The 57,671-nt window shown below is 36.1% G+C and carries 49 protein-coding genes and 1 tRNA gene (2 of these 50 cut by a window edge); 35 read left to right on the forward strand and 15 right to left on the reverse strand.

The features are described 5' to 3' along the window. Positions 1-164, forward strand: the 3' end of a protein-coding gene (locus M2372_RS16280; protein WP_123320923.1) for a DUF1648 domain-containing protein. 304 nt of this gene lie to the left of the window's left edge; only the last 164 of its 468 coding nucleotides appear in the window; its start codon lies beyond the left edge, outside the window; it ends in the stop codon at positions 162-164. Between the two features lie 11 nt (positions 165-175). Further along, on the forward strand, positions 176-1,414 hold the full coding sequence (locus M2372_RS16285) for a 3-deoxy-D-manno-octulosonic acid transferase (protein WP_123320922.1): 1,239 nt from the start codon (positions 176-178) through the stop codon (positions 1,412-1,414). Here M2372_RS16285 and M2372_RS16290 read toward each other — a convergent pair. The 3 genes from M2372_RS16290 to M2372_RS16300 are packed head-to-tail and all read right to left on the reverse strand — an operon-like array spanning position 1,406 to position 3,791. Continuing rightward, a complete protein-coding gene (locus M2372_RS16290; protein WP_123320921.1) occupies positions 1,406-2,032 on the reverse strand; it encodes a deoxyuridine 5'-triphosphate nucleotidohydrolase in 627 nt (208 codons plus the stop codon). The two genes, M2372_RS16285 and M2372_RS16290, sit on opposite strands and share 9 nt — an antisense overlap. A 1-nt stretch (position 2,033) precedes the next feature. After that, positions 2,034-2,789 (reverse strand): glycosyltransferase family 2 protein, encoded by a 756-nt coding sequence (locus M2372_RS16295; RefSeq protein WP_123320920.1) that lies wholly within the window; start codon positions 2,787-2,789, stop codon positions 2,034-2,036. A gap of 24 nt (positions 2,790-2,813) precedes the next feature. Continuing rightward, complete coding sequence (locus M2372_RS16300; RefSeq protein WP_123320919.1) at positions 2,814-3,791, reverse strand: acyltransferase; 978 nt, start codon at positions 3,789-3,791, stop codon at positions 2,814-2,816. Between the two features lie 198 nt (positions 3,792-3,989). On the opposite strand from M2372_RS16300, the gene M2372_RS16305 reads away from it, so the two are divergent. The 13 genes from M2372_RS16305 to M2372_RS16365 all read left to right on the forward strand — a co-directional run bounded on the left by M2372_RS16305 (position 3,990) and on the right by M2372_RS16365 (position 20,323). Further along, on the forward strand, positions 3,990-4,469 hold the full coding sequence (locus M2372_RS16305; protein ID WP_115970501.1) for a lipocalin family protein: 480 nt from the start codon (positions 3,990-3,992) through the stop codon (positions 4,467-4,469). 179 nt (positions 4,470-4,648) lie between these two features. Further along, the gene (leuS, locus tag M2372_RS16310) at positions 4,649-7,462 is read left to right on the forward strand and encodes a leucine--tRNA ligase (protein WP_123320918.1); all 2,814 of its coding nucleotides are present in this window, start codon (positions 4,649-4,651) and stop codon (positions 7,460-7,462) included. Positions 7,463-7,702: 240 nt separating this feature from the next. Continuing rightward, a complete protein-coding gene (locus tag M2372_RS16315; protein WP_115970499.1) occupies positions 7,703-8,566 on the forward strand; it encodes a MotA/TolQ/ExbB proton channel family protein in 864 nt (287 codons plus the stop codon). Positions 8,567-8,621: 55 nt separating this feature from the next. Further along, positions 8,622-9,230: a biopolymer transporter ExbD gene (locus M2372_RS16320; protein WP_123320917.1), complete on the forward strand. Its 609-nt coding sequence runs from the start codon at positions 8,622-8,624 to the stop codon at positions 9,228-9,230. Positions 9,231-9,240: 10 nt separating this feature from the next. Further along, the gene (locus M2372_RS16325; protein ID WP_115970497.1) at positions 9,241-9,807 is read left to right on the forward strand and encodes a biopolymer transporter ExbD; all 567 of its coding nucleotides are present in this window, start codon (positions 9,241-9,243) and stop codon (positions 9,805-9,807) included. Positions 9,808-9,834: 27 nt separating this feature from the next. Next, positions 9,835-10,677, forward strand: coding sequence for an energy transducer TonB (locus M2372_RS16330; RefSeq protein ID WP_115970496.1), 843 nt, complete (start codon positions 9,835-9,837; stop codon positions 10,675-10,677). 77 nt (positions 10,678-10,754) lie between these two features. Next, positions 10,755-10,952, forward strand: a complete 198-nt coding sequence (locus M2372_RS16335) for a C4-dicarboxylate ABC transporter (protein ID WP_185018900.1) — start codon at positions 10,755-10,757, stop codon at positions 10,950-10,952. Then, complete coding sequence (locus M2372_RS16340) at positions 10,942-11,820, forward strand: PstS family phosphate ABC transporter substrate-binding protein (RefSeq protein WP_123320916.1); 879 nt, start codon at positions 10,942-10,944, stop codon at positions 11,818-11,820. Before M2372_RS16335 ends, M2372_RS16340 begins: the two co-directional genes overlap by 11 nt. A gap of 92 nt (positions 11,821-11,912) precedes the next feature. Continuing rightward, positions 11,913-13,565 carry a tetratricopeptide repeat protein gene (locus M2372_RS16345; RefSeq protein ID WP_123320915.1) on the forward strand — a complete coding sequence of 551 codons (1,653 nt, stop codon included), beginning with the start codon at positions 11,913-11,915 and terminating at the stop codon, positions 13,563-13,565. An 82-nt stretch (positions 13,566-13,647) separates the two neighbouring features. Further along, entirely contained in the window at positions 13,648-14,367 is a 720-nt protein-coding gene (bshB1, locus tag M2372_RS16350; protein WP_115970492.1) for a bacillithiol biosynthesis deacetylase BshB1, read from the forward strand. A gap of 35 nt (positions 14,368-14,402) precedes the next feature. Beyond that, positions 14,403-14,478 (forward strand) — tRNA-His (locus M2372_RS16355). A gap of 341 nt (positions 14,479-14,819) precedes the next feature. Then, positions 14,820-15,254, forward strand: a complete 435-nt coding sequence (locus tag M2372_RS16360) for a hypothetical protein (protein ID WP_123320914.1) — start codon at positions 14,820-14,822, stop codon at positions 15,252-15,254. Positions 15,255-15,280: 26 nt separating this feature from the next. After that, on the forward strand, positions 15,281-20,323 hold the full coding sequence (locus M2372_RS16365; RefSeq protein ID WP_123320913.1) for a DUF4132 domain-containing protein: 5,043 nt from the start codon (positions 15,281-15,283) through the stop codon (positions 20,321-20,323). 115 nt (positions 20,324-20,438) lie between these two features. Here the strand turns inward: M2372_RS16365 and M2372_RS16370 are convergent, their stop codons facing one another. Together M2372_RS16370 and M2372_RS16375 are read right to left on the reverse strand one after the other, a co-directional pair. After that, complete coding sequence (locus tag M2372_RS16370; RefSeq protein WP_034701927.1) at positions 20,439-20,774, reverse strand: DUF3276 family protein; 336 nt, start codon at positions 20,772-20,774, stop codon at positions 20,439-20,441. A gap of 99 nt (positions 20,775-20,873) precedes the next feature. Next, positions 20,874-22,535, reverse strand: coding sequence for an ABC transporter ATP-binding protein (locus M2372_RS16375; protein ID WP_123320912.1), 1,662 nt, complete (start codon positions 22,533-22,535; stop codon positions 20,874-20,876). A gap of 91 nt (positions 22,536-22,626) precedes the next feature. Between M2372_RS16375 and M2372_RS16380 the strand changes: the two genes are divergently transcribed. The 5 genes from M2372_RS16380 to M2372_RS16400 all read left to right on the forward strand — a co-directional run bounded on the left by M2372_RS16380 (position 22,627) and on the right by M2372_RS16400 (position 26,671). Beyond that, positions 22,627-23,532: a transcription antitermination protein NusB gene (locus M2372_RS16380; protein ID WP_115970488.1), complete on the forward strand. Its 906-nt coding sequence runs from the start codon at positions 22,627-22,629 to the stop codon at positions 23,530-23,532. 1 nt (position 23,533) lies between these two features. Beyond that, positions 23,534-24,043, forward strand: coding sequence for a DUF1573 domain-containing protein (locus tag M2372_RS16385; protein WP_123320911.1), 510 nt, complete (start codon positions 23,534-23,536; stop codon positions 24,041-24,043). A gap of 10 nt (positions 24,044-24,053) precedes the next feature. Then, complete coding sequence (gene yajC, locus M2372_RS16390; protein WP_123320910.1) at positions 24,054-24,419, forward strand: preprotein translocase subunit YajC; 366 nt, start codon at positions 24,054-24,056, stop codon at positions 24,417-24,419. Between the two features lie 329 nt (positions 24,420-24,748). Further along, positions 24,749-25,483 (forward strand): SDR family NAD(P)-dependent oxidoreductase, encoded by a 735-nt coding sequence (locus M2372_RS16395; protein ID WP_123320908.1) that lies wholly within the window; start codon positions 24,749-24,751, stop codon positions 25,481-25,483. Positions 25,484-25,825: 342 nt separating this feature from the next. Further along, positions 25,826-26,671, forward strand: a complete 846-nt coding sequence (locus M2372_RS16400) for a mechanosensitive ion channel family protein (protein ID WP_123320907.1) — start codon at positions 25,826-25,828, stop codon at positions 26,669-26,671. A gap of 65 nt (positions 26,672-26,736) precedes the next feature. Here M2372_RS16400 and M2372_RS16405 read toward each other — a convergent pair whose 3' ends face one another. The 4 genes from M2372_RS16405 to M2372_RS16420 form a co-directional block, all read right to left on the reverse strand. Further along, positions 26,737-27,288, reverse strand: a complete 552-nt coding sequence (locus tag M2372_RS16405) for a hypothetical protein (protein ID WP_123320906.1) — start codon at positions 27,286-27,288, stop codon at positions 26,737-26,739. 30 nt (positions 27,289-27,318) lie between these two features. Beyond that, on the reverse strand, positions 27,319-29,202 hold the full coding sequence (gene ligD, locus M2372_RS16410; RefSeq protein WP_123320905.1) for a DNA ligase D: 1,884 nt from the start codon (positions 29,200-29,202) through the stop codon (positions 27,319-27,321). A 71-nt stretch (positions 29,203-29,273) separates the two neighbouring features. Further along, on the reverse strand, positions 29,274-29,879 hold the full coding sequence (locus M2372_RS16415) for a DNA polymerase ligase N-terminal domain-containing protein (protein WP_123320904.1): 606 nt from the start codon (positions 29,877-29,879) through the stop codon (positions 29,274-29,276). Beyond that, entirely contained in the window at positions 29,879-30,664 is a 786-nt protein-coding gene (locus tag M2372_RS16420) for a Ku protein (protein WP_115970480.1), read from the reverse strand. Before M2372_RS16420 ends, M2372_RS16415 begins: the two co-directional genes overlap by 1 nt. Before the next feature lie 144 nt (positions 30,665-30,808). Between M2372_RS16420 and M2372_RS16425 the strand changes: the two genes are divergently transcribed. Together M2372_RS16425 and M2372_RS16430 are read left to right on the forward strand one after the other, a co-directional pair. Then, on the forward strand, positions 30,809-31,381 hold the full coding sequence (locus M2372_RS16425) for a Crp/Fnr family transcriptional regulator (protein ID WP_123320903.1): 573 nt from the start codon (positions 30,809-30,811) through the stop codon (positions 31,379-31,381). A gap of 304 nt (positions 31,382-31,685) precedes the next feature. Further along, positions 31,686-32,954 (forward strand): adenylosuccinate synthase, encoded by a 1,269-nt coding sequence (locus tag M2372_RS16430; protein ID WP_123320901.1) that lies wholly within the window; start codon positions 31,686-31,688, stop codon positions 32,952-32,954. A gap of 23 nt (positions 32,955-32,977) precedes the next feature. On the opposite strand, the gene M2372_RS16435 is transcribed toward M2372_RS16430, so the two are convergent. Genes M2372_RS16435 through aspS form a run of 3 tightly spaced genes read right to left on the reverse strand, consistent with a single transcriptional unit; the run spans position 32,978 to position 36,521 of the window. Next, positions 32,978-33,574 carry a hypothetical protein gene (locus M2372_RS16435; RefSeq protein WP_123320900.1) on the reverse strand — a complete coding sequence of 199 codons (597 nt, stop codon included), beginning with the start codon at positions 33,572-33,574 and terminating at the stop codon, positions 32,978-32,980. 24 nt (positions 33,575-33,598) lie between these two features. Beyond that, a complete protein-coding gene (locus M2372_RS16440) occupies positions 33,599-34,732 on the reverse strand; it encodes a DUF6438 domain-containing protein (protein WP_123320899.1) in 1,134 nt (377 codons plus the stop codon). A 34-nt stretch (positions 34,733-34,766) separates the two neighbouring features. Next, positions 34,767-36,521 carry an aspartate--tRNA ligase gene (gene aspS, locus M2372_RS16445; RefSeq protein ID WP_123320898.1) on the reverse strand — a complete coding sequence of 585 codons (1,755 nt, stop codon included), beginning with the start codon at positions 36,519-36,521 and terminating at the stop codon, positions 34,767-34,769. Positions 36,522-36,703: 182 nt separating this feature from the next. Here aspS and M2372_RS16450 point away from each other — a divergent pair, with 182 nt between their 5' ends. Next, positions 36,704-38,098 (forward strand): MATE family efflux transporter, encoded by a 1,395-nt coding sequence (locus M2372_RS16450; protein WP_123320897.1) that lies wholly within the window; start codon positions 36,704-36,706, stop codon positions 38,096-38,098. 224 nt (positions 38,099-38,322) lie between these two features. Then, the gene (locus tag M2372_RS16455) at positions 38,323-38,442 is read left to right on the forward strand and encodes a 30S ribosomal protein THX (protein WP_115970471.1); all 120 of its coding nucleotides are present in this window, start codon (positions 38,323-38,325) and stop codon (positions 38,440-38,442) included. A gap of 59 nt (positions 38,443-38,501) precedes the next feature. Here the strand turns inward: M2372_RS16455 and M2372_RS16460 are convergent, their stop codons facing one another. The 3 genes from M2372_RS16460 to M2372_RS16470 all read right to left on the reverse strand — a co-directional run bounded on the left by M2372_RS16460 (position 38,502) and on the right by M2372_RS16470 (position 41,009). Next, positions 38,502-39,155: a DUF937 domain-containing protein gene (locus tag M2372_RS16460; protein ID WP_123320896.1), complete on the reverse strand. Its 654-nt coding sequence runs from the start codon at positions 39,153-39,155 to the stop codon at positions 38,502-38,504. An 82-nt stretch (positions 39,156-39,237) separates the two neighbouring features. Further along, positions 39,238-40,497, reverse strand: coding sequence for a protein O-mannosyl-transferase family (locus M2372_RS16465; RefSeq protein WP_123320895.1), 1,260 nt, complete (start codon positions 40,495-40,497; stop codon positions 39,238-39,240). A 2-nt stretch (positions 40,498-40,499) separates the two neighbouring features. After that, positions 40,500-41,009 carry a DUF2480 family protein gene (locus tag M2372_RS16470; protein WP_115970468.1) on the reverse strand — a complete coding sequence of 170 codons (510 nt, stop codon included), beginning with the start codon at positions 41,007-41,009 and terminating at the stop codon, positions 40,500-40,502. A 146-nt stretch (positions 41,010-41,155) separates the two neighbouring features. Between M2372_RS16470 and lpxB the strand changes: the two genes are divergently transcribed. The 11 genes from lpxB to M2372_RS16525 all read left to right on the forward strand — a co-directional run. Further along, positions 41,156-42,259 (forward strand): lipid-A-disaccharide synthase, encoded by a 1,104-nt coding sequence (gene lpxB, locus M2372_RS16475; RefSeq protein WP_123320894.1) that lies wholly within the window; start codon positions 41,156-41,158, stop codon positions 42,257-42,259. Between the two features lie 218 nt (positions 42,260-42,477). Further along, a complete protein-coding gene (locus M2372_RS16480) occupies positions 42,478-42,663 on the forward strand; it encodes a hypothetical protein (RefSeq protein ID WP_123320893.1) in 186 nt (61 codons plus the stop codon). 155 nt (positions 42,664-42,818) lie between these two features. Continuing rightward, positions 42,819-44,591, forward strand: coding sequence for a ComEC/Rec2 family competence protein (locus tag M2372_RS16485; RefSeq protein WP_123320892.1), 1,773 nt, complete (start codon positions 42,819-42,821; stop codon positions 44,589-44,591). Positions 44,592-44,738: 147 nt separating this feature from the next. Continuing rightward, complete coding sequence (locus tag M2372_RS16490; RefSeq protein ID WP_115970464.1) at positions 44,739-45,401, forward strand: succinate dehydrogenase cytochrome b subunit; 663 nt, start codon at positions 44,739-44,741, stop codon at positions 45,399-45,401. Between the two features lie 15 nt (positions 45,402-45,416). Then, positions 45,417-47,429, forward strand: a complete 2,013-nt coding sequence (locus M2372_RS16495) for a fumarate reductase/succinate dehydrogenase flavoprotein subunit (protein WP_123320891.1) — start codon at positions 45,417-45,419, stop codon at positions 47,427-47,429. Between the two features lie 24 nt (positions 47,430-47,453). Further along, on the forward strand, positions 47,454-48,221 hold the full coding sequence (locus M2372_RS16500; protein WP_115970462.1) for a succinate dehydrogenase/fumarate reductase iron-sulfur subunit: 768 nt from the start codon (positions 47,454-47,456) through the stop codon (positions 48,219-48,221). Positions 48,222-48,532: 311 nt separating this feature from the next. Continuing rightward, positions 48,533-50,065, forward strand: coding sequence for a TlpA disulfide reductase family protein (locus tag M2372_RS16505; protein WP_123320889.1), 1,533 nt, complete (start codon positions 48,533-48,535; stop codon positions 50,063-50,065). 108 nt (positions 50,066-50,173) lie between these two features. After that, positions 50,174-51,586 (forward strand): 23S rRNA (uracil(1939)-C(5))-methyltransferase RlmD, encoded by a 1,413-nt coding sequence (gene rlmD, locus M2372_RS16510; RefSeq protein WP_123320888.1) that lies wholly within the window; start codon positions 50,174-50,176, stop codon positions 51,584-51,586. A gap of 53 nt (positions 51,587-51,639) precedes the next feature. Further along, positions 51,640-52,095, forward strand: coding sequence for a DUF6452 family protein (locus tag M2372_RS16515; protein WP_228455778.1), 456 nt, complete (start codon positions 51,640-51,642; stop codon positions 52,093-52,095). Next, positions 52,061-52,726, forward strand: a complete 666-nt coding sequence (locus M2372_RS16520; protein ID WP_123320886.1) for a DUF6048 family protein — start codon at positions 52,061-52,063, stop codon at positions 52,724-52,726. Before M2372_RS16515 ends, M2372_RS16520 begins: the two co-directional genes overlap by 35 nt. A gap of 775 nt (positions 52,727-53,501) precedes the next feature. Continuing rightward, positions 53,502-57,671, forward strand: the 5' portion of a protein-coding gene (locus M2372_RS16525; RefSeq protein WP_123320885.1) for a fibronectin type III domain-containing protein. Its footprint extends 993 nt past the window's final position; the window shows 4,170 of its 5,163 coding nt (coding positions 1-4,170); the start codon lies at positions 53,502-53,504; its stop codon lies off the right edge, out of view.

Below are 57,671 nucleotides of genomic sequence, written 5' to 3' on the forward strand. Positions count from 1 at the left end.
TGATTTTATTTCTTGATATTATTGTTGAGAGTATCAGGGTGGCAGAAGGAAAGCAGACAGAGCTTAGTGATGCTGTTTTGTTTATTTTAGGGTTAATGTTTGCTGTGATTGGAATTGGACTTATAAAATCGGTTCGGGAAAGTAAAATAAAATCTAACAACTAGATCCATCAAAATTGAAATTACTTTATAACATATTTATCAGCCTTCTTATCTTTGGAATGAAGGTTTTTGCTTTATTTCACGATAAAACTAAAAAGGGCGTTGATGGAAGGAAGGAGTCTTTGAATAAAGTGAAGTCTGCTTTCACCAAAACAGATAAGGTGATCTGGATGCATGCCGCGAGTTTAGGAGAGTATGAACAGGGATTGCCTGTTCTGGAAAAGCTTAAAGAACAATTTCCTGATTATAAGATTCTGATAACCTTCTTTTCACCATCAGGATATGATAATGTTGTTAAGAAGAAACATATTGCGGATGTGATCTGTTATCTGCCGTTTGATAAAAAAAGCATGGTAAGAGAGTTTATATCGCAATTTGATGTTAAACTATTTTTTACGGTGAAGTATGATTACTGGTATAACCTGCTGGCAGAACTTAAAGGAAAAAATACTAAGATCTATGTAATTTCAGCATTGTTCTACGAAAGACAATCGTTTTTCACTTCTTATGGAAAGTGGCTGGTAAAACAGCTTAAAGAAAATGTAGATTGGTTTTTTCATCAGACCCAATTCTCACTTGCACTAGCTAAGAGTGTTGGGTTGGTAAGGTCCTCAGTAACAGGAGATACAAGATTTGATAGAGTGAAGCAACTTCGGAACCGTGATAATCATGTGGATCATATTACAGATTTTATAGGGAGTAATAAAGCGGTTGTTTTTGGTAGTTCGTGGCAGTCGGAAGAGAAAATTGCAGAAATGGTTTCCCTTAAAAATAATTCCCTTAAAATGATTATTGCTCCTCATGACCTTAAAAGAGTAGAGCACCTGAAAAATACCTTTTCTGATGCTTTATTGTACAGTGAAATCAAAGATACCCAACATACAGTTTTCAATGCTCAAATTTTGATTATTGACAGTATTGGCTTATTGTCAAAGCTTTATTCCTATGCCGATATAGCCGTTGTAGGAGGAGGTTTTCATGATGCCGGTCTTCATAATATTCTGGAAGCGGCCACATTCGGCGTTCCGGTGATCTTTGGAAATCATTATAAAAAGAATCCTGAGGCAGATGATCTACTCTCTGTGAATGGAGGAAAGTCTTTCGCAGACGAACATGCCGCTGCAGAATTTGTTTTATTTCTTGCCGGTGAAGACAATGAAGAAGAACTTGCAGAAATGTCCGGAAATGCAGAAAAATTCGTTAGCGAAAAACCCGATTCCACCCAGATGATTATGCAAAAGATTCTATCGTAAAAACCCCTGACTTTTTATCTCTTTCATAATCTGATCGATATTCTCGGGAATATTGTCTGATTCAAACCAATTAAGATCAAGTCCGTTATTAATACATAGTTTTTGAAGATAATTGTTCTCCAGTATTTTTTGATAAATGCTTCTTAGGAGCTCATCAAATTCCATCCAATAATCTTCATCCAGTTTCTTTATCAGAATCAAGGATTTAAATAGTTTATTAATGATATAAAGGTAGAATTTATAGACGTTGTCAAATCTTTGTCTGCTAAGGTCGTTATTGTAATCCAAAACTTTGTCGATCATCAATAAATTCAAAGAAACTTCTCCGAATTTATCTGTTGTTATCTTAACATGTTCTGTAATTTCTGCACTTAGTTTCCGGATAATGGTCAGAAAATATTTTGCATTACCAATATATTTGGAGGCTAAAAAAATTTTTTCTTCCACATCCGCTTCCTTGGCATTTCTTTTATCATCAGTGGTTTCCGGATCGATAAGTTCGAAATACAGTTTTTTAGATAATAATTTATCCTTTCTCAGAAGTCTGAAAATAAGTTTATCCTTCTCTGTGCCGGTAAAAGCACTCAATGCTGCTTTAAACTCTTTTGAATACTCCATTTTAGTTGAATATTTTTGAATATTTCATAAACCCATTTAAGGCCCAGTTTGCCGTATAATACAAAGATTTTAATGTAGAGAATCCCATAAAATCTTTGTACACCAGATACTGATCCTTAATGATATTCTTTTTCTTTCTGGAAACACTGTTCTCCCGCATTCTGTACTTTGCCATTGTTTTATTGATAGGAATTCCTTCCGGGATTACTTTTAGCAGATTTAGCCACATCACATGATCTTCACGCTTACTTTTTACAGGGAATAAAAATTTCCCTACTCTTTTGGTATCATACATCGTGGAAACCGGAGCCAATCGGCATGTTTTCAGTAAATTTGAAAAAGTAACCACCTTATCAGCTAGAAAATCTTTTAATATAGGGCGAAGCTGCTCGTCACATCTTGAGTAATTACAGTATACAAGCTCTGCGTTGTGCTCCTGCATATAATCTGTCATGGTCTCAAGATATTCAGGATGCCAGAAATCATCGGAATCTAGGAAAGCAATATATCTTCCCTGAGCTCTTTCAAGGCTGTTGTTTCTAGCATTTCCTGCACCTCCGTTTTTCTCCAAAACCTTAAGTTTGATTCTTGGATCATTGTGTTTTCTGATCATCTCAACAGTGCTGTCCTTAGAAAGATCATCCGTAATAAGCCATTCCCAGTTTTCATTGGTTTGGTTCAGAACAGATTGTATTGTTTCTTCTATAAATTCAGCTGAATTATAGCAGGGAGTGATAATGGAGACAAGGTCTTTCATTCGCGTTTTAAAATAGGTGTAAAATTATAAAAATCTTTTTTCATAAAAGTGCCATGAGGCAATTCCCACTCCGATGACTGTAAACATACATACAATACTCATAAGGTAAGGATTGTAGTTGGCAAAAAGTCCCAATGTGGCAAATACCCTGATGATAGGGAAGTGGAAAATATAAATTCCATAAGTGAAATCCCCGTATTTTCCAAAATTATTCAGGAAGCTGAAGGAATAAGCAATATACAGAACAATAATACTGATCATTATCGGGGAAAAAAGTTTTATTTTAAAAATAAGATCAATCCAGACTGTAATGATAGCAATGATAAAAAGTAAATGCTTATGCTTGATAAATTTGTCGAAATGAAAATAAACAAGCATTCCTCCGATAAAATAACATAATGAACCCGGAAGCTGTCTTGAAAGTGCTGCTTTTCCTGTCATTTCAAAATAATTGAGATAGACCAGAGAAAGGAAATAAAGAACGATCAGGCTGATGGTTCGGTATTTATTATTCTTTCCAAACAGTAAGAACATCAGTGGAACTGCTATATAAAAACACATTTCAATCTTAAGAGTCCATAATGCCCCGTTTACAGCCTGGTTGCCAAATACACCCGGAAGCCATGGAGCTTTGAAATTGAGGAATAATGAATTCCAGAAAAGGTATTTATAAACCTGTGTATTGCTGAAATATTCAGTAAAAGATAAAGTACTGACCAGACTCAGGAGTATAGCACAAAGAAATACAACAAGCAGATAAGCAGGGACAATCCTGTTGAACCTTTTCTTGGCGTAGCTTTTTAGGCTTGATGCCCTTTCATAGCTTCTTGCAATCAGAAAACCACTCACAATGAAAAACGAGAAAACAGCAACTTCAACAGGGCTATGTGTTAAGAATAATAGCTTTTCAGAAGCACTTAAAGCGCCCAGATGTCCTACGAAGACAATAAAAGCGAGGAGAACACGAATGAAGTCAAAATTGTTTTTCGTTATAGCTTGCATTTTTTTTCTTTGTTACAAAAATAACTTTTTTAATAAAACAGAGGAGTTTTCGGATGTTCAATATTTGTTAAATAAAGGCAATATAGCCTCTCAATGTTTTAAAATATGTATAAATAAAAGCTGATAAAATAATTTTTCACAAAAAATAGTAATATAAATCAAAAAAAGTATAATTTTAGCGCTTGAAAAAATTGATCTATGAAGAAATTAGCACTACTATTTTTAGGTTTATCATTATTGGTAACTACCGGATGTAATAATAGCAACGAAATTGTTATAGAAGAACCGATTATTGGATTCTGGCAACCGATAAAAGAGGTGGTTACTACCGTTGAGGTAGGTGAGCAACCGATTTCAGATGTGATTACTTATACCGAATGTCAGAAAATGTCCAGATGGTGGTTCAGTACTGAGACAAGCGGGAAAAGAATAGATGTGCAGGATCCTACTACAGGAACCGCTTGTAACATTTTGCCTGATAAAAATTTTACCTATTCATATGATAAGAGCAGCAAAGCCCTTCAGATGAAATACCAGGGAGTGGTAGCACCGGTAAATACAAAAGTGGTAACATTGGATGCCACTACCCTCAATTTATCAGTAAGAGAAGAAACCGAAGATCCTACAATTTATAAAACAAGAACTATTACTTTTAAAAGGGTAAGCGCTAAGCCTTAATAGTGTATTTCAAGATATAATAAAGGTCTCATCTTCGGATGGGACCTTTTTGTTGAACAGAGAATTACAATTCATCATAATTTAAATTTCTATTTCCTTTAAAATCATTATTTTTGTGAATCTTGTTTAAAAGAAAACAATCCAATTATTTAAAGTCTAACATATAACATCTATATAAAGTGTTTTACGATCATCAGCAGATAGAAAAAAAGTGGCAGAAATATTGGGAGGAAAATCAAACCTATAAAACCTCCAACAATACCGATAAACCTAAATTTTATGTACTCGATATGTTTCCGTACCCATCCGGAGCAGGACTTCACGTAGGGCATCCACTGGGATACATTGCGTCAGATATCTATGCGAGATACAAAAGACATCAGGGGTTTAACGTTCTCCACCCGGTAGGATATGACAGCTTCGGGCTTCCTGCTGAGCAGTATGCGATCCAGACAGGTCAGCATCCGGCAATCACAACAGAACAAAACATCAACAGATACGAAGAGCAGTTAAGAAAAATCGGATTTTCATTCGATTGGAGCAGAGAAGTAAGAACTTCCGATGCATCTTATTATAAATGGACACAATGGATTTTTATCCAATTGTACCACTCCTGGTATAATAAAAATACTGATAAGGCCGAAGCTATTGATACCCTGATCAAACATTTTGAAGAAAAGGGAACAGAAGGATTAAGTGCCAATCAGAACGATGAATTGAATTTCACTGCAGAAGAATGGGCAAACGCTTCAGCTATTGATAAAGAAGATATCTTACTAAATTATCGTCTTGCTTACAGAGCAGAGACTACGGTAAACTGGTGTCCTGCATTGGGTACAGTTTTAGCCAATGATGAGGTAAAAGACGGGAAATCTGAAAGAGGAGGATTTCCTGTATTCCAAAAGAAGATGATGCAGTGGAGTATGAGAATTTCTGCATACTCTGAAAGATTATTGCAGGGTCTCTCTACTTTGGACTGGCCACAGCCGTTGAAAGATTCTCAGGAATACTGGATCGGGAAATCTCAGGGAGCACAGGTTAAGTTTAATGTAGAAGGACATGAAGAAATTGTTGAGGTTTTTACCACAAGACCTGATACCATCTTTGGAGCAACCTTTATGGTATTGGCTCCGGAAAACCCTTTAGTAGATACGATTACTACCGATGCTCAGAAAGTAGAAGTAGATACTTATATAGAAGAAACTTCCAAAAAGACGGAAAGAGACAGAATGTCTGACGTGAAAAACGTGAGCGGAGCTTTCACAGGAAGTTATGCTGTCAATCCATTCAGTGGAGAAAAAATGCCAATCTATATTTCAGATTATGTATTGATGGGCTATGGAACAGGAGCCGTGATGGCTGTTCCTGCACATGATGAGCGTGACCACAGGTTTGCAAAGAAATTTAATTTAGAGATTAAAAAAGTAGTTGAAACAGAAGAAGACGTTCAGGAGAACTCTTTTGATTCTAAAGACTCTGTTTGTGTAAACTCTGATTTTTTAAACGGACTACATTATAATGATGCCAAGTCAAAAATAATTGCAGAAATTGAGACGAAAGATATCGGTCACGGAACTACAAACTACAGACAGCGTGATGCGATTTTCTCAAGACAGCGTTATTGGGGAGAACCGGTTCCTATATATTATAAAGAAGGAATGCCATATACCTTACCAGTTTCTGCTTTACCATTGGAACTTCCTGAAGTTGAAAAATATTTGCCAACCGAAGATGGAGATCCACCACTAGGAAATGCTAAAACATTTGCGTGGGATGAAGAGAACCAGAAATTAGTTGCTACAGATTTAATTGATGACAAAACAATATTCCCGTTAGAATTATCTACAATGCCAGGGTGGGCTGGAAGCTCATGGTATTTCCTTAGATATATGGATACTCAGAACGATGGTGAATTCTGTGCTAAGAATTTTTCAGATTATTGGGGACAGGTAGATTTATATATAGGAGGTAGTGAGCATGCAACCGGTCACTTATTGTATTCCCGTTTCTGGAATATGTTCTTAAAAGACAGAGGGTACATTAACAGTGATGAGCCTTTCCAGAAATTAATCAATCAGGGGATGATTTTGGGAATGAGTGCATTTGTGTACAGAATTGATGGTACTAATCAATACGTATCTAAAAATTTAGCCAACGAATACCAGACCCAGCAGATCCACGTAGATGTATCCTTATTAAAAGGAACATCTGATGAATTGGATACTGAAGCATTCAAAGCATGGAGGCCAGACTATGCCGATGCAGAGTTTATTTTGGAAGACGGAAAATACATCACAGGCCGTGAAGTAGAAAAAATGTCCAAGTCTAAATATAATGTGGTAAATCCTGATGACATCTGTGAAGAGTACGGAGCAGACGGTTTAAGATTATATGAAATGTTCTTGGGTCCATTAGAGCAATCCAAGCCCTGGAATACACAAGGTTTGAGTGGAGTATACGGTTTCCTTAAAAAATTCTGGAATCTTTATTTCAACGGGGATGTATTTGAAGTTTCTGATGAAGAGCCTACGAAAGCAGAATATAAAGTTCTACATACCTTAATTAAAAAGGTAGTTTATGATATTGAAAACTTCTCTTTCAATACTTCGGTATCTTCATTTATGATCGCTGTAAACGAGTTGCAGAAAATTAAATGTAACAAGCGCAATATTTTAGAACCGTTATCCGTTATCATCTCTCCGTATGCACCTCACATTTGTGAAGAATTGTGGAATTTACTAGGAAACGGTACATCAATAGAATTTGAACAATTCCCGGTATTGAATGAAGATTATCTGGTTGAGGATGAAATTGAGTATCCGGTAAGCGTAAACGGTAAAATGAAGTTCAAAATTTCTCTTTCAGCTCAATTATCTGCAAAGGAAGTGGAAGATTTGGTGATTTCAAATGAGAAAATGCAACAGATTTTGGAAGGTAAAACCCCTAAAAAAATCATTGTAGTCCCTCACCGTATTGTGAATATCGTAATTTAAAAAAAAATTAACATTGGGAAATTAAAAAAAATGGAGTCCTTATTTTTTAGATTTTTTAACTCAAATGTTAAATTTGAGGAAAATAAATAAAATATTTGCGAATAATTATAATATCAAAATCGTATTAAATTTTCTTTATTAAAAAATATCAAAATGTTTAATTAAGACTCTTGCATTTTAATTAATTTTGCCTTTAATTTACACCCTGTAAAATTTTAAAACAATATAATTTAGTTAAATATGGAAATGAATGTTTCAAAAAATGATGAGCAAGTAGTTGCTAGAAAAGCGGGAGGTTTAAATCCAGCTGTTATTATTCCTATTCTATTAGTTATAGGGATTTGTATTTGGTTATTCGTTTTAGGTAGTCCAAGTAATTTTAAAGCTGATCCAAGATTAGCAGGTGCATCAGTCGCTTTTTCTGATGTAGAAGGTAAAGAGATGCATCCAGAAGGATTCTTAGGGATGATCTACATGGGAGGTGTTATTGTACCATTACTTGTAACATTCATGATTACTGTAATTGTTTTCTCATTTGAAAGATACTTTGTATTAAGCAAAGCTTCAGGTTCAGGTAATGTAGACAACTTTGTAGTAAAAGTAAGAAGCTTACTAAACGGAAACAAAATTGACGAAGCTTTAGAAGAGTGCGACAGACAACAAGGTTCTGTAGGGAACGTTGTAAAAGAAGGTCTTACTACTTACAAAGCACTTGCTCACGATACTACTTTAAATAAAGAGCAGAAAATGGTAGCGCTTAACAAAGCTATCGAAGAAGCTACAACTCTTGAGATGCCAATGCTTGAGAAAAACATGATGATCCTTTCTACATTAGGTACTGTTGCAACGTTAGTAGCACTACTAGGAACGGTAATCGGGATGATTAGAGCATTCTTCGCTTTAGGTGCTAGTGGAGGTACTCCTGATGCAGCAGCTTTATCAATCGGTATTTCTGAAGCCTTGATCAACACGGCATTAGGTATTGGTACTTCTGCAGTAGCAATTATTCTTTATAACTTCTTTACTTCTAAAATTGACGGGTTAACTTATAAGATCGACGAGATCGCAATGAGCATCCAACAGTCTTTTGCTGAATTCCACTAAGATGGAACTGTGTTTTGCACAATAAAAGAAGTTTAAAAAATAATTTATAAAAATAATGGCGAGAATTAAACCAAAAAGACATGGAGTAGTTACGGACATGACCGCGATGTGCGACGTTACGTTCCTATTACTTACGTTCTTTATTATGACCACGCAGTTTAAAAAACCTGATGTGGAGCAGATCAAACCGCCATCTTCAATTTCGGAAAAATTACTTCCTGATGGTAGTTTAATGACTATTAATGCTACACCGGACGGGAAATTTTATTTCCAGCCAGTAGAAAATGCATCAGAAAGACTTGCACTTTTAGATAAAATGGGTCAAAAGTATGGCGTTACTTTTGATAATAATCAAAAAGCAGCTTTCCAGAAAGTTCAGGCTATTGGAGTTCCAATGAACCAATTAAAAGGGTATTTGGATTTGCCTGAAGATGAGCAGAAAAATTACAAGAGTCCTGCAGGGATTCCTATGGATAGTACAAATAAGCAATTAATTGACTGGGTAAAAGAAAGTTTAAGCGTTAATCCTGACTACAAGTTAGCCATCAAAGGTGACGTTACAACAAAATACCCTAAAGTTAAAAGCCTATTTGAGGGTTTAAGAGATATCGATTTTCTTAAATTTTGGTTGATTACATCACAAGAAGGTAAACCTAATGAATAATTAAGAAGAAATGGCAGAAGTACAAGTACAGGATAAGAGTGCCAAGGGTGGCAAGGTTCGATCCAAGAAAAACAACCCCAGAGTCGATATGACTCCGATGGTTGACCTTAATTTCTTACTATTGATGTTCTTTATGTTTACGTCAACGTTTAGTAAACCGAATGTAATGGACTTAGGTCTTCCGGCTAAACCAAAGCCTACAGATCCTAAACCGGAACCAACAGAAATTAAACTTGCTAACTCTATCTCTTTATTACTAGGAAAAGATAATAAAGTGTTTTGGCACCAACAGGATGCAACATCCTTGAATGACCAAACCCTTATGGAAACTAGTTTTGACAGAGAAGGAATTAGAAAAGTAATTGAGCAAGCAAAATCTAGAGCGGTAGATCCAGCCAAATTTACGGTGATCATTAAGCCAACTGACGATGCTGTATATAAAAACTTTGTTGATATTCTAGACGAAATGGCAATTACCAAAAGTGAACAGTACGGTGTTACTGATATCAAACCTTGGGAGAAAGCTATTTATGAGAAAAAAGTAGGTGGTGCAGCTGCACCGGCTGCTACAAAGTAATTTAACCATAAAATTGTTATATTATCTATGGCAGATGAAAATGTATACGGTCAGAATCTTACTTTAGACGAAATCGTATTTGAAAATAGAAACAAGGAATATGGTGCCTATGATCTTAGACATCAGTATCCTAGACTTCTGACAAAATCTTTTATTGTTGGAACATCTATATTTCTTTTGGTAGCTTTATCTCCGTTCATCTATCTTACAATTAAGAACCTTACAGCTCCGCCTAAAACAGAAGTGAAGGCAGATCTTGTAAATATTGTTGAAGATGACCCGATTATTGAGCAGCCTAAAGAAGAAGAACCACCTCCACCACCTCCACCTCCAAAAGAGGAACCAAAAATTGAGGTGATCCAAAATGTGGTTCCTGAGCCTGTAAAAGCTCCGAAAATTGAAACTCCACCTCCACCAATTTCTAAGCAGTTGGAAACTACAACTGGTTTGAATAATCAGGAGGGAGTAAAAGCTCCGGCTTATACACCACCACCGCCACCACCATCTACAGGAACAAAAACTGCAACTGTAGAAGTGAAAGCGAATAACCCTAACGAAATCTACAAAGATGTAGACCAGTCTGCAGAATATCCTGGAGGTATGGGAGCATTAAGAAAATACTTAGGTGAAAATTTCGATACTTCATTAATGGAAGGAGGTGAAGGTACCCTTAAAGCTAAGCTTAAGTTCGTTGTAGAAAGAGACGGAACTGTTTCTGCAGTTACTATTGAAGAGAAATCTCCAAATGGCGACTTCAACAATGAAGCAATTCGTGTAGTTAAGAAACTTAAAAAATGGACTCCTGCGAAGAGAAACGGGGAGAGCGTTAGATCTTACTATAGCGTACCATTTACTATGAACTTTGAATAATTAAATTTATTCATTCAGAATATAAATAAAAAGAGAGGCTTATGCTTCTCTTTTTATTTTTTTCGTATTTTTGTTACATGATGTTCAAGTGGTTATCCCTTATTGCGGGATTGTTTTATATTGTCTTAGGAATTGTAGTAATGATCTACAGATTCTTTTTTACTATTTTAGACCCTATTATTGCCTATGCTTTAGGCGGGGTGTTTGCGCTTTATGGTGTATTCAGAATCTATAGAGCCATTTCACAAATCAAAAAATCCAAAGATGAAGAATAGCTTTTTTAAAGCTGCAGCTGTTGTTGCCCTTACTGTAATGGTAGCAGGCTGCAAAAAAAAGGATGATAATGCTCCTTCCTATAATAAAGGCAATCTAACAATTTTTACGGACGGTTCTTTTCAAAGTGTCACAGAAGCATTAGCTGATGGGTATATGATCAGTTATCCTGAAACGCATATTAAAGTAGAAACAAAAAAAGAAGATTTAGGTTTTCTGGACTTATTGAATAATAAGGCAAAGATTATTGTAATGTCCCGAAATCTTAATGCAGAAGAGATAAAAACTTACGAAGAAAGAACCGAATTAAAATTTACTCCTGCAAGATTTGCAGCAGATGCCGTGGTTTTTGTAGTTCCAAAGAATTCTCCTAGAGAAAGTATTTCAATGGATGAAATTAATAGCGGACTGCTTTCAGATAAGAAGGATTTTATTTTTGATGGAACGAACTCTAGTAATCTGAATTTTGTAGCTGAAAAATTAAAAAAACAGCCGAAAGACCTTAAATTTTCGATTATTCCGGGAAACCAGAAGGTCATTGAGGAGTTAGGAAAATATCCGAATAAAATAGGCGTTATAGGACTTAATACTTTCAGCCGACCTTATGATAAAACTTCTGAGAATTTGAGAGATATGGTGAAAGTTCTTCCGGTAGTTAATAATGGAAAAACTTACAATGCCGATTCTGAAGGGCTTCGTTCTATGGATTATCCATTTACCAGAGTTCTTTATTTTCTGGCTAACGAAGGCGGATTCAATATTGCAAGTGGATTCATAAGATTTTCATGTACTCATTTGGGACAGAAAATTGTTCAGAAAGAGGGCTTACAACCTTATAACCTGTACAAAAGAGAGGTACAGATGCGTTAAAAATTATTAAATTCACAATTTAGCCATAATAAATAATATATTTTGGTCTGAAAATTGTGTAGAATATAACTCAATTGATTAGAAAATATAAAATGAAAGATATAATGATTATGAATGTAAAGAAGATTGCTTTTGGAGCAGCCGTGGTATTTTTTACCGGTTTTGCCACTGCACAGACGTTGCAGGATGGTATTAACAGTATTGACAGTGATAAATTTGCTCAGGCAAAAACAAATTTCACTGATATGATCGCTAAAGAGCCTACCGCTGAAAACTACTTCTATTTAGGGAATACTTTCTTAAAGCAAGGAGAACCTGATTATGCAAAGGCTACTGAAAACTTTAACAAAGGGCTGGCTGCCGATGGTAAAAGCTTTCTTAATAAAATCGGTTTAGCTACTGTAAAATTAGGAAAAGGAGACAAAAGCGCTATTGCTGAAATTCAGAAAGTAGTAACTGATTCTAAAGAAAAAGATGCTGATGTATTATTCAGAGCAGCAGAAGCTTTAACTTTATTTGAAAAGAACAGTTCTCCGGATCTTGCGATTCAATTCCTTACTAAAGCAATTGAAAAAGCTGAAAAGAAAGGAGTTCCTGCACATTATTATTATACTTTAGGAGATGCTTACAGATTGAAAAGATCACCAGGTGAAGCAATGTCTGCTTATGACAAAGCGTTACCTTTAGCTAAAAATAAAGCTTCCGTTTATACAAGAATGGCAACTTTATGGATGGCTGCTCAACAATGGCAACAAGCAAAACAAAATATTGATAAAGCAATTGGAGTAGACGCTACCTATGCTCCTGCATATAAGGCTATGGCTGGATATGATATCAGATACCAGCAAAATGCAAAGGCTACACAAGATCTTATCAATTATACAAAATATGCTGATGAAGATCCATATACTCAATTAGAAATTTCTAAATTATACTTCACGAACGAAGATTACACAAACTCTAAAACAGTTTTAGATAAGATCTTTGATAAAATTGAAGACCCTATCAAGTTCAAACTAAGAGCTTATCAGGACTACGCTGATAAAAACTATGCAGGGGCTAAACAAAACATGGATACTTTTGTATCTCAGGCAGAGAAAACAAGAATATTACCAGCTGACCAAGGTCTACAAGGACTTATCGCTGCTGGATTAGCAAAAGATGAGAAAGATGCTGCTAAGAAATCTGCTTTAACAACAGAATCTCAACAGAAAATTGCTATTGCTAAAGCTGCAAAAGATGAAACAATGAAGTGGGATTTAGAATTGGCAAATATCGCTGGAGGTGGTGGTGCTTCTCAGGCTGACGTTGATAAAGGGCCTACAAACCCTGCAATCGAAGCATTGAAGAAGCAAGTGGCTGCTAACAGCCAGGATTCTGATGCACTATTTAAATTAGCAACAGCTTACCAGGATGCTAAAAACTGGAACGGAGCGATCCTTACATGGCAGAAAATGTCAGCGCTTCTTCCTGATTGGGCACCGGCTTACTACAGCCAGGGGTATTCTTACCAACAGGCAGGAAACAACGACGCTGCAAAGATTGCTTATGAAAAATTCATCAGTACTGTAAAACCAGCTGATCAGGAAGCAAACAAACAGACTCTTGCTTATGCTTACTTTGCAGTAGCTTATATGAGCAAAGAATCTGATATGGCAAAAGCTAAAGACTATGTAGCGAAGTCACTACAGTTAGATCCTACTTATCAGGATGCTGTAAAACTTAATGCAGAGATCAATAAATAATTTAAAATTTAAATTATAGATATTAAAACTTCCCATTCGTAATGTTTGGGAAGTTTTTATTTTAAACCTTATCTTTGATTATATGAAAACTGATATACTTGCTTTTGGAGCACATCCTGATGATGTAGAACTAGGGTGTGGCGGAACTATTGCCAAAATGGTTTCTGAAGGAAAAAAATGTGTTGTGGTAGATCTTACCAGAGGAGAACTCGGAACAAGAGGTACTGATGAAACTAGAAAAGCAGAGGCAGCAGATGCTGCCAAAATTCTGGGGCTCTCTGCACGAGAGAATCTGGGAATGAAAGATGGCTTTTTGGTGAATTCCGAAGAATACCAAATGAGGATCGTAAAAATGATTCGCAAATACAGACCGGAAATCGTCTTAGCGAATGCAATTGATGACAGACATCCGGATCATGCAAAAGGAGCGAAATTAGTATCGGATGCGTGCTTTTTGTCCGGATTGAGAAAAATAGAGACGGTAGAGGAAGGAGAAGCTCAGGAAGTATGGAGACCCAAGCATGTTTTTCATTATATTCAGTGGAAAGATATCAAACCGGAATTTGTTATTGACATTTCAGAATTCCTGGATAAAAAAATTGCTTCATGTATGGCTTATAAAACTCAGTTTTATGACCCAACTTCTAAAGAGCCTGAGACGCCTATTACCACAAAAGACTTTTTTGAGAGTTTAACATACCGTGCACAGGATTTAGGCCGATTATCGGGAGTTACTTATGCTGAGGGATTTACATCTGAAAGATTAATTTCTTTGAAAAATTTTGACGGAATTGTTTGGTAGTTGAGGAAATTGTCCTATATTTGCACTCAGAAAACGGTGATTGTAGCTCAGTTGGTTAGAGCGTCGGATTGTGGTTCCGAAGGTCGGGGGTTCGAGACCCCTCATTCACCCAAAGAAAGTACACTTTTTGAAAGTGTACTTTTTTATTTTACACCTGTTTCTAAGGTGAAATAATGTCTATTTTTTATCTTTTTTCCGGAAGCTTTTTCCCGGAATTCGCTCATACTCCTCACGTCGACACTTAAAAATGGCATTGCTTGTTGAGGGTAACCATTTCTATCGGAGCTAATTCATGAATAATGAGTAATAATCCCTGTTTCTCTTTATTTATAATTCACTTGCCTGAAAAATTCACTACTGACTTTCTTTTTTCTTGATATTCGTCATAAAACCTCAATTTGATACAATATGGGTTTTAAATTTTACTATATTTAAGCACACTAAGTTCAAATATGAATATAAAAGTCACTGTAAAGCAGTTGGGCAGGAAGCATCCTGTTCTTTCGGAACAAAAAATTGAAATCGCTTACGAAGATTCAGTTATTTCTTTAAAAAACTTATTAAAGCTCATCGTTCAGCAACAGGTAGAAGAATTTAACGCTCAATCTTTTGAACTCGAAGATGAAGATTCTACGAAGATCCCAACAGATAACTATCTGAACATTCTTACCGATACAGGTAAGGTGGGCTTTGGAAGTATTTATAATCTAAAAAAAGCTGATGTACAAAAAGCTCAGGATAATGCTATTCAGGCATTTGAAGACGGGATGTTCGCTATATTTTACAATGATGAGCAGTTTTCAGACCTTGGCCAAACCATAGATTTGAGTTTACAACATACATTTACTTTTATCAGGCTTACTTTTCTTGCAGGAAGCTATTGGTAATCTAATTCTATTAACAACTAACATACATGGAAATCACAAAAAAATTAGAATCGAAAAAACTTATTAAAAACTTTTATGAAAAGCAAAGAAAAGATCTCTTAGAACATTCTGAACAAGGTGTTCCTTCTTCGCTTTTTCCAGATAGACCCATCCTTACCAAAGAAGTTGCGGAATTAGGTAAATTATTAAAAGGTAAACCTAATTATTTTGATAGAGTAAACTTAGGGTCAAAAGAAGCCGGAATATTCAAAGAATATATCAAACCTGATATTTGGGAGGATCAGGATCATTATAATTTATTAATTTATCTTTTTGGGGAAAATGCGGAGCTTGTAAAAGATTCATGGAATAAGATGCCATACAAAATGTATCAGAATAGCTATTTCAGGCGCTCTTTCCGTGCTCCTCATCGTGAAGATTATATATTGCTTAATCAGGTTAATTTCATCAGAGAGTTAATGATATTCCCTTGTGTTTATTCTTATAATGGTGATGAGAATTTTGATTTATCTTTAGAAGAACAGATTATTTATGATAATGAATTTGTCCATAATTCAAGTCGCTTTTACATTTGGTCTGCAGCGATAGATACTGGAAATACAGCAATCTATCAATTGATTGAAGATATTATTTTCAATAAACATCCGGAAGGAAAAATTTCTCTGAATATTATCAAAGCATTGCTTAATAGTAACCAGAAGAAATGCTGGGAATTAGTAGAAAAACTTTTACTGGCTGCCCAAAGGCAGGAAGGTTTACGTCAGACAATTCTGGAAGCTTTGGATGAAACGAGCATCGGAGCGTTAGAATATATGACGAGCGTAATTATTGAACAAAAACTAACCCGTTTTTCATCGGTTGTAAGAGCTGTAGATACTTGGACCGGTTTAGGCTGGGAATCAGAGAAAGAATCTGTAGTAAAGAATATCCTTTCATTAGCAGATCATTACTTCAAGCATCCTGAGGAAATTCCGGAGGCTGTGAAAAGCAAGAATAATAATGAAGTGTATATGGCACTTTGGGTACAGGGCGTTTGGGATGTTGAAAAAACGGTTCCCTATCTGCATCAGCTGTTTGAAAAAGGAGATGTGGAAAAGAAATGTCTTGCCATTAAATTTGCGGCAGAAACTGCTGATCCTTACATTCAGATGCCATTGTATTATAAAGCGGTATTGGATGGGAAGGTAGAAGTATTAGCTTTTGCCGGTGATCATATGTCCACATTACTCAGCACTAATACTGAGACGAAATTTTTCATCAATAATGCAGACTATCCGGATTTCTTTGAAAAACTCCATGAACTGACTCAAAAGATTGAAATCAGGGAAAAGAAATTTGAAGGAAAGATATTTTCTTGGCTAAATGCTACTTTCAAAAAAAGCGATCTGTATGCTTCCATGTTTTATCTGGTAGGGGAAGATCGTGATAAATTGGATTTGCTACTTTCTTATTTCGACCAATTTGATCTTTCATTACGTGAATTATTGGCCCGGAATATATTACGCGAGTTTTACTGTTACTCCTTATCCTATGCAACAGGAAAAAAGAAGCTGAAAGTAACGGCTTCCCAAAAAGAATTTGCTTTTAAAATTTTAAAAGACAGAGGTGAAGCATTGGTGGCCTCAGGAATCAATGTATTGTTGCAGGATCCTTTAAACAAAGAAGAAATCATGGTTTTCTTTGATCTATTTAAAAGAAAGGGTGGTGTACTTCGTAAAAAGCTTATAGAATTGGTTATTCAGCAGGAAGATGTTGTGGTTACTCCATTGGTTGAGGAATTGATGAATAAAGGAGACCTGGAACAGCGTGCAGCATCTCTGGATATCATGCTTCAGCTTCAAAAGGAAAAAAGAGTATCTGCTCAGATTACCAATTGGACTCTACAATATGCTGAAAGATCAAAAATAACAGAAAGAGAACATAGTTTATTGGATCAGATTAATCCATCCGGAGATCAGACGATTCTTTCTGAAGACAATGGATATGGTTTTTATAATCCTGGCGTGGTATCAAAGTTTACTTTGCCAAAGGTAGAACCAGGCTCGTTATATGCACAGGCTACTAAAAAAGATAAATATGGGTTTACAAAACCTATGGATGATATAAAAGCAGAAATAAAGAAACTTAATGATCTATTTCTCCAGCATAAAGATCATGAATATGAATCTGATGAATGGGATGGCTCTGTAAACACTTTGCTGATGGGGAATACTTTCCGCCAGATTAAAAGAAATACGGATGGTTTTACTTCTGTACAATTAGCAGAAAATTATCCCTTGCATGAGGTTTGGGAGAAATGGTATCTGGATTCAGGTTTACAGCCGAGAGATTTATTTTTATTAACATTGGCTGAGAGCTGTGACAGAAAAATCTTCAGAGATTTTATGGAGAATTATGTATTCTATTACAAAGATCTTTTAATAAATCCACTAAAAGGAAGATATGCATGGGAAAATCCGATCATCATGATTCTGCAATTGTTAAAGGATAAATTCGTCTTCGAAGAGCGTGTAGATTTTGCATTAGATGCTGCCAGTACAGTCTTTGCCAATCTTCCTGAAAGTGTGATTACTTATAAAGGAAAAGATAGCAATGATTATTATTACCAGGACCAGGGAAATGGCTGGCAGAAACTTGATTTTTTTAAGCCTTTCTTATGGGCAATTCCCAAAGCGAATCTTACCGATGAACAGCATATCAAACAATGGAATTTATACCGATGGATGCAGCATAGCGGTTTGAAAGAAAATATAAGCAAATCTGTTCCTGACTTCTATTTCTTCTGTAAAGCTTATGAATTAAAACTCATTACCAAAGAAGAACTTTACGAAGGAATACTTACTGCAGATTCTGCAATAGGAGATCTTACAAGAGGTAAACTGATCAATAGTAATCAGAATACTCTGGAAGAATTTCCTTTCCTGAAACCTATGATTGCGGAAATACAGGATAAATTCCTTGATGTAGAGGTTATCCGCGGTGATGCTAATACTGCAGTTTCTCACTTTGTGCAGGAGTTTCATACGATATATGGAGCGCAACGTTTGGTTCAGCTTCTGAAAGGGTTGGGGAAATCAGGATTGTATGCCAACTATATTTATGCTTACAGGAATGAAAATATGACCAAGCAAAAGCTCTTTTCTAAATTGATTTCAGATTGTTATCCTTCAGAAGCTGATACACAGAAGGCTTTTGATGAAATGATGAAGAAAGAGAAAATCTCAGAGCTTCGTTTGATTCAGGCAGCAGTGTACGCGCCGCAATGGCAATCACTCGTCAGCAGTTATTTAGGTTGGAAAGGTCTGGATTCAGCAATATGGTGGATGCATGCTCATACCAAGACCAGTGTTTATGAAGATCAGAACGCAAAACTTGAAAGTGAGGTGGCAAAATACTCATCCGTAGATATTCAGGAGTTTAAAGATGGAGCTGTAGATAAAGACTGGTTTACAAAAGCCTATAAAGAGCTGGGTAAAGCCCGTTGGGAGATGTTATACGAATCTGCAAAATACATATCAGACGGTAATGGACACAGAAGAGCAAGGCTTTATTCCGATACCTTAGCCGGAATCTTAAAGATTAAAGAGGTTACGGCTAAAGTAAAAGATAAACGGGATCAGGATTATCTACGTGTTTATGGATTAGTGCCATTAAGCAAAACAAATCCGGAAAAAGATGTATTGAACAGATATGAATACATTCAGCAGTTTAAAAAAGAAAGCAGAGAGTTTGGTTCAATGAAGCAGGCAAGTGAAGCACTGGCAATTCGTGTAGCTTTGGAGAATTTGGCAAGAAATGCCGGGTATCCCGATCCGATAAGATTGACATGGGCTATGGAAACTAAACAAATTCAATCACTTCTGTCAAAAGAAACGCAAGTAACCCTTGATGGTGTAACAGTAGGTTTAATCATAGAAGATAATGGGAAAGCAGAATTGGTGGTATTCAGAGATGATAAACAGCTGAAATCTATTCCGCCGAAAATTAAAAAAGATAAAGCCATTGTGGAATTAACCAATAACCGCAAGATCATGCGGGAACAGTGGACACGCTCCAGAAAAGGATTGGAAGAAGCTATGGTAAGAGGAGATGAATTCTTCCTGAAAGAAATTAAAACTCTTTTTGAACATCCTGTTATTGTCAAGCATTTAGAGAAGCTAGTGTTTATTTCCAATGATCATACAATAGGTTTCTATCATGATGGAAGTCTTATCAATGCTCATGGTGAGATCCAGGAGTTAAATGATGAAAACACTTTACGTATTGCGCATTGTGTAGATCTGCATGAACATTCCGTTTGGAGTGATTATCAGCATTATTGTTTTAAAGAAAAACTGATTCAGCCTTTCAAGCAGATTTTCAGAGAACTTTATGTTCCTACGCCTGATGAATTGAAAGAGAAATCTATTTCCCGCAGATATGCAGGTCATCAGATTCAGCCAAAGCAGGCACTGGCATTGCTTAAAACAAGAGGCTGGAAGGTAGATTATGAGGAAGGATTGCAGAAAGTATATCATAAAGAAGGCTTTCAGGTAAAATTATATGCCATGGCAGATTGGTTTTCCCCAGCAGATATAGAAAGCCCGACTCTGGAAACGATAGAATTCCATTCATTGAAGGATTATAAGAATATTCCTTTTAAAAATATTAATCCAAGACTGTTCTCGGAAGTAATGCGGGATGTGGATTTGGTGGTTTCGGTGGCACATGTAGGAAGTGTAGATCCTGAAGCCAGTCATTCATCCATTGAAATGAGAGCTGTACTGATGACAGAAACAGCACGCCTATTTAAATTAGATAATGTAAGAATTGAAGGCTCGCATGTATTAATAAAAGGGCAGTTGGCGGAGTATAGTGTGCATTTGGGAAGTGCTGTTGTTCATCAGACTCCGGGGATGTACTTGTCAATTCTGCCAGTTCATTCCCAGCATAGAGGAAGATTATTCCTGCCTTTTGCAGACGATGATCCGAAATCAGCAGAAGTATTGTCAAAAGTACTATTGCTGGCTAAAGACAATGAAATACAGGATCCAACCATATTGTCGCAGATTAAACGAGAGTATGTATAAATGAAAACAAAAAGGTATGCTTTTTTAAAGTGTACCTTTTATTTTTGCCATAAGCCCATTTCAGGGCATAAAAAAAGCATCTTTTTCAGATGCTTGTGTTTTTAGATATTCTTTTTTAAACTTCGTCGTCAGAATCAATTGTGAATGATTTGCTTTTGAAATCTTTATCATGTTTTTCTGAAATTACATCCTCACCTTTTTCATTAATGATGAAATCTGTGGACTCATTAAACATCTCCTGAAAACTCTTAAAATCTTCCTTGTAAAGGTAAATTTTATGCTTCTCGAATGTAGCTTCCCCATTCTCTCCGAAATTTTTCTTACTCTCAGTGATTGTAAGATAATAATCTCCTGCTTTCGTCTCGCGCACATCAAAGAAATAAGTTCTTCTCCCTGCTTTTAACACCTTCGTGAAAATCTCATTTTCATGGCGTTCCTTGTATTCACTCATTGTTAGATATTTTTTAATCTTGTTAAGAACAAATATAAAAGAATTCTTTTAATCACAAAATTTTTTTTATGATTTATTTAACAATTAGGAATGAAACAGCTATGCGGTTACAGAATTGGCAATTTCGGTAAGGTTAATAATCTGGTCTGCTTTTTGAGCGCTAGACTCTCTGTGTGTGATAATTATGGAAGTTGCATTGCTGATTTTTCTATCAATATTTTCAAGAATATTCTGCTCTGTTTCAGTGTCTAAAGCAGATAAAGAATCGTCAAAAATAATGATATTTGGATCCTTAATCAGAGCTCTTGCAATACAAATTCTTTGCTTTTGTCCCCCCGAAAGCATGACCCCGCGTTCACCTACAAGTGTTTTATATTGCTCTTTAAAGTCCACAATATTTTTATGAACATCTGCAATCTGAGCGTACTCAATTACTTTTTCATGGGACGGATGATCAATCGCAAATCCAATGTTATTTTCAATGGAATCAGAGAATAAATAGCTCTCCTGAGGAATGTATCCGATAAAGTTTCTATAGTTCTCAAGATTATGTTCTTTAAGGTTTTTCCCATCAACCAGGATTTCTCCTTCAGTAGGATCAATCAGCCTGCATAAAAGCAGTGCAATAGTAGATTTTCCACTTCCGGTTTTTCCCATAATAGCCAGGGATTCCCCGGCTTTGATTTTAAAACTTAAATTTTCAAGTGCTTTAATACCTGTATTGGGATAAACGTAAGATACATTTTTGAATTCTATATCTCCTTTAATAGGATAAGTCTCAAAGTTGGTATTGACGATCTCCGACTTTTTATCCATAAATTCATTGATCCTTTGCATGGAAGCTTCAGCTCTCTGATTGACGGACGTTACCCAGCCTACCATAGAGAATGGGAAGATCAGGGTGTTAATATACATGAAGAAATCAGCAATTTTACCGATGCTTAATTCTCCTGCAATATATTTTGTCCCGCCAATCCAGATAATGGCAACATTCAACAGGCCAATCACAAACAGAATAATCGTAAAGAAATAAGCTTCTGTTTTGGCCAGATCCAGAGCCTTATTTTGGTAATCAGTGACTTTTATTCCATAGTTTTTTTGAATATATTTTTCTCTTGCGAAAAACTTCACAACACGGATTCCTGAAAAACTGTCCTGTACAAAAGTTGAAATTGCAGACTGACTTTTCTGCATTATCTTCGACTTCTTATTGATAATTGAACTTACCTTATAAATAGCAAATGATAATATAGGGAGCGGCAATAAAGTCCATAATGTCATGGAAGCATCCGTTTTTACCATATAAATTGCCGTAATCAGGACAAGAACAATAAGGTTAGCCACATACATTACTCCGGGACCAAGATACATTCTTACGGCTACCACGTCCTCACTCAATCGGTTCATTAAATCTCCGGTAGTCGTTTGCTTATAATCCGTTAAAGATAAATCCTGATAATGTCTGTAAATTTTATTCTTCAGTTCATATTCAATTCTTCTGGAGGCAACGATGATGGTCTGCCGCATCATAAAAGTAAAAACTCCTGTTAAAAGTGAACAGCCTACAATGATCCCAACATAGACTAAAACCTGTTGATTGAAACCGAGGTTACCGCTTTTAGTAAGCTCATCTACAGATTTTCCTACAAACTGAACTTTATATATATTGAAAAAATTACTGGCAATGATGAAGAGTACCCCCCAAAACAATAGTATTTTGTGTTTCCAAAAATAGGGGTTTAAGGTTTTTAGCGCTTTCATATAGTTTTACAAAATTACAAAAATGTCCTCACTCTACGAATTTCATCAATTTTAAATTTTGTATCTTTGCACTCATTAAAAAGCTCTTTGAATGTTAGGAAGACGACAAATTCGTGAAAAAGTAGTACAGGCGGTGTATTCATACTATCAGAACCCTGTAAAATTTGATGTTTTAGAGAAAAACATGTTCGCTGGAATAGAAAAAATCTATTATCTCTATATCTATCAGCTTAATTTTTTAGTAGGTCTAAAAGAATTAGCCGAGCATCAAATTGAAATCGGAAAGAATAAATATCTTAAAACCGATGCTGATATTAATCCTAACCAAAAATTCATCAACAATCAGATATTGCTTAAGCTGGAAGAAAATCCGGAAAGATTATTCTTTACAGGTCAGCATAAGCAGCTGAAGTGGGATATGCATGATGATTTATTGGTAAAGACTTTCCAAAGAATTACTGCAGGGAAACGTTATCAGGATTTCATGAAAGAAGAAGGATTTTCTTTTGAAGATGATCAGAAGTTTATCGGGAAATTATTTTTAAGATATATTGCTGAAAATGATGATTTCCATGATTATCTTGGAGATAAAGAACTTTCATGGTATGATGATATCCATATTGCCAATTCAATGGTACAGAAAACAATCGGATTCCTAAGAGAAGATGAAGAAAGCAGAACTTTAATCAAAATGATTAAAGATGAAGAGGACAAGAACTTCGCAGCTAAGTTATTGAAAGATACCCTGAACAACTGGGAAAACAACGAGAAAAAGCTGGAAGAAAGATTAGAAAACTGGGATCTTGATAGAGTTTCCCTGATGGATAAAGTGATCTTGTCAACCGCTATTTCAGAGCTAGATAACTTCGCCTTAACGCCTTCAAGAGTTATTATTAATGAATATATCGAGATTGCAAAAGTATTTGCTACAGACCGTTCGAATATCTTCATTAATGGTATTTTAGATAAATATTGTAAAGATCAAAATAGAATATAAAATGAAAAAGACGTTATCAATTATCGCCTTGTCAATTATAGGCTTTGGATTAGTTTCATGTAAAAAAGAAAACAAAGAAACTCAAAGTGCTGAAGCTGTAGTTACTGATTCAACAGCTGCAGGAACTCCGGTAACAGCTGACTCTGCTGCTACATCCGTAACAGAAGCGCCTGCTGCAGCCCCTGTTTCTAACGCGCCATCTACCTCTATCGCTTTATCTGAAAGCAACTTCGACTTTGGAAAAATCAAGAAAGGAGACAAAGTAGAGCACGTGTATGAAGTGACTAATACAGGAAAAAATCCATTAGTTATTTCTGAAGTAAAACCTGGATGCGGATGTACTGCTCCTGATTTTACAAAAGAGCCTATCATGCCAGGTAAAAAAGGAAAAATTACATTGCATTTTGACTCTTCAAACTTTGACGGAAACGTTCAGAAGTATGCAGATGTTTTTGCAAACGTAGAAAAAGCTCCAATCAAATTAACGTTCACTGCGAACATTCAACCATAATTTATAAAATATGTTGACATTATTTTTACAGGCACAGCCACAGGGATCTTCATCAATGATGCTGATCATGATGGGTGTGATGTTTGTAGGGTTTTATTTCCTGATGATCAGACCTCAAATGAAAAAGCAAAAGCAGGAAAAAAACTTTCAGGAAGAACTTAAAGTAGGAACCAGAGTAGTACTTACATCCGGTCTTCACGGAAGAATTGCCCAGGTTCAGGATGACGGTTTTGTTATTGAAACATTATCCGGAAAATTAAAGTTTGAAAAAGCTGCTGTTTCTAGAGAAATGACACAAACTCGTTTCGGAGATAAAGCAAAAACTACTGAGAAATCAGCAGATAACAAAGAAACAGTAACTGAAGAGAAGAAATAATTTAATTCAGTCTGAAAATATTAGCTGCGGCGGGTGAACAAAGTTCACCCGCCGCATTTTTTTATATAAATAGTAAGCCAAAAAGTATTGACTTCTATAGCAAAATTCTCTGTTGACTTCAAATAAAAGATTCGTGAGATTTGTGGAATCTGTGCGAAAAACAATTCAAAAACTATAAAAATATCCTGCGGATTTCACGGATTACACTGCTGGATGAAAATAAAGGGTAGTTTCTAGGATACTACAATATAAAGATTGGTATCTGTATGTTCTATAATCATTGAATCCATTTGTGAAATTAATGTTTAATAAAAAATTATCTTTGCCTTATGAATCAAAACACAGACAAAACTGTTCTTATTTTAGGAGCCAATTCAGATGTAGCAAAGCAATGTATCATTCAATACCTTGAAAAAGGTTTTTCTGTAATGGCAGCTTCCAGAAATACAAAATCACTGGAAGATTTTATCTCCTCAAATAATCTGGATCAGAAAAGAACTAAGGTTTTGTATTTCGATGCTGCAGATTTTGATTCTCATCATCAATTTTATCAGGAGTTACCTGTAAAACCTCATATTGTTGTGTATTCAGCCGGTTTCCTGGTTGATAACCAAAAGGCATTGAGAGATTTTAAAGGAGCAAAACAAATGATGGAGGTTAATTATATGGGGGGCGTTTCTATTCTGAACATGATTGCCATGGATGAAAGCAATAAAAACCTGGAAAGGATTATTGGACTTTCTTCATTATCAGGAGTAAGAGGAAGAAAAAGTAATTTTGTCTACGGAAGTACCAAGGCTGCATTTACCCAATATCTGGCAGGATTAAGACAGGAACTGGCTTCCAGAAAAATAATAGTCAATGCCTTAGTGATAGGCTATATCAGAACAAAAATTAATGAAGGGTTAGAACTCAATGAGTCTTTGATCATGGAACCGGATTATGTTGCAAAATTTATTGTCAATGCCGGAAACTCCTTTACCATTGTTCCGAATTTTAAATGGAAAATCATTTATCATATTCTGAGACTTTTACCGGAAAGCCTGGCTGCAAAACTTCCTTAATTTTAAATCTTATCTTTTTAAAGGGTTTACATGAAAAAATATGATATTTTTCATTGAATAAGTGATTTTATTCCTTAAAAAAACAACTTCGGTATTTTTTTTGTAATTGTAGACACTGATTATTCTTCCCGTAAGATTTCAATTTCTAAATGACCATTGAGTAAGCTGAAAACATCCATTCAGTAATCAATCTGTTTTAATGCAAATACTATTGATTTTAACTTTAAAAGTTAAGATCAGCCTTCTTTTGAAAACAGGGCATGCTTTCTATTCAGATCCACTTTGAAATCTTACTGCTATAAGGGCAGATAACGAATATAATAAAAAAATAAGTAGTATAAAATGGACGATTTACAATTGAACAACATTCAGAAACATTGGGATACCTTAATATCTTCAGCGATTTCATGGGCACCGAGAATTTTTACTGCAGTGATTTCTGCATTACTGATTTATCTGATCGGATCATGGATGATCAGAATGATTAAGAAACTTGTAGCAAAAGGTTTCAAAAAACGTGGTATGGAAGCTTCTTTACAGCATTTCCTACTTAATATTATCAATTGGGGACTTAATATTCTTCTCTTCATTGTAGTAGTTACCCAATTAGGAGTACAGACTTCAGCTTTTGTGGCTATGATTGGTGCTGCAGGTTTGGCTATAGGTCTGGCATTACAGGGATCTTTAACCAACTTTGCAGGAGGAATTCTTATTCTGTTATTAAAACCATTTAAAATAGGAGATTTTATTTCTACTAATTCCGGTGTTTCAGGGACAGTACAGGCGATTGATATCTTCCACACAAAGCTGATTACGCCACAAAATCAATTAATTATTATTCCTAATGGAGTAGTTTCCAATAACAGTATTACGAACTTTACTCAGTTAGGAACCAGAAGAACCTCTCTGGATATCGGAGTTGCTTATGATGCTGATCTTAGACAGACAAAGGAAATATTAATGAACATGATCAAAAAGAATGAATTTGCTCTTGCAGAACCCGCTCCACAGGTAGTCGTAACAACACTAGGCGATAGTGCTGTCAACCTATCGATCAGAGTGAGCTCTTCTACTGAAAATTTTTGGAAAATGAATGAGGAACTTATTATTGACTGTAAAGAAGTTTTAGATCAGGCTGGAATAGGAATTCCTTTTCCACAAAGAGATATCCACATTTATAATAAGTAATGATTATTTACAATGATGATAAAAAAATCCTGCGTTCAATAATGCAGGATTTTTTTATGTAATAGCTATTCTTTATTTTTCTTTGAGTATTGTTCAAGAAAATTTGTAAAAGTTTTATAATCATTTTCCTTAAAGTCATGTTCAGTAAATACAAAATTAAGATTGTTGTTAAGAATACTCAGAATAAGATATTGGTCTACAAATTTATAGTTGGTTTTACTCCAAACAGAAACTATGGTATTAAATGGATTTTCTAAAGTAATATCATCCTTATTAAGAATTATAAAACTAAATTTTTCATCTTTCTGTTTAAAGTCACTGATTTGCTCTTCAATTGATTTATAAAACTTCTTTTTACTGGTAAAGAATTGATAAAGAAGTAAAAAAATATAGGCAATAAAAATAAATCCTGCATATCTGAAAACAACGGAAGCAGGACTGTTATTAATAAACTTTGATTGAGAAAAAAAGCCAAGAAACAGAAATATGAGAGCATAGATGATTGCTTTCTTAAGTTCTGTAAAGCCTTTTTTCCATTGATAACGAAAGAAAAACTGTTGGTGTTCTCGTTCCGTCTTCTCATTAAAAGCAATTTCTAATGTAATAGATTCGTTCATGGATAGTTTTTGCAGGTAAAAGTATAGAAATTAATCAATATTCTGAAGTAATTCCAAAGCCTTCATCATATCAATTCCTTTTCCTAGAACTGGTTTAAATAAATCTCCTTTGTCTTTAATTCTCTCCAAAGCATTGTCAATATTATAATCTGTAGGCAGTATTCCCGGTTTCAGTTCATCCCAATCCAAAGGCATAGAGACTGAAGCTCCCTGTTTTGGGCGTAAACTATAAGCACTTGCTAATGTCTGACCTGTTCGGTTTTGTAAATAGTCTAAATAGATTTTTTTACTGTCTCTTTTTTGAAGGCTTCTTTCTAAAGTAGTTATTTTGGGAAGATTTTCATGAACCTGTTTCATCAGAATATGCGCAAAGTCTTTTACCTGGTCAAAATCATACTTGCCACCCATCGCAACATAAATATGGATACCTGTACTTCCGGAAGTCTTACAATATCCTTTAATTTTAATGGATTGTAACACTTCATTCACCTGAAGAGCTGTCTCAATTACCTCATCAAAAGTATTTTGTTTGGATGGGTCAAGGTCCAGAACCAGATAATCCGGATGTTCAAGATCCGGAAGTGAGCTGTTCCATGGATTAAAGTCAATGCATCCGAGATTGTTCAGATAAGCCAGGGTTGCTTTATCGTTGCAGTAGATATAATCAATGTATTTATCATTAGATTCAGAGTATACTTGTGTGGTTTTGATCCAATCAGGAATATGCTCTCCGGCATCTTTCTGATAAAAACTCTGTTCTTCAATGCCATTGGGGAAGCGGTTGAGGGATAAGGGACGGTTTTTTAAATAAGGCAGAATATATCCTGCTACAGACTGATAATATTCTATCACATCACCTTTGGTAATATCATCTTTTGGAAAATAAATTTTATCCTGATTGGTCAGCTTTACAATATGTTTGTTTAGGGTAATTTCTTTTTCCTTTTCCGAAGTTTCTGTTCTTTTTGTTGATGCTTTAGCTTTCATTGTTCTTGATTTTTTAGGTTGAATATCCGAATCTGCTGCATCCTTTACTTCTTCCGGTTCCTTATCTTCACGAATACCCATAAAAACCGGATGACGGAAGATTCCGTTTTCTGTGATTTGAGAATATTTGATTTCACAAACGAGCTCAGGCTTTGTCCATGTTACAGGTGTATTGGTTTTAGGAATGGTTTCAAAGGGCGAAGATTTTACTATTAATTTCTGAAGCCTTTGATAAAGATCTTTTAAAGAAGTATTGTTGAATCCCGTTCCCGTATGACCACAATAAACCAAATCATGACTGATATATTTTCCCAGAATAAGAGCACCAAAACTTTCCCGGGAACCTCTGGGTTCTGTAAAACCACAGATAATAGCCTCTTCTGTATTGGAAAATTTGATTTTAAGCCAGTCAGCAGTCCGGTAATTTTCTACATAATGGCTGGCTGCCAGTTTAGCAATCATACCTTCAAGCTTCATTTTTTTCATCTGTTCAAAAAAGGCAATGCCTTTTTCAGGGATATGGTCACAATATTTGATTGTATCCGTTTCAATGAGTGCTTCTTTTAAAAGTTCTTTCCTTTGAACCAGCGGAAGTTCTTTTGTAGAATGGCCATTCAGCCAGAGAAGGTCAAAAACCTGATAAACCAAAGCTAAGCTGGGATTATCCTCTATTTGCTGTAAAAGCTGAAAACTAGGCTTTCCATGATCATCATATGCAACAATTTCACCATCCAGAATCATTTGATATTTCTGTTGGTCAAAATCCTGAGCTACCTGATCAAACTTTGATAAAAATGAAATCCCGTTTCTGGAATAGAAAAGAGGATCATCATGACTGAGATCAGCAATAGCTCTGTAGCCATCCCATTTTATTTCGAAAAGCCAGTTTTTATCATCAAATGCTTTATCAAAAGGTTTGGCAAGCATAGGTTTGATGAATGATTTAAGCTTTTTTTCGTTGGTTAAAGTATTAAAATTCCTGAATCTTTTTTCTGAAGCTATGACTTCTTTTTTGCGTTTGTTTTTAGGCTTTTTTTTTCCTCGAGGAATTTGGTAACCAAAGATTTTGGTGAAGTATTTTCTTCAGCATTATAAGGGCTCTCCGCAAATTCGTCTTTATGTTTAATAAGCAGCCATGCATTGTCTTCCGTATTTTTCATTTTCACGAGGGCAAATTCACCTTTCAGTTTTTTACCGTGTAAAATAAACTTTAAGGAACCGGCATGGAGCTCCTTCAACAATTCTTTTTCATCAGATGTTTTGCTGTTTTCTTCTAAAGGTTCATAAGTTCCACTGTCCCAGACTTCCACCTGTCCTGCTCCGTAATTGCCTTCAGGAATGTTACCTTCAAAATCTTTATAATCATAAGGATGATCTTCTACCATCATGGCCAATCGTTTATCCTGCGGATCCAATGAAGGTCCTTTTGGAACGGCCCAACTCTTTAGTACACCTTCCATTTCAAGGCGGAAATCATAATGAAGACGTGTTGCAGCATGCCTTTGAATAACAAAAATCAGTTTGTTTTTACTCTTTTTTGCTTTCCCTTTAGGTTCACTGGTTTCATCGAACTTACGTTTCTGTTGATAATCTTTGAGAGCCATTATGATGCAGATTTAGATTTGGAAGTATTTAAACTGGCCTTTAATTGAGCCATAAGGTCAATCACTTTACCTTCTTTTGCAGCAGGTACTTTTTGGGTTTTAATATTTTTACCTTTTGCTTTCTGCCTGATGATTTTAAGTAGATCATCAGAATAGGTATCTTTATATATCGCCGGATCAAAATCCTGGGAAAGCTGTTCAATAAGATTGACCGCCATTTTCAGCTCTGCAGGTTTTGGGACTTTATGAGCAGGGATTTTTAAATCTGTATAATCCCTTATTTCCTGGTCAAATCTCAGGCGGTTCAGAATTAATATATCATCATTGTAAGGACGTATCATTCCGATTGCTTCACTTTCCCGAAGAACAAAAGTTCCGATTCCTACCATGCCTGTTTTTTCAAGGGCTTTTAATAGAAGTCTGTAGGCACTTTCCCCATTTTTCTGCGGTTCGAGATAATAAGGGGTTTCAAAATAGATACTGTCTACTTCTTTCTCTTTTACAAACTGATCAATAGAAAGGATTTTTGTCTTTTCAGGGCTTGCTGCTTCATAATCCTGCTCATCAAGAACAATATATTTATCATCCATGAGATAGCCTTTGACAATGTTTTCCCACTTTACTTCTTTTCCTGTATTTTCATTGACTCGCTTAAACCGAATATTGGAAAAATCGGATTTGTCGAGCATATCAAGGTCCAGTTTGCTGGTCTCCGTTGCTGAGTAAATCTTAACAGGGATATTTACTAAACCGAAGCCAATGGCACCATTCCAGATTGCTTTCATTGCCTTACATTTTTAAAAATCAAGCAATTAACATGCCGGTGGGGAGTTGTGTGGTATGTGTGATGAAGCTTTTTGTCAAATGACAATTGTTTTTATGGGTTACTTTTATACCTTTATATTTCCGCAATCTGTGGATACAATAATATGGAAGAACTTTTTAGCTACATCAAAAAATTTGGATTACTGAATGCTCAGGATGAATTTCTGATTGGAGAAGGAATTCAGGAAACTTTGGTGAAGAAAGGTGAAATTTTTGTAGAGGCTGGAAAAGTAAGCCAAAAGATTGCCTTTGTAAAGCAAGGTGTATTCCGTTCTCTCTATTACAACAAAGAAGGAGATGATTTTACCCGTTATTTTATTTATGAGGGCCGGTTTATTGGAGATTTTCAAGGATTTACCGATCAGCTTCCTGCTCATGAATATATAGAAGCCATTACAGATGCTGTTTTACTTGTTATAGATCTTAACCATTTTAAAATATTAGAGGAAAAGATTGCAATATGGCCCGTGTTATTTGCCAGAATTCATGGGTTTGTTGCAGAAAACAAACTTAAGGTTGCAAGCATTATGCTCAACCAGGATGCGAAATCCAGATATATACATTTCCTTACTCATTATCCGGGACTTGCCAACCGGGTTCCGCAATCTATGCTGGCCTCTTATCTTGGAGTGACACCTTCATCGTTGAGCAGAATTAGGAGAACTATCAATGAGTAATGAAGTCTTTTTATAGTAAAATATGAGGTAAAGATCAAAATACAATGTCTCTGATCTTCTTATTTTTTACCTAAATATACATACGGATTATAAATTCAATAGGAACGGACTTTAGCCCGTTCTCTCATTTTATAAAAATTCCATTGGCTTTCGCCAAAACCTATAACAAAAGTAAAGATGAAGTTAAATCCCGATTTCGGATTCATAAATATTTGTACCCTATATTGATAAAAACCGTTTTTGCCAAATGACAATGGTCTCTTTTTCAAACTGTCATAGCTTTGTTCCATAAAAAAATAATTATATGGACATTGTATTAGGACTTCAATGGGGAGATGAAGGAAAAGGAAAGTTTATTGACCTTATCAGTGAAAATTATGATATTGCTGCCCGTTTCAACGGCGGTTCAAATGCTGGGCACAGTATCGAAAGAAATGGAAAAAGAATTACTCTTAAAATGATTCCTTCAGGAATTTTTATGCAGGGAGTACAGAATGTTATCGGAACGGGAACTGTTCTTGATCCCGTAAGTTTTAAAAATGAAATTCTTAATTTAAAGAAATTTGACGAAACGCTTCAGCCAGAGAACAACCTGATTATTTCTAGAAAGGCTCATTTTGTATTGCCTACTTACAGGCTGATGGATGTTTTCATGGAAGAAAACCCTGCTTACACAACTATTGGAACAACAAAGAACGGAATTGCTCAGGCCTATTCAAATAAAATTTTAAGACAAAACGTGAGAATCGGGGATATGTATGCTCCGGATTTTCAGGAGAGAGTACAACATATTTTAGAGAGAGATTACAGCTTTATGGCAGGGGAGGATATGCTTCTTCCACCTTTGGAAGAGATTAGCAAAGAATTTTTCGAAGCTGTAGAGTTTTTAAAACAATTCAACTGCACAGAAACCGAACTGCTCCTGAATAAAGCCTTGATCGAAGGAAAAACAATATTGGGAGAAGGATCTCAGGCAACATTATTAGATATAGATCATGGAACTTATCCTTATGTAACCTCTTCTTCCACCATTGCATCAGGAGCTTGCAGCGGACTGGGGATTTCCCCGAAAAAGATAGGTGAGATCTATGGTATTGCCAAAGCATACTGTACAAGAGTAGGAAACGGAATATTTCCAACAGAGCTTTTTGATGAAATGGGAGAAGAAATCAGGATAAAAGGTAATGAATTTGGCTCGAATACTGGACGCCCGAGAAGAACAGGCTGGCTGGATCTTCCTGCGTTACGATATGCAGTAATGATCAATGGCATTACCCAATTGGTTCTGACTAAAGCAGATGTTTTAAGCGGATTAAAATCAGTAGCAGTCTGTATCCATTATGAACTGGAAGACGGATCTGTTGAAGCTACGGCCGGAACTCTTCCTGAAAATGCCAAGCCTATATTTAAATGGCTGGAGGGCTGGAATGCTGATTTCTCTGTGATTAAAGATCCTTCTGCACTTCCGGAGGAACTGATGAACTTCCTTTCCTTTTTGGAGCAAGAAGTGGGTGTTCCGGTAACATACCTTTCTATAGGGCCGGGAAGAGAAGAGATTTTAAAAATGAAATAAGGTTTTATAAAGATAAAGCGGGATTATTTCCCGCTTTTATTTTGTATTTCCCAGCTCTGTAAGAAGCTTAAGTCAATATAATAATCACTTGGGATGTACTTATCAAAATACACTGTAGTGGAAGGTTGTTGCTGAATAATATCCCTTAAAGTTATTGTATCAATATTGGTATAGGCTATAAGAAGTAATGGAGAATCACCATTGATATATTCAACGGTCATTTTGGTCTTTACAAATTCAATATCATTTTTATTATAAAAAATATTCACATAATCATTCTGGGTTTTTCCCACTCCAAAAATGAAGCTTTCTATTATGGCTGTACTTAAGTCTATTGTACCAGAAATATGATATCTTTTAATGTCATCAACGATAAGATTTCTGTTGAAGTTCTTTAAAGAAAAACCTTCTTCCTCTTCATCGCTGCCTTGTGTAAAAATAAAAAAATAGACAAGAGCCAGAATAGAAATTCCACCGATAAAGTATTCAACTTTAAAAGATTCTGTTCTGTTTGTTCCTTTTATTTTTCCACCGATCCCATGAATGAACATGAATAGCCCAATTAATCCGGCAATGGTAATAGGGATTTCCCAAATTTTGAGTTTTCGTTTTTCTTTCATTAATCTAAAATATATACTCTTTTTTTAGCGAGCTCTTACACTGTCGTTCTTAAATCTGATCAAATAATTTTTATCAAAGAAATTATAGCCAAAATCAACTGTTTTGAACGTTTTATCTTCTAATTGGATTTTAAATATTTTACCATCAGTATTGATGCTGCGTTCATATAAGTAGAACTTTTTATAATCTTCATTGGTAGGAACAGGAAGGAGATATTTTCCAGTAAAAGGAAGATTTCCGGAATATTGACTGATTGTTTTTGCTTTTAATAACTCACTGAATAAATAAAATGTTTCAGATTCCTGTAAATCAACAGCCTTTGTACCGGAATTGAAATCGTAAACCAATACAGGATCAGTAATAAGGGACTGTAATGGAATACGCTGATAAAGATAGCTGATGTTTCTGATCAGCCTTCTTAATTCAAAAGCGGACTGTTCTCCATAATCATGTACTGTTTTTATAATCTTTCCTTTTGATATAAAAGTAATGGTTGAAGAAGCCTGATCTGTTATATATGTTGAATACATCGGTTTTAAAGAATAGAAATCAATATATTTCATTTCATCAAAAATTTCTTTTGTAATATGGGAGGAAATTTTAGAACTGAAAAATCCATTCTTAAGATTGTATAAGTCTCCATAGAATAAAAAATTGCCTTTATTGTCTATAACCGTAGAATTGGAGGGACAGGTACCAAAACACAATGATTTTGAAACAATAATTTTATCAATTTGTGGATTCAGGTTATCGTAAGTTTTGCTTTTAAATGGAATTAAAGTTGTTAAAGTTTTTTTCTTGGTTTCTAAAACAATCTTATTCTTACTTAGTTCCACAATTTTTTGTGAATCAAACTTTTTTGTTGCAGGGTTAAAAATAAGCAACGAATCACCTTTTATCTTAAATTGAGTCTTTTCTCCATAATAGCGTATAGAATCTCGATCAAAATTGAACATTCCATTTTTGTAGATGTAAGTGCCATCATTATTAAAAACAATAATCTGTGGATCACGTTGAAAAGGTACTGGTGGCTGGTCATCTTGCTTTTTTTCTTCTTTTTCCTCAATAGTCCATTCACCTAATAAATCTTTTTTATCAAAGGAATTGCAGGAAGAAATCAGTAAGGTCAATAAAATAAATGGAATTAGTTTTTTCATAATAAAAAAGCGGGGCAAATACCCCGCTTTAAATTTATGCTTTTAAATTTAATTTTAACTCTAGCTCATCGAGCTGTGCATCAGCAATGGAAGCCGGTGCATCGATCATTACATCACGCCCGGAGTTGTTCTTAGGGAATGCAATATAATCCCTGATCACTTCATTTCCATCCAGGATTGCTACCAAACGGTCAAATCCGAATGCTAAACCACCGTGTGGCGGTGCTCCATATTTAAATGCGTTCATCAGGAATCCAAACTGAGCTTCCGCTTCTTCTTTTGAGAACCCTAGCAAGTCAAACATTTTAGACTGAAGATCTCTGTCGAAAATTCTGATAGATCCGCCTCCGATTTCATTTCCGTTAAGAACCATATCATAAGCGTTGGCTCTTGCTTTACCGGGATCTGTTTCCAATAAATGGATATCTTCTGGTTTTGGAGACGTGAAAGGGTGGTGCATTGCATGGTATCTTTCAGAGTCTTCATCCCATTCCAACAGAGGGAAGTCAACAACCCAAAGAGGAGCAAATACATTTCCTTTTCTTAATCCTAAACGGTTTCCAAGTTCCATTCTCAATGCAGAAAGCTGAGCTCTTACCTTATTTTCATTCCCGGAAAGAATCAACATTAAGTCTCCTTCTTTTGCTCCGAATTTTTCAATGATCTTCGCTAGATCTTCCTCGTTGTAGAATTTGTTTACTGATGAAGTTTTCACTCCGTCATTCTGGAATTTAGCCCAAACCATTCCTGAAGCTCCGATTTGTGGACGTTTTACCCAATCCACAAGCTCATCAATCTGCTTTCTTGTATAGTCTGCACATCCTTCCACATTGATTCCTACAACAAGTTCTGCCTCATCAAATATTTTAAAGTCTTTTCCTTTTACAAGCTCGTTAAGTTCTACGAATTCCATTCCAAAACGGATGTCCGGTTTATCATTTCCGTATTTCTGCATTGCTTCTGCGAATGTCATTCTTGGGAAATCCCCGAATTCCTGACCTGTAATATCTTTGATAAGGGTTTTAGTCATTCCTTCAAATACATTCATTACATCTTCCTGCTCTACAAAAGCCATCTCACAGTCGATCTGTGTAAATTCCGGCTGTCTGTCTGCTCTTAAATCCTCATCACGGAAACATTTTACGATCTGGAAATATTTATCCATTCCACCTACCATCAAAAGCTGTTTGAAGGTCTGTGGAGACTGTGGTAATGCATAAAACTGCCCTGGGTTCATTCTGCTTGGCACAACGAAGTCTCTTGCTCCTTCTGGAGTAGATTTAATTAAAACAGGAGTTTCTACTTCGATGAAACCTTCATCAGATAAGTAATTTCTTACCTTCTGAGCCATTTTATGACGGAAGATCAATTTATCTTTTACCGGATTTCTTCTGATATCCAGGTAACGGTATTTCATTCTTAATTCCTCTCCACCATCTGTTTCATCTTCGATAGTGAAAGGTGGAAGTTGAGAATCATTCAGTATCGTTAGTTTTTCAACTAAGATTTCAATTTCTCCTGTAGGAATATTAGGATTTTTACTTACTCTCTCAATAACTTTTCCGGTTGCCTGAATTACGAATTCACGGCCTAATTTTTTAGCCTCTTCCATCAGTTGTGTAGAAGAACGCTCCTGGTCAAGTACCAGCTGGGTAATTCCGTAACGATCTCGAAGATCTACCCAAATCATAAATCCTTTATCACGGATAGTCTGTACCCATCCGGATAGTGTAACTTCTTCATTCAGATTTTTCAGAGATAGCTCCCCGTTGGTGTGTGATCGAAACATAATTATTTGTTTAAAGTTCAATGTTTAAGGTTTAGCTTAGAACCTTTTTTTACGTTTGCAAAGATAAGATTTTTGCAGGTTTTATAGATAAAAAAACTTCTGATTAATTTTATTGTCAATTGCTAAGACTTACTACGAACTAGATTTGTATTTTTGAGGATATATAAATTATAACCGGAGAAATGACGAAATATATTGACTTTATTAAAAAAGCCTTTAGCGGAGAAGAAACCGATTTTACGAAGGTAAATATCAGAAGCGCGGTTCTGCTTCTGGCTATACCTATGATGCTGGAAATGGCGATGGAGTCAGTATTTGCATTGGTTGACCTTTATTTTGTGGGGCATCTGAAAGAAAGTGGGTTTGCTATTCAGACAGTTGGTCTTACAGAATCTGTACTTTCTGTAATGTATTCCATTGCCATTGGAATGAGTATGGCGGCAACTGCTATGGTAGCAAGAAGAATTGGGGAGAAAAATCCTGAACAGGCTTCCAGAAGTGCAGCACAGGTATTACTGGTTTCATTTGTGATAACACTTGTTTTAAGTGTATTCGGGGTCATTTATGCTGAAGAAATTCTGATATTGATGGGCTCAAGACCGGAAGCTGCAGCTTATGGAAAAGACTTTACGAGAATTATGATGGGAAGCAGTACCATCATTATGCTTCTGTTTCTGATCAATGGAATCTTTAGAGGAGCGGGAAATGCGATGATTGCTATGAAAAGTTTATGGATTGCGAATATTGCCAACATTATTCTTTGTCCGGTCCTAATTAAAGGGTTTGGGCCTATTCCGGCAATGGGCCTTACCGGAGCAGCATTAGCGACTACCATTGGAAGAACTATTGGGGTAGTTTATCAGCTGTATCATCTTTTGGTGGCAGATACCCAAATTCGTATTAAGCTTTCTTACTTTAAACCGCATTATGATCTAATTAAATCCATTATAAAAATTGCTACTCCCGGAATTTTCCAGTTTGTGATTGCATCGTGCAGCTGGATCTTTTTGGCAGAACTGGTAGCGACTACAGGAGGTGAAAATGCCTCAGCCGGTTATCAGACAGCCTTAAGATTAATGATGTTCTTTATGCTTCCGGCCTGGGGCCTGAGTAATGCAGCATCCACATTGGTAGGACAGAATATGGGGGCAAATGAAATGTTGCGAGCAGAGCAGTCTGTGATGAAAACAGTGAAATATAATGTCATCTTTATGGTGATTGTTAGCTTAATATTTGTTTTGTTCGGGGATTTCTTAGTGAGTTTCTTTACTCAGCAGATAGAGATTAAAGATTTTGCTACAAATGCACTCCACATTATGAGTATAGGCTTTATTTTTTATGGAATCGGGATGGTGATGATCAATGCTTTTAACGGGGCAGGAGATACGTGGACTCCAACATGGGTGAATCTTTTTGGATTCTGGCTATTTCAGATTCCTTTAGCTTATTTTCTTTCCAAGCATCTGGAGATGGGTCCGAAAGGAGTATTCATTTCAATCCCTGCAGCTGAGGGATTGATTACTGTGGTTGCTTTTATTCTGTTTAAAAAAGGAAAGTGGAAGACAGTCAAGGTGTAAGAGAAAGGAAATGGGAAGATGGAAGATGGGTGTTTGTGAAGGTTAAAGCCTAGATTATCATCCTTTATTGTAGTAGCTTTATCATGGTATATCGAATTAACGGCTGGTAGAACTTCCATCTTCCAACCTCCATCTTCCTTTCTTAAAAGGCTTTAATCGCTAATATAATTGGATATTAATCAAGTATTTCCTAAATTCGTAATAACAACAAACACTTTATTACTATGGGAAAAGGAGACAATAAATCAAGAAGAGGTAAAATTCATGCCGGAAACTACGGAAAAAGAAGACCTAGAAAAGCTTCAAAATCCTTTACAGCAACCGAAGAAAAACCTAAGAAGTAACAAAAAGCAAAAAGACCGAAGATTATCTCTCCGGTCTTTTTTATGACAAATTAAATTAATTATTTTCCGAAGATATTACCAAGAATACTTCCTAATCCGCCGCCTTGTTGCTGCTGGTTTCCACCACCGCCAAGTACACTTCCTAAAATATCATTCAAAGGGTTTCCTGATGACTGAGATTGTCCGCCACCCAAAACACTTCCAAGAATATCATTTAAAGGACTTGATTGTTGAGCCTGAGCCTGATTAGAAGCATTTCCTAAGATTCCTCCCAAAAGATCTCCTAAACCTCCTGCTCCCACATTGCTTTGTTGTTTTTGCTGGCCGATATACCCCATTACAACTGGAGCTAGCATCGCAAGGATAGGTCCTATCTTGTCTATAGAGATTCCCGTATTTTGTGATAATTGATTTTCCACGGTGCTCTTTTGTCCACCGAAAATATGGTCAAGAATAGATCCGCCTTCAGCCTGTCTGGATTCTACTTGTGAAGGATCATTTAAGATACTGCCATTATGATCTTTGTCCAAAGCACTGTTTAAAGCTTCAGCTTCCTTTGCATCCTGAGATTTATTTCTAAGGTAAGAAATGATAAGAGGAGTTGCTACTGCTAGTAAAGCAATTACCTGGTTTCTATTGATTCCGAATTTGTTTTCAGCCTGTTCAGCAACCTGGTTGCTGGTGTTCCCTGTAAGTAGGTCGATTAAGCTCATTGTTTGTGTTTGTTAATGTATTAATTGACTCAAAGTTATCAAAAAATATGCCTCCCAAAATACCCCGGATTCATAATTATTGTTAAAGTTTTCGGATCTCTTCTTCAGTATATCCCTTATTTTTCAATACTTTGATATATTCCTTTGCGCTCACAGTCATCCAGTTAATAGGTTCAGGAGCTACTTTATTGTCAACAGTGAATTCCAGAATCCCTACATTATCATTCATCCAGGGAAGCAGATAATAATTCATTCCGCCTTTATATTTTTTGAAAGCATCAGCTTCTCTACCTTTTTCTGTAAGTAAGACCACATTATAAGCAGAAATATAACCTAAAGGAATCAGCAGGCAAACCCACGAAAACTTTTTAAATGAAACATATTTAACAGAAGATAGTCCGTATCCGATAGACAGCGCAAAAATGATATTGAACGGAAGAAAAAATACATAATTATCAGAAACAAGATAGAAAGTGGCAAACCCGTAAACCAATAATGCTGCTACAAAGAAAACAGTAAACATCTGTCGGTTGGCTTTATACAAAAGTCCCATTCCTGCTATTCCGAAAAATATAAAAATATTGAAATTATAGATGAGGTATATAAATGACTGGAAAAAATCTTTTACCAGCTGCACCGGAGTCTGTTTCAGAGAATCCTCCACCCATGTTCCCTGATCGGAAGAGTAGAAGGCCTTAAATGGCAGTCCCTGCGACATATTAAGAATAAACAGGGATGAAAACAATAAAGCAAAAAGTATAACCGAAAAGCTGGAATACCTCTTTTCCTGTCTGAAGTAAAATAAGAAAAGTAAGAGAGCCGGAATCAGTAAAATATTCTGAATATGCACCCAGAGAGCAATTCCCAGGAATAGGCTACTCAGTATAATGTGAACATTTTTCTTTTCAATAAAGACCTTTACTATAGAAAGGAAGAAAAGACTTATCCATAAAGAATTGTAGGTATATACTTCTACAATTTCAGCATTTCTCCAGAAAGAAAAACTGAATCCAAAGACAAACGCAGCTGTAATGGCTGTCCATTGTGTTTTTGTGATGGTTTTTACAATAAGATATACAATAGAAACAGTGAAAGCACCTGAAGCTACTACCAAAAGACGGCTGGCCTCAATAGGATGAAGACCTGTCAGGTTTTTAATAAAGATCGCTGTATTGGTATATAAAAAATGGGAAGTTGCAGTAGCGGCAGTTTCAAACTCACCTTTTTCTACAGACAGGACAAACCCTACACAATCAGCAAAAGGAATTTTAGTAAAACTCCCAATATAATAAATTGCTAAAAAAATAAAGAACAGGGCTGCCGCCGATAGATATTGCTTCATTCTTAGTTCTTTATAATGGGAACATTAGAGCAGGCCTCTCCAAACATCAGAGACTTTACCAGAGGTTTTAGCTGTTCCACTAGCTCTATATAAGCATTTTCAGGAATTTCTTTATCCGAACATCCTTTTACAAGAACCCTCTTTCCTCTCATATCTTCAAAATCATAGGTCTGTATAGCATTGTGCATCAGAATAACTTCCAGGTCCTCGCGGTTTCCGAATACGATCTTTTTGGCCACATCCGTAAGCTTAGCAGTGAGTACAAAGTAAGCCCAAAGCGGAATAATGGTATCTACCGAGTTGTAGATATAGATATAGGAATCTTTATATTCTTCAGTGTTGATGACCTCTACTTTTTCGCGGAAATCTTTTTCCTTCAGGATCATCTCCTGAAAAAGGAAGTCTTTAAGATCAATACCCTTTCTTTCCCCTTTTGGAAGTAAAGTGGTAAGGTCAAAATTTACAAGGCCGCTTTCGGCAACTTTATTTCTGATTTCAAATTCTTCTGACATTTTTATCATTATCTTTGAACAAATTTACAAATTAAGATCAATATACCTCTTAATTTGTTCTCTATCCTTACCATAGAAACTGCCCATGATGCAAAGTAACAGGCTGTTTTTGACGGTTATTAAAACAAATAAAGATTTCGGAGGAAATGAAATATTACATTATTGCAGGAGAAGCTTCCGGTGATCTTCATGGAAGCAATTTGATGAAATCCCTTAAACAAAAGGACTCTGGTGCAGAGTTTAGGTTTTGGGGTGGTGATCTGATGAAAGCTCAGGGCGGAACACTGGTAAAACATTACCGGGATCTGGCCTTTATGGGATTTCTGGAAGTGGTCATGAATCTCAGAACTATTTTAAATAATATTAAATTCTGCAAACAAGATATCCAGAACAATAAGCCTGATGTTTTAATTCTGGTAGATTATCCGGGATTCAATCTTAGGATTGCTAAGTTTGCCAAAGGATTGGGAATTAAGGTGATCTATTACATTTCACCACAACTATGGGCATGGAAAGAAGGTAGAGTAGAGACCATCAAAAAGTATGTGGATGAAATGATGGTTATCCTTCCGTTTGAGGAAGAATTTTACAGAAAACATGGTGTTCATTCACACTTTGTAGGGCATCCGTTGCTTGATGCTATTTCTGATTTAAAAGAAATCAATATTGATGGTTTTAAAAAAGAGAACGGGCTGAACGAAAAAGAAATTATTGCACTTTTACCGGGATCCAGAAAACAGGAAGTAGAGAAAATGCTTGAAGTCATGCTTTCCGTAAGACCTCATTTTAAAAATTATCAATTTGTGATTGCAGGAGCGCCAAGTCTTCCTAAAGAATTCTACCAGAAGTATGTGGATGACAATGTACATTTTGTTTCCAACAGAACATATGATCTGCTTAGATGTTCAAAAGCTGCTTTGGTTACTTCCGGAACAGCCACTTTAGAAACTGCTCTGCTGAATATCCCTGAAGTCGTTTGCTACCGTGGAAGCACCATTTCTTATGCGATTGCCAAAAGACTCGTAAAAAATATCAATTATATTTCGTTAGTGAATCTTATCATGGATAGGGAAGTTGTAAAAGAACTTATCCAGAATGATTTGAATACTAAGACTCTGGTAGATGAACTCAATAAAATTTTAGAAGGAGGAAAAAGAGAACAGGTCCTGAATGACTACAGCCTTTTGAGAGAAAAGCTTGGTGGTAAGGGAGCCAGTGATCATGCTGCTGAGGTGATTTTAAAGGTCTGAGACGAATCTCCGGAAATTTTAATCCGGATTTGATGGTTTTATACTTATTTTGTCAATTAAGGTTTTGTTTTTGGAAGTACAACCTCTAATTAGGGGGGATGGCTCAATATGTACAGACCATCATCTTATTTTTATCCCTTGCATTGGCTTGGGCTGATCAGACTCTGGAATGAGGCTGATTTCAAAAACCGAGATAACGGCAGATATTATATGAAAGAATGTTTGATGCAGCCACTAAATTGAATCCTGAATTGATTGGAATTACTTTGTTTAGCGAATGGTATGAGGGCACCCGGATAGAACCTGCCGTTTCTAAGAAAAACAAAAGTTTTATCTATGAAGATTATGGAAAAGATCCCTGGTTCTATATCAAAGAAACCAGCGTCTCACAGATAAGTTTTTAAATCGAAAGTAAAACTTTTTATATAAATACAATTTTATAGCAAAAAAATAAGCGCCCTGTTAATCTCTTTAAAGATTACAGGGTGTTTTATTTAGTAATTACAGTGATAATAAGCGAATCTTTAATTTCCTATATTGGTGATATAATTAACTGTCATTGAATAGAGAACCACTACTGATCCTGATACTATGTTTTATTCTTGGAATTTTTTTCCAGGATAAATTTTTATTGGGAAAAGTATGGATGTATGGGATTGCAGCTATCAATTTTGGAATTTTACTTTCCCTATTCTTCAATACCTATGTGCTGTATAAAATCAGGGTGGCTCTTCTTGGAGTACTGTTCTTTGGAATAGGCATCTTACTTCATTTCTGTACTGTTTTTTCTCAAAATGCTGATATAACTGTTAATAATAAAGAAGTCATTGTTTTTAAAATCTCCCAGAAATTAAATTCAACAGAAAAATATAAAAAATATGAAGGGATAGCCCAATCTGGGAATATGAGTTTTAATGCAGTTTTTTATATTCCGAGAGACCATGGCGAATTAGATTTTAAACATTACTACAAAGCAGAATCTTACATCACACAGCCTAAGCAGCCTCAATATAATTTTCAATTCAATTATGCGCAGTATCTGAAACGGAAAAATATTGAATATCAGGTGTATATTTCAAATACAGTTTTCTCTGCAGAACGTGATGATATAAACTTTACCGATAAGATCAGGCAGTATAGACTCAATGTTCTGAAGAAAATTGATAAAACCGGGATGTCAGGAAGCAGCAGAGAATTTTTGAAAGGAATTATTCTGGCAGACAGAACTGAAATGGATGCCGTTACTGTACAGGATTTCAATAGATCGGGGCTGGTTCATCTGTTAGCAATTTCCGGAACCCATATTGTTATTATTTTCGGACTTTTTTATTTTTTAATGGTTCGTTTCATCCCATTACAATTCAGGAAATATGCCATTATTTCAAGTTTGGTTTTTATTTGGTTGTTTGCCGGATTTATTGGATTTGGAAACTCTGTGTTGAGGTCCTGTATTATGTTGAGTGTATATTTTATTTTTGTTTTACTGCAGCGAAAACCGGATTTATTGCATTCATTGGCTTTGTCTGCATTTATTATTCTGATTCCGGATACCCAACAGCTTTTTGATGTGGGATTTCAGCTTAGTTTTGTTGCTGTATTAGGAATTTTCTGGTTGAATCAGCCTCTTTTGAAATACTTTCCCTCCGCCGATAATTATTTAAAGAAACTGATCTTTAATGCCATAACCATTTCAGTATCTGCCCAGTTGGCAACGCTTCCGTTGGTGTTATATTATTTCCATCAGTTCTCTTTTGTATCAGTCATCGCCAATTTTGCAATTGTTCCTTTTTCTGAAGTGATTATTGTGTTTTCATTTTTGATGACACTTCTTATCGCTTTTGGTATGGATTTCAGCTTTATTGATATGGTTTATGATTATATGATCCAGTTCCTTCTTAAGATTATTCACTGGTTTGCCGGGTTAGATGCAGTAATCATTAAAAACATTCCTATGAATCTGATTGAAGTATTGTCTGTATCAGTTGTAGTATATTTGTTACGGGCTGTGATTTTAAAATTAAACCTTAGAAATTCCATGAATTTGATAATCTCTGTTTTAGCATTTCTAATGATAAGGACCGGATATAATATTGTTGAAAATCAGAAGGAAGAGATGATTATTCATTCCTTTAGTAAGCGTACAGTCATCTCTATAAAGAGAGGAAATAAGGTTCGCTTTTGGATTCCGCATAAAGCAGACAGGAAAAAGATTCTACAATTTATAGTAGACCCCTATTGTTCATCCAGAAGAATACATCATTTTGAAATAAAGGCAATTCCTTTTTCAACTAAAAAAATAGTTTTTGGAGACCAGGTGTATGATATGGAATGATGATTTTTGGTTTTTTGGTTTTTTCTTTATTTATAACCTATTAAGCTCTTATTTAGAAAGATTACAAACTGACTAATTGTGAGATTTCTCACTTTTTGATATTGTTAACATTTCTTAATTTTGTGGGAAATTCAAATTTAAACTTATATGGCAGGTTTAACGAGTTCTACGATAGGTAGAAAATATGCGATGGCATTATCAGCTCTATTTTTGCTGATTTTTCTTATACTGCATTTGACGACCAATTTGTTATCAGTTCTAAACAGGGATGCATTCAATACAGCATCTGAGTTTATGGGCTATAATCCTTTTGTGCAGTTCTTAATGCAGCCTATTCTTGGTTTTGCAGTAATTTTCCATTTTGCGATGGGATTTGTGTTGGAGATCAAGAATAATAAAGCGCGTCCAGTAAAGTATGCAGCAAACAACGCATCAGTGAATTCTTCATGGATGTCCAGAAATATGATTATTTCGGGGGCTGTTATTTTAGCTTTCTTAGCGCTTCACTTATATGATTTCTGGCTACATGAAATCAACTATAAGTATGTTGAAGGAATAGCTCCTGATTCAGAACGTTTCTGGCCAGAGCTTCATGAGAAGTTCGCAGACTTATGGAGAGTTGCTTTATACGTGATCTCTTTTGTACTATTGGGCTTACACTTAGCTCATGGATTCCAGTCTTCATTCCAGTCTATCGGAGCAAGACACCCAAAATATACGCCAGTGATTAAGGCTTTCGGAACATGGTATTCTATCCTTATTCCAGCAGGATTTATCATCGTGGCGGTTTATCATTTTATAACTCAATAATATCAATATACTAGTATGAGTAAATTAGATTCAAGAATTCCAGCGGGTCCTCTTAAAGACAAGTGGAAAAATCATAAAGATCATATGAACCTTGTTGCACCAAACAACAGAGATAAGATTGATATTATTGTTGTAGGTACAGGTTTGGCAGGAGGTTCTGCTGCAGCTACTTTAGCTGAGCAGGGATATAATGTAAAAGCATTCTGCTACCAGGATTCTCCTAGAAGAGCGCACTCAATTGCAGCTCAGGGAGGGATCAACGCAGCTAAGAATTACCAGGGAGACGGTGACTCTACCTACAGATTATTCTATGATACCATTAAAGGTGGTGACTATAGAGCAAGAGAGGCTAACGTTTACAGATTAGCTGAAGTTTCTGCAAATATTATTGACCAGTGTGTTTCTCAGGGAGTTCCCTTTGGTAGAGATTACGGCGGTCAGTTAGATAACCGTTCATTTGGTGGAGTTCAGGTAAAAAGAACTTTCTACGCAAAAGGACAAACAGGGCAGCAGTTATTATTAGGTGCATATTCTTCAATGAGCCGCCAAATCGGTAAAGGAAGAATTAAAATGTACAACCGTCATGAGATGTTAGATCTTGTTATTGTTGACGGAAAAGCAAGAGGAATTATTGCAAGAAACCTTGTGACAGGTGAAATTGAAAGACATTCTGCTCACGCTGTAGTCATTGCTTCAGGAGGATACGGAAACGTATATTTCCTTTCTACAAACGCAATGGGTTCAAACGTTTCTGCAGCTTGGAAGATTCACAAGAAAGGAGCATATTTTGCAAACCCTTGTTACGTACAGATTCACCCGACTTGTATTCCTGTTCATGGAACACAGCAGTCTAAGCTTACCTTGATGTCTGAATCATTAAGAAACTCAGGAAGAATCTGGGTTCCTAAGAAAATTGAAGATTCTGTAGCCATCAGAGAAGGCAAATTAAGACCTGAAAATATTAAAGAAGAAGATAGAGATTACTATTTAGAAAGAAGATATCCTGCATTCGGTAACTTAGTTCCTCGTGACGTTGCGTCTAGAGCGGGTAAGGAAAGATGTGATGCTGGTTTCGGAATCGAAAATAATGATACTAAAGAAGGTGTTTACTTAGATTTCTCTACAGAAATTATCAAAAAAGGTAAAGAAGCTGCTATTGAAAAGCATATTCATAACCCTAGTGATCAGCAAATTTACGACCTAGGAAAAGCTTGGGTTGAAGAAAAATATGGTAACCTATTTGTAATGTACGAAAAGATTACTGCTGATGATCCTTACAAAACTCCAATGAAGATTTATCCTGCAGTTCACTACACAATGGGTGGTGTATGGGTTGATTATAACCTTCAGTCTACTATTCCGGGATGTTTCGTAATCGGTGAAGCTAACTTCTCAGATCACGGTGCCAACAGACTTGGAGCTTCTGCATTGATGCAAGGTCTTGCAGACGGATATTTCGTACTTCCTTATACGATTGCAGATTACCTTTCTGCAGATATCAGAACAGGTGCGATTCCTACCACTACACCAGCGTTTGACGAGGCTGAAAAAGGAATTAAAGAAAAAATAGATTTCTTCTTAAATAATAAAGGAACTCATTCTGTAGACCACTTCCATAAGCAATTAGGACACATTATGTGGAACAAAGTAGGAATGGGAAGAACTCCTGAAGGGTTAAGAGAAGCAATCAGAGAAATTGAAGAAGTGAAAAATGATTTCTGGAAAAACGTAAAAGTTCCGGGAGATGTTGAAGGAATGAACACTGAACTTGAAAAAGCATTCAGAGTGGCAGACTTTATTGAACTTGGACAATTAATGGCTATTGATGCATTACACAGAAATGAATCTTGTGGTGGGCATTTCAGAGAAGATCATGCTACCCCGGAAGGTGAAGCAGAAAGAGATGACGTGAACTTCAAATATGTAGGAGCTTGGGAATATCAGGGTGATGATATCAAACAAGAAGTTCTGCATAAAGAAGATCTTATCTATGACAATATCGAAGTTAAAGCGAGAAGTTACAAATAATCTCCAACCTATAAATATAACATTATGAGTGCAAAAAAAGGCCTTCATCTTACGCTGAAAATTTGGAGACAAAAAAATAGTAAAACTAAAGGTCAGTTTGAGACCTATAAAATATCAGATGTATCTACAGATTCTTCATTTTTGGAGATGCTGGATATTCTGAACGAAAATTTAATTAACGATGGTAAAGAACCTATCGCTTTCGATCACGACTGTCGTGAAGGAATCTGCGGTATGTGTTCCCTTTACATCAATGGTAGAGCTCATGGTCCTGATACAGGTATTACTACTTGTCAGCTTCACATGAGAATGTTCAAAGATGGAGAGACAATCGTTATTGAACCTTGGAGAAGTGCTGCTTTCCCTGTTATCAAAGATTTGATGGTAGACAGAAGCGCATTCGACAGAGTAATGGCAGCAGGTGGTTTCATCTCTGTAAATACTTCAGGAAATACTTTGGATGCTAACGCGATTCCGGTTCCTAAAGAAGATGCAGACAAAGCAATGGATGCTGCTGCTTGTATCGGATGTGGAGCTTGTGTAGCTACATGTAAAAACGGATCAGCAATGCTATTCGTGGGAGCTAAAGTTTCTCAGTATGCATTACTTCCTCAAGGTAGAGTAGAGGCTAAAAGAAGAGTTCTGAACATGGTGAAAGCTATGGATGAAGAAGGATTCGGAAACTGTTCAAACACTGGTGCTTGTGAAGTTGAGTGCCCTAAAGGTATTTCTCTTGAGAATATCGCAAGAATGAATAGAGAATACATGTCTGCTCTTGTAGATCAAGGATAGAATTGATTCAAAATACTTAAAAATCGCTCTCGTTTCGGAGCGATTTTTTTTATATCTCTATTTTATCTGTTAAAGTTTGTTAACTTATTGCCGGATCTTAGGTTTACTTTGTTGAATAAGTATATATTTGGAGGGCAGTTGAAGGATGTGAAAAATGCATTGTTTCAGTTGTTTTTTAACGATAAAAAACAGACAAAAAAAGTAATTGGAATGTCCCTTTTTATCGGTGTAATAAAATTTTTCAAAAAAAATTATCAGTGTGAATTAACAGGCCCTAAAAAGCTTATTTTTGTGTAATATTAAAAATTGAAATGAAAAAATATCTTTTATTGTTTATCATCGCGATTTTCGTGATGTCTTGTTCAAAAAAAGTAGAAGTAAAAGGAAAAATTACGGGAAGCTCACCATTAGAAAGAATCGAATTTGTAGAAGCTTCCGGAGTAGGAACATTGCCTTTAATTAATATAGGTCTTGATAAAGACGGGAACTTCTCAGGTAGCTTTGAAGCACCTAAAGATGGTATGTATGTTATCAATTATGCCAACAAACAAAACCTGATCTATCTTGAAGGTGGACAAAAAGTTAATATCTCAGGAAATGCAATGACATTCCCTAATGAATATGTTATCACCGGAGATGCCAAAAAGAATAATGATTTCCTTGCAGCAACGCAAAAATTTTTAGGAGAATATGGCAATAAAGTTGACTTAAGAGGATTAATGGCCGGAGATGAAAACGGATTCGTTAAAGGGATGCAAAAAGTAGAAGCAGACATCAATAAAAGTGTTGATGATCTTGCGGCTAAAAATAATCCTAGCAAAGCTCTTTTAGCTTGGAAGAAAAATGATGTTAAGGTAACAGTTCTTAACCTTCTTGCCAATTATGAAATGTCACATGGAGTAATGGCAGGAAATCCAGGATATAAACCTTCTAAAGCTTTAACGGATTATGAGGCTAAATTGGATAACGATAAGGAAGCTATGGTAAAATCTATTCCTCTTTACAGACAATATCTTCTTGTAAAAATGACTCCGGATTTCCAGAAATATGCAGAAGCGAACAGCAAAACAAAACCTGCAATTACCACTTCAGAAATGTTTGCTAAATATTTGAATACTAAAAAAGATCTTTCTCAAACTGCAAAAGACTATCTTTTAGCATTTGTGATGGCTCAGACAGATATTCATCCAACATCCACTACTGCAAATCTTGATAAGATCAAAAAGCTTATTGATACAGATATTAAAGATGCAACGATCAAAAGCGACCTTCTAAAAATGCAGATGGCAATTACAGGTCTTAAAATTGGAGAAGTGGCTCCTGAAGCTGCTTTAGTAAAACAGGATGGAAAAGCATACAAACTTTCTGAAAACAAAGGGAAACCTTATATGTTGTTCTTCTATGCTTCATGGAATCCTTATATAGGAGAAGCTACGGTACCAGTTTTAAAAGAAGTTGTAAATTTCTACAAATCTAAAATGAACTTTGTTTTTGTAAACGTAGACGATACAAAAGATCAGTTTATTAAAACAAGCAATTCATTATTAAAAGGTATTCAGGGAGTGAATGTATACGGAGAAAAAGGAATGGAATCTGATATTGCTAAAAAATATGGAGTATACGGATTCAAATTACCTTGCTTTGTAATCATTGACAAAGATGGAAAAATAGCCAGCAGATCTTTTGTAAATCTTGGAGAACAAGAATTGGTAACTATTCTGGATAAACTTACAGGACTTTCAGCTCCAAAAGTAGATCCGAATGCTCAGCAGATGCAGCCACAATTACAGATTGATCCTACTGCACCACAGCCTGCAAATCCGCAGCCTGCTCCTACAAAATAATAAACTTTAATATAGATCAGAACCTTATCCTCGGATAAGGTTTTTTTTATTGTATTTTTGCAAAGTGAAACTTTTAAAGTTTCGATTAGGAAAATAGAAAATTTTAGAATGAGCAGAAAGAATAAGAAAAATTTAGTTCTTGAAAATATAAAGCTGTTAAATGCCGGTGCAAAAGGTGTTGCTATTGGGAAAACGGAAGACGGTAAAACAGTATTGGTTTCGGGGGCAATTCCGGGAGACGTTGTGAATGTAAGAGTGAAAAAAGCCAAATCCAAATATTATGAGGGAGAAGCTGTAGATGTTTTAGAGAGATCTCCTTTCAGAACAGAGCCGAAGTGTGTGCATTTCGGAACCTGTGGTGGATGTAAATGGCAGAATATGAGCTATGAAAAACAGCTTGATTTTAAACAGGAAGAAGTATATAACAATATTAAAAGAATTGGTGGAATTGAAGACTTTGAAACCCTGTCAATCCTTGGTTCGAAAGAACAGTATTTTTATAGAAATAAAATGGAATTTTCTTTCTCCAATGCGAGATGGCTTACTCAGTATGAAATAAGCTCTGAAGAAAACTTTGGAAGCAAAGATGCTCTAGGATTCCATATTCCGGGAATGTGGAGTAAGATCTTAGACCTTAAAGAATGTTTTCTACAGGAAGATCCATCTAATGCAATCCGATTAGCGGTGAAGAAATACGCTGTAGAGAACGGATTAGATTTCTTTGATGTGAGAAACCATGAAGGATTCCTGAGAACTCTGATGATGAGACAGAACTCTAAAGGAGAATGGATGGTGTTATTCCAGCTTTTCAGAGAAGAAAAAGAAAACAGAGAAAAACTTTTTGCATATATTCTGGAGAAGTTTCCGCAGATCAAAACGTTGGTATATGCGATCAATCCAAAAGCCAATGACTCTATTTATGATCTGAATATTAATGTATATTTTGGTGAAGGATATTTGATGGAAGAAATGGACGGATTGAAGTTTAAAATCGGACCGAAATCATTCTTCCAGACCAACTATAAGCAGGCATTGGAACTGTATAGAAAAACACTTGAATTTGCAGACCTTAAAGGAGATGAAGTAGTATATGATCTATATACCGGAACAGGAACAATTGCCCAGTATGTAGCAAGAAATGCAAAACAGGTAATCGGTATAGAATCTGTACAGGAAGCTATTGATGCAGCCATAGAACATGCTGAATTAAATGGTCTTACCAATACTACTTTCTATTGTGGAGATATGAAAAATGTCTTTAACGATGAATTTATGGAAAATCATCCTAAAGCAGATGTCCTGATTACAGATCCGCCAAGAGATGGAATGCATCAGAAAGTAGTGGAACAAATATTGAAATTAGCTCCGGAGAAAGTAGTCTATGTAAGTTGTAACTCAGCAACACAGGCTAGAGATCTGGCGCTGATGAAAGAACATTATAATGTAGTGAAAATATTACCGGTAGATATGTTCCCACAAACGCATCACGTAGAAAATATAGCATTGCTGATTAAAAAATAATTTAATTAAATTTGAGCTCAAATCTTAATATGAAGTATTTTAAATTTCTCATAATGCTCTGCTTCGTTGGAATGTTTTATTCATGTGGCAGTGATGATGATATCTGCGAAAGCGGAGAGGGAACTCCAAGAATGAAGGTTGCCTTTAAGACTACAGCATCAGATGGTAAGGAAACAACACTTGATTCATTGTCTGTAGCAGTAGATTATGGTTCAGGAAAAGTGGATTTGGGATGGCAGAAAAAAATAGATTCAAGGCTTATTCCTTTAAGGGTAGATGATTCACCTTATACCGATATTTATTTTAAAACATCTACTAAAGGTAAAGAATCTAAAGTAAGAATTAAATATACAACACAGGCAATATATGTATCTCCCGGATGTGGAGCCAAAAAAACATATGACAATTTAAGTTCAGAATTAATAACTCCTGACCCTGTTCAAAGCCTGGAAAATGGACAAAATCAAATATTGAATGAAGACAAGACTAATCTTTACCTTATTTTTTAGCCTGTTCGGGATTCTAGCCTCAGCACAGGAAGAAAAGAAAGAAGAAGTAAAAAAAGCACATTGGAAATATGAGCCAAATTTTATGGTTGGGCTTGATGTCTTGAATACAGGATTGGGATTCTTTTCAGATAGAAAGTTATATCAGGGATTTATTTCCTCAAAGATTAATGGGAACGTTCATGCTATTGCAGAAGCTGGTTTTGAGAAAAATATATATCAGAAAAACAGCTATGATGCTAAAGTAAGCGGACCTTTTATTAAGCTTGGTGCATTTTATATGCTGGCTAAGGATAGAGAAAATGAATTCAATGGTTTCTATGCAGGTGGAAAAGTTGCCGGATCATTTTATAATCAGGAGTACATGGCTGTTCCTGTCCGTGGATATGGAGGAAGTAATTCTTCAGTGTCTTTTCCTGCATCCTCACAGTCTTCTTTCTGGCTGGAAGGTACTTTGGGAGGAAGAGTGCAGTTGTTTGATTCCAATTTTTATATTGATGTGAATCTGCAGCCCCGCTATCTGGCCTATACCTCCAAGCAGGATAATATATCTCCAATGATTATTCCTGGATTTGGAAAAAGTTCCTCCAAATTTAATATGGGATTCGCATGGAATATTGCATATAAATTTTAATTAAACTCATTAATCATAACATTGAACCCGGGAAAGTTTCCCGGGTTTTTTGTTTTTACTGATCAGGGCTGCTGATTACTGTATATAGTTGTTAAAGTCCTTTGGAAGAACTTCAGTATCAAAATCTGATGAAGCATAAGAAGGTAGCACCACCAGAAAAGATATTCAGATTCTCTGTATAGTGCAACATTGTTTCCTGGAACTGTTCAGAATAGGCTATTAAAAGGTAGCAAATGCTAGATAACAATGAAGTAAATAAAAAAGACAGCAGCTTTGTAATTTCTCCAAACTCTGTAAATGATATTCTGAATACTCCCAGCGTTTCTCACGTATTAACCTTATGAATGTGCAATTTGGAAGTTAAATCGTTAAAAAAGTATTTATTGATGATAATAAAGTAAATGTGCTTTGGTTGTTGAATGTAAATTATAGTATTGCGATAAAAGATAATATTTTTCGGAAATTATTGAATGCATTAAAAAATAATAATAGGGTCAAATCCATATAAATTTACTGAATTTATATGGATTCTTTATTTTTAATCATATAGGGTATTATAGTTTAATTTTTACAAAAAAACAATTTAAAGAATGTATTATAATGAAAAAATGTTTAGATTTGTGTAAATATTAAAATATTAGTTTATGGAATAAAATTACTTTTTTTACTACAGATACTCTGTAAATTACGAGGTTTTGGAAATAAAGTACGAACCTTGTCAAAATGGAAATACTATAATTCTTAATTATCGTTATCATTATTAAATTTAAAAAATATGAGTGGACTTTTACTCTGTAAAATGAGCCGACCTTTTAAGGTGCTCATTGCATTGCTCTGTATGGTCATCGGATTGTCCATGCAGGCACAAACCATTACAATTGGTACCGGAACGACGATCCAAAAGTATCCTTTAGGGGTTGCTTATGGATTTGAACGCTCCGCATCTGTTTACACGGCTGCAGAAATTGCTGCCGCAGGAGGAACTGCTGGAAGTATTTTATCCTTGGGATGGAATTCTACCTCAACTTTCAATATAGGGATTCCTCTAAAAATTTATATAAAAGCTGTACCTGCTACAACGCTTACAGCTCAAAACTGGGCTGCTGCAACTACCGGGGCTACCTTATTATATAGTGGAACTGTAGGTCTTGTACCAACAGGATGGTATACTGTCCCTTTACAGCTTCCTTTCACTTATAATGGAGTGGATAACCTTATGGTGCTTGTAGAAACTAACTATGGTGGTTCTGGAACCTTCACTACAGGAGCAAAGCTTACTTATTCTAGTGTACCAACAGGACATATGTATATTCAAGGCAACACTACAGCGCCTACCGGAAATGGTACGGTTACGGGTAACAGACCTAATATTCAGATGACCTTCGGAACGCCACCATCATGTTTGTCTATGCCTCCTGGTGGTGTAATCACTGCCGGAACAATTACAGCAACAAGTGCTGAGATCAAGTGGCCTGCTTATGCACCGGTACCTGCATTAGGGTATGATGTGTATTATAACACAACTAATGTACCACCGGCAGCCGGCACAGCACCTAATGTAACTGTCCCGCCGGCAACACCTACCGCTACGATTGGCCCATTGCTACCTAATACGACTTATTATGTTTGGGTAAGAGCAAGATGTAGTGCAACTGATCAAAGTGAGTGGTCTGCATCATTTGCCTTTGCTACGCCGGCTACATGTCCGGCAATGCCTGCTGCCGGAACTATTACAACAGGAACAATAACGCCTACAACAGCGGCGATTTCCTGGACTGCGTTTGGTTATACACCTGCATTAGGATTTGATATTTATTATAATACTACGGGGGCAACGCCTCCTCCAGGAGCTCCGGCAACACAGAATGTTCCGTCAGGAACAAGTGCAATACTTACTCCTTTACTTCCTAATACAACCTATTATGTATGGGTAAGGGCAAGATGTAGCGCAACAGATCAAAGTGCTTGGAATACTACGCCAAAATCTTTTGCAACACCACCTACGTGTCTTCCGGTTCCTTCAACTGCTGGTTCCCTGACGGTAGGATCAATGACACCTACAAGTGTTGTTGTTGGTTGGGCAGCTTCGAGTTCAGCACCTGCAGGAGGATATGAAGTATATTACAATACAACGGGGACACCACCGACTTCAGCTGTTGGTACAATAGGAACTATTGTTGCAGGAACTTCTGCCCCTTTATCTCCATTGGTATCAGGAACCACTTATTATTGGTGGGTAAGAGCCGTTTGTACACCTACAGACAAAAGCTCCTGGGTTGAGGGACCTGCATTTGCCCCTGGGCAGATAGGAACCGGAACTGCTTATACAGAAGAGCTTCCTGTAAATGCTTACTATGGATATAACTATTCTCAGCAGATTTACACTGCTGCAGAAGTTTTAGGAGCTGTAGGAGCTGGCAAATTTATCACTGAACTTAAGTTCTATGTTGAACAGCCTGTTACTGCTGAGCAGAATAAATATAATGAGTGGGTAGTCTATATGGGCAATACCACGCAAAATAGTTTTCCTGGAAGTTCAAGTTGGGTACCATATTCTTCTTTGAAAAAAGTATGGGAAGGTACTCTTCCTACAATGACAGCCGGAACGTGGGTTACCATACCATTAACTACTCCGATGTTATGGGATGGAACAAGTAATATTGTTATTGCTGTGGATGAAAACTCTCCAGGTTATGCGTCAGCTACGAAAGCCAGATGGGGAAGTTTCCCAGTTAGTGTTGAGAGAGGAATTTTATACAGAAATGATAGCACCAATCCGGATCCTGCTTCTCCTCCAACTGCAACTAGTAGACACAAAGATATTCCGAAAATTAGACTTACTGGGATAGAACTTGTACCTTGTTCTGCAGTACCACCTACTAATATTGCCATAAATAGTATTACTTCAAGTACTGCTATTGTTACATGGACGCCTTCACTAGGAGCTACTTATGTGGTACAATACAGACCAACTTCTGGTGGACCTTGGAAAACGATGCCAGCTACAGCAGTTCTGGCTAGTAATCAACAGTTGATTAATTTGGCAGATGGAACTACATATGAAGTTCAGATCGCAACAATTTGTAACGGTAGTCCACAGGGACCATTCTCTGCAAGTACTAATTTTACAACACCAGCTCTTACATACTGTGCTAATGTTCCGCCTACTGCTATGCCAAGCGGGTATATTGGTAAAGTTGTAGTTACTCCTACGAACGGTCCGTTAATGGTGAGTAATTCAGGATATGATGGATATAAAGATTACTCTGCTGATCCTACAAGATTAGTTACTTTAGTGAGAGGTACATCAAATAATAAAATAACGATTACTAAATTCTGGCCTGGTTCTTCATCAAGCTATGGAATAGGAGTATGGATTGACCTTAACAGAAATGGAGTTTTTGAACCTACTGAAAGATTTGTTAATGGTTCTTATAGCACAACCAATCCTGTGAATTCAACAGGTACTGGTTTCACAATAGCACTTCCGCCATCTCCAGCTACTTATGATGGGCCTCTTTTGACCCGTATGCGAGTGGTTATGATGAATGATGATGTTGACTCTCCTTGTGGGCCTTTTACAGGCAGTGGAGAAGTAGAGGATTATGGAGTAAGATTGATTGATCAGCCAGTATGTACAACGGCTCCGCCAACAAATATTACGATTTCAAACATTACTGATACAAGTGCAACATTCTCTTGGACTGCAGCTACTGGGGCAACCTATAAACTACAGTATAGAAAGAAAGTGGCACCAGGGAATGCTTGGGTTCCTATTAACACAATACCGGCACCTGGAAATGTTTATACTATTCCAACAAACACTTTAATAGAGCAAACTGAGTATGAAGTTCAGGTAGCTACGATCTGTGGTGGGATAACAGGAGCTTGGTCTGCACTTATGCCATTTACTACATTACCGCTGCAATATTGTCCGGTAACAGGTAGTGGAGATAACGACCACATTTCAAATGTTACTGTTACTTCATCTAATTTAGGTGTTCCTGTGATGAGCAACACAACTGTTCAGAACTATTATACAAGCTATACAACACCAGCTACTCTTATTACTTTAGATGCAAATTCAAGTGGTAATAAAATTGCTGTTGGAAAAGGATGGACAGGATCATCAGGTAATGATGCCGTTGTAGCCTGGATCGATTATAACAGAAACGGACAGTTTGAAACTTCTGAAAGAATTCTTAATTCTCCGGCAAGTACTACCACTCCGGTTACTGATCTGTTTACTGTTCCTAATGTTCCTACAGCTTATACAGGACCATATACTACAACGATGAGAGTAATGCTGAAGAATGGAAGTGTTCCAACAGCCTGTGCAAATGCTGCAAATGGTGAAGTTGAAGATTATGCGGTAAGAATCAGACCATGTAGTAATGCGATGCCAAATCCACCTGTTTTTGGGACTCCGGCTCATACTTCGATTGTTGTTAATTTATCAGGAGCTCTTAATACGACAACTTATCTTGTAAAATATAGAGTAAAGGGAACTTCTACATGGACGCAGATTTATGCATCTACAGTATTAGGAAATGTTCCACTTACTATTACAGGATTAAATCCTGCAACAATTTACGAAATTGAAGTTTCTACAATGTGTGGTGGAACAGTGGGACCAGCTACACCAATTCAGACTTTCTCGACGAGATGTGATCCAACACCTCCGACAGTAACCGTAAGCAATATCACTCCAACAAGTGCTTTGATTACGTGGAATCCAATAGTACCAAATGCTATATATAAAATGAGATGGAGAAAAGTAGGAACTCCAAATTGGCCAAATGCTGAAATCAATCTTCCTGCTGCTCCTACCAACACTTATGTACTGAATAATCTGGATTCATTTGTTACTTATGAAGTTCAGATTGCCAATCAATGTGCTGGTGAAACCAACTGGAATGATTTCTCAAATTCTCAGGTATTTACA

The sequence above is a fragment of the Chryseobacterium sp. BIGb0232 genome (assembly GCF_024810195.1).
GTDB classification, from domain to species: domain Bacteria; phylum Bacteroidota; class Bacteroidia; order Flavobacteriales; family Weeksellaceae; genus Chryseobacterium; species Chryseobacterium pennae.

Coding starts and splice junctions, on each gene's coding strand:
- M2372_RS16465 (WP_123320895.1), bottom strand. CDS start 40,497: ATGAAGCAATATCTATCGGCGGCAGCCCTGTTCTTTATTTTTTTAGCA.
- M2372_RS16395 (WP_123320908.1), top strand. CDS start 24,749: ATGAATCAAAACACAGACAAAACTGTTCTTATTTTAGGAGCCAATTCA.
- M2372_RS16495 (WP_123320891.1), top strand. CDS start 45,417: ATGAGTAAATTAGATTCAAGAATTCCAGCGGGTCCTCTTAAAGACAAG.
- M2372_RS16470 (WP_115970468.1), bottom strand. CDS start 41,009: ATGTCAGAAGAATTTGAAATCAGAAATAAAGTTGCCGAAAGCGGCCTT.
- M2372_RS16435 (WP_123320900.1), bottom strand. CDS start 33,574: ATGAAAGAAAAACGAAAACTCAAAATTTGGGAAATCCCTATTACCATT.
- M2372_RS16335 (WP_185018900.1), top strand. CDS start 10,755: ATGATGTTCAAGTGGTTATCCCTTATTGCGGGATTGTTTTATATTGTC.
- yajC (WP_123320910.1), top strand. CDS start 24,054: ATGTTGACATTATTTTTACAGGCACAGCCACAGGGATCTTCATCAATG.
- M2372_RS16415 (WP_123320904.1), bottom strand. CDS start 29,879: ATGGCTCTCAAAGATTATCAACAGAAACGTAAGTTCGATGAAACCAGT.
- M2372_RS16305 (WP_115970501.1), top strand. CDS start 3,990: ATGAAGAAATTAGCACTACTATTTTTAGGTTTATCATTATTGGTAACT.
- M2372_RS16420 (WP_115970480.1), bottom strand. CDS start 30,664: ATGAAAGCAATCTGGAATGGTGCCATTGGCTTCGGTTTAGTAAATATC.
- aspS (WP_123320898.1), bottom strand. CDS start 36,521: ATGTTTCGATCACACACCAACGGGGAGCTATCTCTGAAAAATCTGAAT.
- lpxB (WP_123320894.1), top strand. CDS start 41,156: ATGAAATATTACATTATTGCAGGAGAAGCTTCCGGTGATCTTCATGGA.
- M2372_RS16290 (WP_123320921.1), bottom strand. CDS start 2,032: ATGGAGTATTCAAAAGAGTTTAAAGCAGCATTGAGTGCTTTTACCGGC.
- M2372_RS16340 (WP_123320916.1), top strand. CDS start 10,942: ATGAAGAATAGCTTTTTTAAAGCTGCAGCTGTTGTTGCCCTTACTGTA.
- M2372_RS16500 (WP_115970462.1), top strand. CDS start 47,454: ATGAGTGCAAAAAAAGGCCTTCATCTTACGCTGAAAATTTGGAGACAA.
- rlmD (WP_123320888.1), top strand. CDS start 50,174: ATGAGCAGAAAGAATAAGAAAAATTTAGTTCTTGAAAATATAAAGCTG.
- M2372_RS16520 (WP_123320886.1), top strand. CDS start 52,061: ATGAAGACAAGACTAATCTTTACCTTATTTTTTAGCCTGTTCGGGATT.
- ligD (WP_123320905.1), bottom strand. CDS start 29,202: ATGCTTGCCAAACCTTTTGATAAAGCATTTGATGATAAAAACTGGCTT.
- M2372_RS16450 (WP_123320897.1), top strand. CDS start 36,704: ATGACGAAATATATTGACTTTATTAAAAAAGCCTTTAGCGGAGAAGAA.
- M2372_RS16515 (WP_228455778.1), top strand. CDS start 51,640: ATGCTCTGCTTCGTTGGAATGTTTTATTCATGTGGCAGTGATGATGAT.
- M2372_RS16460 (WP_123320896.1), bottom strand. CDS start 39,155: ATGAGCTTAATCGACCTACTTACAGGGAACACCAGCAACCAGGTTGCT.
- M2372_RS16405 (WP_123320906.1), bottom strand. CDS start 27,288: ATGAACGAATCTATTACATTAGAAATTGCTTTTAATGAGAAGACGGAA.
- M2372_RS16430 (WP_123320901.1), top strand. CDS start 31,686: ATGGACATTGTATTAGGACTTCAATGGGGAGATGAAGGAAAAGGAAAG.
- M2372_RS16400 (WP_123320907.1), top strand. CDS start 25,826: ATGGACGATTTACAATTGAACAACATTCAGAAACATTGGGATACCTTA.
- M2372_RS16365 (WP_123320913.1), top strand. CDS start 15,281: ATGGAAATCACAAAAAAATTAGAATCGAAAAAACTTATTAAAAACTTT.
- M2372_RS16330 (WP_115970496.1), top strand. CDS start 9,835: ATGGCAGATGAAAATGTATACGGTCAGAATCTTACTTTAGACGAAATC.
- M2372_RS16505 (WP_123320889.1), top strand. CDS start 48,533: ATGAAAAAATATCTTTTATTGTTTATCATCGCGATTTTCGTGATGTCT.
- M2372_RS16295 (WP_123320920.1), bottom strand. CDS start 2,789: ATGAAAGACCTTGTCTCCATTATCACTCCCTGCTATAATTCAGCTGAA.
- M2372_RS16385 (WP_123320911.1), top strand. CDS start 23,534: ATGAAAAAGACGTTATCAATTATCGCCTTGTCAATTATAGGCTTTGGA.
- M2372_RS16325 (WP_115970497.1), top strand. CDS start 9,241: ATGGCAGAAGTACAAGTACAGGATAAGAGTGCCAAGGGTGGCAAGGTT.
- M2372_RS16345 (WP_123320915.1), top strand. CDS start 11,913: ATGAAAGATATAATGATTATGAATGTAAAGAAGATTGCTTTTGGAGCA.
- M2372_RS16455 (WP_115970471.1), top strand. CDS start 38,323: ATGGGAAAAGGAGACAATAAATCAAGAAGAGGTAAAATTCATGCCGGA.
- M2372_RS16440 (WP_123320899.1), bottom strand. CDS start 34,732: ATGAAAAAACTAATTCCATTTATTTTATTGACCTTACTGATTTCTTCC.
- M2372_RS16480 (WP_123320893.1), top strand. CDS start 42,478: ATGTTTGATGCAGCCACTAAATTGAATCCTGAATTGATTGGAATTACT.
- M2372_RS16380 (WP_115970488.1), top strand. CDS start 22,627: ATGTTAGGAAGACGACAAATTCGTGAAAAAGTAGTACAGGCGGTGTAT.
- M2372_RS16360 (WP_123320914.1), top strand. CDS start 14,820: ATGAATATAAAAGTCACTGTAAAGCAGTTGGGCAGGAAGCATCCTGTT.
- M2372_RS16320 (WP_123320917.1), top strand. CDS start 8,622: ATGGCGAGAATTAAACCAAAAAGACATGGAGTAGTTACGGACATGACC.
- M2372_RS16490 (WP_115970464.1), top strand. CDS start 44,739: ATGGCAGGTTTAACGAGTTCTACGATAGGTAGAAAATATGCGATGGCA.
- M2372_RS16425 (WP_123320903.1), top strand. CDS start 30,809: ATGGAAGAACTTTTTAGCTACATCAAAAAATTTGGATTACTGAATGCT.
- M2372_RS16370 (WP_034701927.1), bottom strand. CDS start 20,774: ATGAGTGAATACAAGGAACGCCATGAAAATGAGATTTTCACGAAGGTG.
- M2372_RS16315 (WP_115970499.1), top strand. CDS start 7,703: ATGGAAATGAATGTTTCAAAAAATGATGAGCAAGTAGTTGCTAGAAAA.
- M2372_RS16300 (WP_123320919.1), bottom strand. CDS start 3,791: ATGCAAGCTATAACGAAAAACAATTTTGACTTCATTCGTGTTCTCCTC.
- M2372_RS16375 (WP_123320912.1), bottom strand. CDS start 22,535: ATGAAAGCGCTAAAAACCTTAAACCCCTATTTTTGGAAACACAAAATA.
- bshB1 (WP_115970492.1), top strand. CDS start 13,648: ATGAAAACTGATATACTTGCTTTTGGAGCACATCCTGATGATGTAGAA.